Annotated in this window: 54 protein-coding genes (2 of these 54 running past the window's edge); 34 read left to right on the forward strand and 20 right to left on the reverse strand. The window is 44.4% G+C overall.

The features are described from left to right. Both IFO66_RS06760 and IFO66_RS06765 read left to right on the forward strand, forming a co-directional pair. Positions 1 to 409, forward strand: partial view of a beta-N-acetylhexosaminidase gene (locus IFO66_RS06760; RefSeq protein ID WP_192024407.1) — the 3' end only. Its footprint begins 1,502 nt before the window's first position; the window shows 409 of its 1,911 coding nt (coding positions 1,503-1,911); its start codon lies beyond the left edge, outside the window; its stop codon occupies positions 407 to 409. 143 nt (positions 410 to 552) lie between these two features. Continuing rightward, positions 553 to 3,345, forward strand: a complete 2,793-nt coding sequence (locus IFO66_RS06765; protein ID WP_192024408.1) for a phosphotransferase — start codon at positions 553 to 555, stop codon at positions 3,343 to 3,345. Between the two features lie 45 nt (positions 3,346 to 3,390). Here IFO66_RS06765 and IFO66_RS06770 read toward each other — a convergent pair whose 3' ends face one another. The 3 genes from IFO66_RS06770 to IFO66_RS06780 form a co-directional block, all read right to left on the reverse strand. Continuing rightward, positions 3,391 to 3,987, reverse strand: a complete 597-nt coding sequence (locus IFO66_RS06770) for a CDP-archaeol synthase (RefSeq protein WP_192024409.1) — start codon at positions 3,985 to 3,987, stop codon at positions 3,391 to 3,393. 67 nt (positions 3,988 to 4,054) lie between these two features. Continuing rightward, on the reverse strand, positions 4,055 to 4,942 hold the full coding sequence (locus IFO66_RS06775) for a hypothetical protein (protein ID WP_192024410.1): 888 nt from the start codon (positions 4,940 to 4,942) through the stop codon (positions 4,055 to 4,057). Next, complete coding sequence (locus IFO66_RS06780) at positions 4,939 to 7,548, reverse strand: PEP/pyruvate-binding domain-containing protein (RefSeq protein WP_192024411.1); 2,610 nt, start codon at positions 7,546 to 7,548, stop codon at positions 4,939 to 4,941. The genes IFO66_RS06775 and IFO66_RS06780 overlap by 4 nt, the downstream gene beginning before the upstream one ends. A 103-nt stretch (positions 7,549 to 7,651) precedes the next feature. Here IFO66_RS06780 and IFO66_RS06785 point away from each other — a divergent pair, with 103 nt between their 5' ends. From IFO66_RS06785 to IFO66_RS06795, 3 genes are all read left to right on the forward strand, one after another. After that, entirely contained in the window at positions 7,652 to 8,281 is a 630-nt protein-coding gene (locus IFO66_RS06785) for a CDP-alcohol phosphatidyltransferase family protein (protein ID WP_192024412.1), read from the forward strand. A gap of 81 nt (positions 8,282 to 8,362) precedes the next feature. Then, the gene (locus IFO66_RS06790) at positions 8,363 to 8,941 is read left to right on the forward strand and encodes a sigma-70 family RNA polymerase sigma factor (RefSeq protein WP_192024413.1); all 579 of its coding nucleotides are present in this window, start codon (positions 8,363 to 8,365) and stop codon (positions 8,939 to 8,941) included. 121 nt (positions 8,942 to 9,062) lie between these two features. Then, positions 9,063 to 9,911 carry a hypothetical protein gene (locus IFO66_RS06795; protein ID WP_192024414.1) on the forward strand — a complete coding sequence of 283 codons (849 nt, stop codon included), beginning with the start codon at positions 9,063 to 9,065 and terminating at the stop codon, positions 9,909 to 9,911. A 164-nt stretch (positions 9,912 to 10,075) separates the two neighbouring features. On the opposite strand, the gene IFO66_RS06800 is transcribed toward IFO66_RS06795, so the two are convergent. Further along, positions 10,076 to 10,609: a hypothetical protein gene (locus tag IFO66_RS06800; protein ID WP_192024415.1), complete on the reverse strand. Its 534-nt coding sequence runs from the start codon at positions 10,607 to 10,609 to the stop codon at positions 10,076 to 10,078. Between the two features lie 141 nt (positions 10,610 to 10,750). Between IFO66_RS06800 and IFO66_RS06805 the strand changes: the two genes are divergently transcribed. Continuing rightward, the gene (locus IFO66_RS06805; RefSeq protein ID WP_192024416.1) at positions 10,751 to 11,164 is read left to right on the forward strand and encodes an Lrp/AsnC family transcriptional regulator; all 414 of its coding nucleotides are present in this window, start codon (positions 10,751 to 10,753) and stop codon (positions 11,162 to 11,164) included. A 488-nt stretch (positions 11,165 to 11,652) separates the two neighbouring features. Continuing rightward, a complete protein-coding gene (locus IFO66_RS06810) occupies positions 11,653 to 12,585 on the forward strand; it encodes a macrolide 2'-phosphotransferase (RefSeq protein WP_192024417.1) in 933 nt (310 codons plus the stop codon). A 124-nt stretch (positions 12,586 to 12,709) separates the two neighbouring features. On the opposite strand, the gene IFO66_RS06815 is transcribed toward IFO66_RS06810, so the two are convergent. Then, on the reverse strand, positions 12,710 to 13,537 hold the full coding sequence (locus IFO66_RS06815; protein WP_192024418.1) for a GNAT family N-acetyltransferase: 828 nt from the start codon (positions 13,535 to 13,537) through the stop codon (positions 12,710 to 12,712). Positions 13,538 to 13,762: 225 nt separating this feature from the next. Here IFO66_RS06815 and IFO66_RS06820 point away from each other — a divergent pair, with 225 nt between their 5' ends. Continuing rightward, positions 13,763 to 14,353 carry a DUF1802 family protein gene (locus IFO66_RS06820; protein ID WP_192024419.1) on the forward strand — a complete coding sequence of 197 codons (591 nt, stop codon included), beginning with the start codon at positions 13,763 to 13,765 and terminating at the stop codon, positions 14,351 to 14,353. A gap of 125 nt (positions 14,354 to 14,478) precedes the next feature. Here IFO66_RS06820 and IFO66_RS06825 read toward each other — a convergent pair whose 3' ends face one another. Beyond that, a complete protein-coding gene (locus tag IFO66_RS06825; protein WP_225445557.1) occupies positions 14,479 to 15,507 on the reverse strand; it encodes a peptidoglycan-binding domain-containing protein in 1,029 nt (342 codons plus the stop codon). A gap of 322 nt (positions 15,508 to 15,829) precedes the next feature. Here IFO66_RS06825 and IFO66_RS06830 point away from each other — a divergent pair, with 322 nt between their 5' ends. Genes IFO66_RS06830 through IFO66_RS06840 form a run of 3 tightly spaced genes read left to right on the forward strand, consistent with a single transcriptional unit; the run spans position 15,830 to position 17,374 of the window. Further along, positions 15,830 to 16,255: an SRPBCC family protein gene (locus IFO66_RS06830; protein ID WP_192024420.1), complete on the forward strand. Its 426-nt coding sequence runs from the start codon at positions 15,830 to 15,832 to the stop codon at positions 16,253 to 16,255. A 1-nt stretch (position 16,256) separates the two neighbouring features. Continuing rightward, positions 16,257 to 16,637: an ArsR/SmtB family transcription factor gene (locus IFO66_RS06835; RefSeq protein WP_192024421.1), complete on the forward strand. Its 381-nt coding sequence runs from the start codon at positions 16,257 to 16,259 to the stop codon at positions 16,635 to 16,637. 29 nt (positions 16,638 to 16,666) lie between these two features. Continuing rightward, a complete protein-coding gene (locus IFO66_RS06840) occupies positions 16,667 to 17,374 on the forward strand; it encodes a DNA alkylation repair protein (RefSeq protein WP_192024422.1) in 708 nt (235 codons plus the stop codon). Positions 17,375 to 17,465: 91 nt separating this feature from the next. On the opposite strand, the gene IFO66_RS06845 is transcribed toward IFO66_RS06840, so the two are convergent. Then, positions 17,466 to 18,578 carry a hypothetical protein gene (locus IFO66_RS06845; RefSeq protein ID WP_192024423.1) on the reverse strand — a complete coding sequence of 371 codons (1,113 nt, stop codon included), beginning with the start codon at positions 18,576 to 18,578 and terminating at the stop codon, positions 17,466 to 17,468. Positions 18,579 to 18,762: 184 nt separating this feature from the next. On the opposite strand from IFO66_RS06845, the gene IFO66_RS06850 reads away from it, so the two are divergent. The 7 genes from IFO66_RS06850 to IFO66_RS06880 all read left to right on the forward strand — a co-directional run bounded on the left by IFO66_RS06850 (position 18,763) and on the right by IFO66_RS06880 (position 25,896). Further along, positions 18,763 to 19,374, forward strand: a complete 612-nt coding sequence (locus IFO66_RS06850) for a nitroreductase family protein (protein WP_192024424.1) — start codon at positions 18,763 to 18,765, stop codon at positions 19,372 to 19,374. 188 nt (positions 19,375 to 19,562) lie between these two features. Further along, positions 19,563 to 20,024 carry a MarR family winged helix-turn-helix transcriptional regulator gene (locus IFO66_RS06855; protein ID WP_192024425.1) on the forward strand — a complete coding sequence of 154 codons (462 nt, stop codon included), beginning with the start codon at positions 19,563 to 19,565 and terminating at the stop codon, positions 20,022 to 20,024. A gap of 67 nt (positions 20,025 to 20,091) precedes the next feature. Next, positions 20,092 to 21,465 (forward strand): serine hydrolase domain-containing protein, encoded by a 1,374-nt coding sequence (locus tag IFO66_RS06860; protein ID WP_192024426.1) that lies wholly within the window; start codon positions 20,092 to 20,094, stop codon positions 21,463 to 21,465. A 293-nt stretch (positions 21,466 to 21,758) separates the two neighbouring features. Next, positions 21,759 to 23,024 (forward strand): CapA family protein, encoded by a 1,266-nt coding sequence (locus IFO66_RS06865; protein WP_225445558.1) that lies wholly within the window; start codon positions 21,759 to 21,761, stop codon positions 23,022 to 23,024. 159 nt (positions 23,025 to 23,183) lie between these two features. Further along, positions 23,184 to 23,942, forward strand: coding sequence for a threonine/serine exporter family protein (locus IFO66_RS06870; protein ID WP_192024427.1), 759 nt, complete (start codon positions 23,184 to 23,186; stop codon positions 23,940 to 23,942). Between the two features lie 24 nt (positions 23,943 to 23,966). Then, positions 23,967 to 24,410, forward strand: coding sequence for a threonine/serine exporter family protein (locus IFO66_RS06875; RefSeq protein WP_192024428.1), 444 nt, complete (start codon positions 23,967 to 23,969; stop codon positions 24,408 to 24,410). Between the two features lie 124 nt (positions 24,411 to 24,534). Next, positions 24,535 to 25,896, forward strand: a complete 1,362-nt coding sequence (locus IFO66_RS06880; protein ID WP_420488652.1) for an amino acid permease — start codon at positions 24,535 to 24,537, stop codon at positions 25,894 to 25,896. An 83-nt stretch (positions 25,897 to 25,979) separates the two neighbouring features. Here IFO66_RS06880 and IFO66_RS06885 read toward each other — a convergent pair whose 3' ends face one another. The 3 genes from IFO66_RS06885 to IFO66_RS06895 all read right to left on the reverse strand — a co-directional run bounded on the left by IFO66_RS06885 (position 25,980) and on the right by IFO66_RS06895 (position 29,036). Further along, on the reverse strand, positions 25,980 to 26,747 hold the full coding sequence (locus IFO66_RS06885; RefSeq protein ID WP_192024429.1) for a YqcI/YcgG family protein: 768 nt from the start codon (positions 26,745 to 26,747) through the stop codon (positions 25,980 to 25,982). Between the two features lie 97 nt (positions 26,748 to 26,844). Next, positions 26,845 to 27,474, reverse strand: a complete 630-nt coding sequence (locus IFO66_RS06890; protein ID WP_192024666.1) for a LysE family transporter — start codon at positions 27,472 to 27,474, stop codon at positions 26,845 to 26,847. A gap of 185 nt (positions 27,475 to 27,659) precedes the next feature. Next, entirely contained in the window at positions 27,660 to 29,036 is a 1,377-nt protein-coding gene (locus IFO66_RS06895) for a carboxypeptidase-like regulatory domain-containing protein (RefSeq protein ID WP_192024430.1), read from the reverse strand. A gap of 173 nt (positions 29,037 to 29,209) precedes the next feature. Between IFO66_RS06895 and IFO66_RS06900 the strand changes: the two genes are divergently transcribed. Continuing rightward, entirely contained in the window at positions 29,210 to 30,385 is a 1,176-nt protein-coding gene (locus tag IFO66_RS06900) for a DUF418 domain-containing protein (protein ID WP_192024431.1), read from the forward strand. Between the two features lie 219 nt (positions 30,386 to 30,604). Here the strand turns inward: IFO66_RS06900 and IFO66_RS06905 are convergent, their stop codons facing one another. Beyond that, the gene (locus IFO66_RS06905) at positions 30,605 to 31,294 is read right to left on the reverse strand and encodes a tropomyosin (protein ID WP_192024432.1); all 690 of its coding nucleotides are present in this window, start codon (positions 31,292 to 31,294) and stop codon (positions 30,605 to 30,607) included. A 345-nt stretch (positions 31,295 to 31,639) separates the two neighbouring features. After that, the gene (locus IFO66_RS06910) at positions 31,640 to 32,452 is read right to left on the reverse strand and encodes a lipoate--protein ligase family protein (RefSeq protein ID WP_225445587.1); all 813 of its coding nucleotides are present in this window, start codon (positions 32,450 to 32,452) and stop codon (positions 31,640 to 31,642) included. 553 nt (positions 32,453 to 33,005) lie between these two features. Between IFO66_RS06910 and IFO66_RS06915 the strand changes: the two genes are divergently transcribed. The 3 genes from IFO66_RS06915 to IFO66_RS06925 all read left to right on the forward strand — a co-directional run bounded on the left by IFO66_RS06915 (position 33,006) and on the right by IFO66_RS06925 (position 35,154). Beyond that, entirely contained in the window at positions 33,006 to 33,788 is a 783-nt protein-coding gene (locus tag IFO66_RS06915; RefSeq protein WP_028593979.1) for a TerC family protein, read from the forward strand. 235 nt (positions 33,789 to 34,023) lie between these two features. Next, the gene (locus tag IFO66_RS06920; RefSeq protein ID WP_192024433.1) at positions 34,024 to 34,332 is read left to right on the forward strand and encodes an antibiotic biosynthesis monooxygenase; all 309 of its coding nucleotides are present in this window, start codon (positions 34,024 to 34,026) and stop codon (positions 34,330 to 34,332) included. Between the two features lie 102 nt (positions 34,333 to 34,434). After that, complete coding sequence (locus IFO66_RS06925; protein ID WP_192024668.1) at positions 34,435 to 35,154, forward strand: 3-ketoacyl-ACP reductase; 720 nt, start codon at positions 34,435 to 34,437, stop codon at positions 35,152 to 35,154. Between the two features lie 95 nt (positions 35,155 to 35,249). Here the strand turns inward: IFO66_RS06925 and IFO66_RS06930 are convergent, their stop codons facing one another. Beyond that, positions 35,250 to 35,609: a winged helix-turn-helix transcriptional regulator gene (locus tag IFO66_RS06930; RefSeq protein ID WP_192024434.1), complete on the reverse strand. Its 360-nt coding sequence runs from the start codon at positions 35,607 to 35,609 to the stop codon at positions 35,250 to 35,252. A gap of 175 nt (positions 35,610 to 35,784) precedes the next feature. Between IFO66_RS06930 and IFO66_RS06935 the strand changes: the two genes are divergently transcribed. The 4 genes from IFO66_RS06935 (at position 35,785) to IFO66_RS24070 (ending at position 39,143) form a co-directional block, all read left to right on the forward strand. Further along, positions 35,785 to 36,384 (forward strand): nitroreductase family protein, encoded by a 600-nt coding sequence (locus tag IFO66_RS06935; protein WP_192024435.1) that lies wholly within the window; start codon positions 35,785 to 35,787, stop codon positions 36,382 to 36,384. 184 nt (positions 36,385 to 36,568) lie between these two features. Beyond that, positions 36,569 to 37,516, forward strand: coding sequence for a 1,4-dihydroxy-2-naphthoate polyprenyltransferase (locus IFO66_RS06940; protein ID WP_192024436.1), 948 nt, complete (start codon positions 36,569 to 36,571; stop codon positions 37,514 to 37,516). Between the two features lie 211 nt (positions 37,517 to 37,727). Continuing rightward, entirely contained in the window at positions 37,728 to 38,993 is a 1,266-nt protein-coding gene (locus IFO66_RS06945) for a helix-turn-helix domain-containing protein (protein ID WP_192024437.1), read from the forward strand. Positions 38,994 to 39,011: 18 nt separating this feature from the next. Further along, complete coding sequence (locus IFO66_RS24070) at positions 39,012 to 39,143, forward strand: hypothetical protein (protein WP_273015120.1); 132 nt, start codon at positions 39,012 to 39,014, stop codon at positions 39,141 to 39,143. A 71-nt stretch (positions 39,144 to 39,214) separates the two neighbouring features. On the opposite strand, the gene IFO66_RS06950 is transcribed toward IFO66_RS24070, so the two are convergent. The 3 genes from IFO66_RS06950 to IFO66_RS06960 form a co-directional block, all read right to left on the reverse strand. Beyond that, positions 39,215 to 40,225, reverse strand: a complete 1,011-nt coding sequence (locus IFO66_RS06950; RefSeq protein ID WP_192024438.1) for a FecCD family ABC transporter permease — start codon at positions 40,223 to 40,225, stop codon at positions 39,215 to 39,217. Then, positions 40,218 to 41,246 carry a FecCD family ABC transporter permease gene (locus IFO66_RS06955; RefSeq protein ID WP_225445588.1) on the reverse strand — a complete coding sequence of 343 codons (1,029 nt, stop codon included), beginning with the start codon at positions 41,244 to 41,246 and terminating at the stop codon, positions 40,218 to 40,220. The genes IFO66_RS06950 and IFO66_RS06955 overlap by 8 nt, the downstream gene beginning before the upstream one ends. Before the next feature lie 127 nt (positions 41,247 to 41,373). Then, positions 41,374 to 42,354 carry an ABC transporter substrate-binding protein gene (locus IFO66_RS06960; RefSeq protein WP_225445559.1) on the reverse strand — a complete coding sequence of 327 codons (981 nt, stop codon included), beginning with the start codon at positions 42,352 to 42,354 and terminating at the stop codon, positions 41,374 to 41,376. A gap of 543 nt (positions 42,355 to 42,897) precedes the next feature. Here IFO66_RS06960 and IFO66_RS06965 point away from each other — a divergent pair. The 5 genes from IFO66_RS06965 to IFO66_RS06985 all read left to right on the forward strand — a co-directional run bounded on the left by IFO66_RS06965 (position 42,898) and on the right by IFO66_RS06985 (position 49,987). Next, positions 42,898 to 44,298: a cytochrome ubiquinol oxidase subunit I gene (locus IFO66_RS06965; RefSeq protein WP_192024440.1), complete on the forward strand. Its 1,401-nt coding sequence runs from the start codon at positions 42,898 to 42,900 to the stop codon at positions 44,296 to 44,298. Continuing rightward, positions 44,288 to 45,301 carry a cytochrome d ubiquinol oxidase subunit II gene (gene cydB / locus IFO66_RS06970; RefSeq protein ID WP_192024441.1) on the forward strand — a complete coding sequence of 338 codons (1,014 nt, stop codon included), beginning with the start codon at positions 44,288 to 44,290 and terminating at the stop codon, positions 45,299 to 45,301. Before IFO66_RS06965 ends, cydB begins: the two co-directional genes overlap by 11 nt. Then, positions 45,301 to 47,058, forward strand: a complete 1,758-nt coding sequence (cydD, locus tag IFO66_RS06975; protein ID WP_192024442.1) for a thiol reductant ABC exporter subunit CydD — start codon at positions 45,301 to 45,303, stop codon at positions 47,056 to 47,058. The genes cydB and cydD overlap by 1 nt, the downstream gene beginning before the upstream one ends. Further along, positions 47,055 to 49,052, forward strand: coding sequence for an amino acid ABC transporter ATP-binding/permease protein (locus tag IFO66_RS06980; protein ID WP_192024443.1), 1,998 nt, complete (start codon positions 47,055 to 47,057; stop codon positions 49,050 to 49,052). Before cydD ends, IFO66_RS06980 begins: the two co-directional genes overlap by 4 nt. Positions 49,053 to 49,375: 323 nt before the next feature. After that, entirely contained in the window at positions 49,376 to 49,987 is a 612-nt protein-coding gene (locus IFO66_RS06985) for an alpha/beta hydrolase (RefSeq protein WP_192024444.1), read from the forward strand. 135 nt (positions 49,988 to 50,122) lie between these two features. Here the strand turns inward: IFO66_RS06985 and IFO66_RS06990 are convergent, their stop codons facing one another. After that, entirely contained in the window at positions 50,123 to 52,315 is a 2,193-nt protein-coding gene (locus IFO66_RS06990) for a glycosyl hydrolase family 18 protein (RefSeq protein WP_225445560.1), read from the reverse strand. Between the two features lie 316 nt (positions 52,316 to 52,631). On the opposite strand from IFO66_RS06990, the gene IFO66_RS06995 reads away from it, so the two are divergent. From IFO66_RS06995 to IFO66_RS07005, 3 genes are all read left to right on the forward strand, one after another. Continuing rightward, the gene (locus tag IFO66_RS06995) at positions 52,632 to 53,162 is read left to right on the forward strand and encodes a hypothetical protein (protein WP_192024445.1); all 531 of its coding nucleotides are present in this window, start codon (positions 52,632 to 52,634) and stop codon (positions 53,160 to 53,162) included. A 73-nt stretch (positions 53,163 to 53,235) separates the two neighbouring features. Beyond that, on the forward strand, positions 53,236 to 53,613 hold the full coding sequence (locus IFO66_RS07000; RefSeq protein WP_192024446.1) for a PH domain-containing protein: 378 nt from the start codon (positions 53,236 to 53,238) through the stop codon (positions 53,611 to 53,613). A 193-nt stretch (positions 53,614 to 53,806) separates the two neighbouring features. Next, entirely contained in the window at positions 53,807 to 54,745 is a 939-nt protein-coding gene (locus tag IFO66_RS07005; protein WP_192024447.1) for a DMT family transporter, read from the forward strand. 111 nt (positions 54,746 to 54,856) lie between these two features. Here the strand turns inward: IFO66_RS07005 and IFO66_RS07010 are convergent, their stop codons facing one another. The 3 genes from IFO66_RS07010 to IFO66_RS07020 all read right to left on the reverse strand — a co-directional run. After that, positions 54,857 to 55,654, reverse strand: a complete 798-nt coding sequence (locus IFO66_RS07010) for a carbonic anhydrase (RefSeq protein ID WP_192024448.1) — start codon at positions 55,652 to 55,654, stop codon at positions 54,857 to 54,859. Between the two features lie 257 nt (positions 55,655 to 55,911). Then, on the reverse strand, positions 55,912 to 57,249 hold the full coding sequence (locus IFO66_RS07015; protein ID WP_420488655.1) for a TrkH family potassium uptake protein: 1,338 nt from the start codon (positions 57,247 to 57,249) through the stop codon (positions 55,912 to 55,914). Positions 57,250 to 57,414: 165 nt separating this feature from the next. Continuing rightward, positions 57,415 to 57,671, reverse strand: the 3' end of a protein-coding gene (locus IFO66_RS07020) for a carbohydrate ABC transporter permease (protein ID WP_192024450.1). 574 nt of this gene lie beyond the right edge of the window; only the last 257 of its 831 coding nucleotides appear in the window; its start codon lies beyond the right edge, outside the window — the gene reads right to left on this strand; its stop codon occupies positions 57,415 to 57,417.

The raw sequence follows: 57,671 nt of genomic DNA on the forward strand, positions 1-57,671 counted from the left end.
CGGCGTCTTGAAGCTGAAAAGTGAGATTGGTATTGAGCTGAAGCACGCTTATGATGCGGGTGATAAGGAAACGCTGCGACGTATCGCGGTGGAGGTACTGCCAGCTATCGCGGCAGGGGTGCAAGATCTGCGTGCTGCGCACCGCAAGCAGTGGCTGCGTATGTTTAAGCCTTTCGGCTGGGAAGTTATTGATATCCGCTACGGTGGTGTTATCAATCGTCTAGATACTGCTTCCATGCGCGTAATGGATTACGTAGAGGGGCGCATCGGACAGATTGAAGAGTTGGAACAAGAGCGTCTTGTATATAGCACGACTAATCGCTTCAACAATAAAGGTGCTGGCTGGTGCAGCTTCTATTATCGGATGGCATCGCCAAATGTATTCTTCCATGTTATGAATCCTTTTTGACAGCTTATTGAACAAAGCGGCTGAGACTTTACATAAAGCTCAGTCGCTTTTTAATCCTGTCAAAGGGAGTCCCAGATCGTTTCTATATGATCTGCATGAAATGTGAAATGGCAAAGAGCAGAAGCGTCAGGAGGGGGATTTTAATGGATCATTTTGATGATAGGCAGCAAGTGCGTAGCTTTCATGATCAGCGAATGCCAAAGTTATATTTTGAGTATAACAGTCAACATTATGAAGGATATTTATCTCACTACTGGTACGATGGCTTTCGAATAATGACCTATCAACACGACGTGCACCTGCAGCCGGGTGATGCATTGTCTCGCATTGGTTTGTATGAATACGAAATGGATAAGGAGGTCTATCCGTTCACAGTCACCGACGTATTGCTTGGTATAGATGAATGCTCCCTGATAATAGCTGTACAGTTACAGGATGCTGAGTCTATTGACTTCCTACATCAGCATATATACGCAGTCATCTTAGGTAATTCACCTCTACATCGTTTTTCATCGTCGGAATTTACTCCGTTTCCTTCCTTTATTGGACGCAAACATTACACTCAGGATGCAACAGCAGCCCGCCAACAGTGGCTTGAACAATTTACGGGTAATACGCTCATGCATGTAACTCAGTCCCTCTTTCACGAACAGCCATCTATGCTCGCAGGAAACATTGAAAATTATATAGGTTCCATTCAGGTTCCTTTAGGGATAGCAGGTCCATTATGGGTTCGGGGCACCTACGCAAATGGGCATATACCTATCCCGATTGCAACGACGGAAGGAGCGCTTATTAGTTCCATATCTAGAGGGGCTAAGGCTTGTAATGCTGCGGGAGGAATTGAGGTGCATGTCCTTAAGCAGACGATGGTTCGTGCTCCTGTATTTTTCTGCGAGGATATGTCTAGCGCGATCCGACTTGCTCAATGGATAGATGAACATAAAGTGTCGATTAAAGCTGAGGCAGAACGAGTATCTTCTGTTGCTAAATTGATTACCTTACATACTTATCCATTTGCAGATTTCGTGCATGTGCAGTTCGGTTACGAAACAGGAGATGCCGCTGGACAAAATATGACGACTTCCTGTACCTATGTCGCTTGCGAATGGATTGCGTCTAAGGTTAAACATCTTGCAGAATTAAAATATGTCCGCTACATGATTGAAGGCAATCAGGCAGGAGACAAGAAGGTAGCATACCGCAATTTTATCGGAGGAAGAGGGATTCAGGTAAATGCCTCGATCCATATTCCAGAAGCTATACTTAAGCAGACGCTGAGAGTTTCCGTGGATCAATACATGAAATGTTGGTATGCAGCAGAAGTTGGTGCCCTGCAAACAGGAATGATCGGACATAATGTTAATTTTGCCAATATCATTGCGGGTGTATTTAGCGCTACTGGACAAGATATGGGCTCCATTCATGAAGCAAGCTGTGGTATTTTCAAGGCGCGTCGGGAGGGTGATGGTATTACCTTTCATGTACAGCTTCCTTCATTAGTTATCGGCACAGTGGGAGGAGGAACAAGCTTACCCACTCAGCGTGAATGCCTTGAAATGATGGGGTGTTACGGGCGTGGAAAACTGTACAAGCTGGCAGAAATTATTGCATCTGCCTGCCTCGCGTTAGATCTATCTACTTCGTCAGCTATCATCTCAAACGAGTTTGTCAAAGCGCATGAGCGTTTAGGAAGAAAGGCCGAAGGGATGGGTATTCGGCGGAATGATATTAAGCCTCGATTTTTTCAGGCACTTCTTGGAGAGGCGTATGGTAAAGTAACGTCTTTTGAACTGACACCTTTAAACACGGAATCAAGTGTTGTTACTAATATGCTTAAAGTCAATAACAGTTCGTTTGAAGGTCTTCATCGTTATCTGTTGCATTTACAACCTCATCTCCGGCAAGAATGTAACGTAAGAGATACAACTACTACTTACCTTCCTGTTATTCTGAAAGTGAAATCCAATGATCGGGAAGTTATGGATCTAGGTATCGGAATTGCAAAACTGTCAGGAGATGACCGATTATCTGGTTTATTTGAGTCGCAAATGCATATTTTTGGATTTGAAGGATCCCACGTTAGAGAAATAGCTTTTTATCAACAGGCATCGGAGGCGTTGTTACAGTATTGTCCACATGTGTACGGTGTAACTTGTGATGAAGACAAGGAGGCTTATGCTATCCTTATGGAAGACTTATCTGCCTGCAGTCATCTCGGGACGATTCAATCGCTTGCTGTCTGGGATGAAGAGCATATTGATTATGTGCTTGCGGATGTAGCAAAGATGCATGCATTGTTTTTAAATAAAGCAGATGAGCTGCCTGCTGTTCTTCAGATAGAGCGGATAGATGAATCTGGCTGTGAGGATGCAACTGAGCTACTGCTTGCTTTGACGGAATATAACTATACACGCTTTCCCACACTGATTTCTCCACATCTCTATCATTTGCTGCGTCAATTTATTCTCCAACTCCCTTCTCATAAGCAGCGAATGAAGCAATATCATCAGACGATTACCCACAATGACTTTAATCCGCGTAATTTAGGATTAAGATCTACTAATGGTACTAAGCAGTTGGTTGTATATGATTGGGAACTTGTATGTTATCAGAATCCTCAGCATGATTGTGTGGAGTTCTTGTCGTACACAGTCGGAGAGAATGCCTCGATCCAACAATGGGATACCTATATGGAACAATATCGCTTCTATTTAGAGCGTGCGAGCGGAATATCACTGGACAGGGAAGAATTTGAACAGATTACCTTACTGAATGCGTTGGAATTAGCGGTGGTTCGCTATAATCTCTACTTATTGGCTCATAATTTGCTGCACTTCTCGTATATGGAGACGATTTATCACAATCTTTCTCGATATATTCTCGATAAGGTAAAGGAGAATCCACACCTTATTGAGCTGCAAGCGTCTAATTAAGATATAAACATAGAGACAAGCGGGATAGCTTGCCTGCATAGCAAGTTATCCCGCTTGTTGTTTCAATCCGATCAGATAGAGAAGGATATTGATAATGTAATGAACGGTTGTCCCGATTAGGAGGAACAACGCTGCTTCAAGAATGGTAGGCTGATAGAAAAGATAAGTGGCAATCATACAGCCGATAACCGAGTCAGCTTGGTCAATGACCGTGAAGCAGATACCGAGCCATCCTTTTCGGTTTTGACCTGGTGGAATGTTTATGCGGCGTTTGATAAAGCTATTGGGAAGTTCGAACAGCACGTAACTGAATCCCCATAGCATCCCAATCATCCATTCTGTATAAGGAGTATTATAGGTATCCCATGGTAGGAGGGAGTTGGATTTTAACCAAGTCCAGTGATCAACGAGCCATCCCATCGCTGCGAACCAGCATGCTGTAAATAGGATCATGCCCATAAATCCATACCATGTCTTATTGTCGCCGAAAATCCGCTTTCCATCTCTCCAATATCGCCCAGCATCCATGGGACGGCGATGCTTACGAACAAAAGGCAATTTAACAAATATCATATTCGTGACGCCACCCAAAATAACAGGCATCATAAACAATAGTATTTGCAATGCTAATAGCATGGGCATTCGAACCTTTCTGATTATAGTTACTGTTTCTCTTTACGAAAAGAATCTTAATGTCATCGCTTATTTACTAAGGGATGTTTATTGTATTTATTGCCCTTACTATTATACGGACAGATAAAGGAATGATAAAAAAGGTGAAGCCAAGTACGTAGAACTTTCGAGAAAGCTTCGAACTAGGCTGGTAGATGAGCATGCCGATTAAATAGGTATTCACAAGCATATGAATGATTAGCGCAATTAAGAAAGCACCCTCCTTCATGATACTCGCCATTATAGCGCCGCAAATGAATGAACTCGCAAATAGTAAACCGGCTAGGAGAGCTGTACCTCTTGCACCGATGATCTGTGTATATGTAAGTGGCGTGGATGTAGGTTCTAGCTCATGCTCATCCCCCCTATCAGGCTGTATATTGTGGGCATATTCATGGGCAATAACGGCAAAGTAAAGGAATCCTGCAAAGTATAAAGACTCTACCTGCCAAGGTATTTTATGGACAGCACCTATATAGAACGGTATGATCGCAAATATGAAATTGGAACCGAAAGGGCGAAGTAAGATTGGGAGGCGTGGACTTAACTTGAACCACAACCAATAGTAAACCGTGAGAACACATAGTATCACAACCCCAATCCAATTCTGGACGTGCAGAAAGATAAGGAGTACTAGAATGAGTATACAGTTACGGCGCAGCGCAGAGGCTTGAATATAGCCTGTCACTAAACCACGATGAGGACTCTTATCTCGGTCAGCCTGTATGGAATGTAAATCATCCGCTGCGCGCAGCAATAATAGTCCGAGCCATGTCGTAAGTACAGCAAGCGAAGTTAACAACAAGTGATTGTGGTACTTGCCCGTATCGATAGACGGTATTAGGCTTAACGTGACGATGATGCAGAGGGGAATCGTTATGAATAGCGGGTACCGCTCTTGAATAAAGCGCCATACGTGCATCATATGATTTCACGTACATCAGCAGCCAGTTCAACCCGTTCAATTTCACCAGTATCACCATGGAGGATGAGAATATCTCCATCGGCAATGCGTGAGGTTGCTCGCTCTACAGCGGCAATAGCAGGAATGCCGAATTCTCGTGCCACAATTGCACAGTGGGATAACATGCCGCCCTTCTCGACAACTAAGCCAGCCGCAATTTTGAATAAGGGTGTCCAACCCGGGTCTGTGCTCCTAGTAACAAGAATATCACCTGGCTCCAAACTTGGTTCATTTACGGGATCGAAGATAATTCGTGCTCGTCCGGTAACGGTTCCTCCTGATACAGCAATGCCTACAAGTCGTGTTTGTTCTTGATCATGATCGATAGGCGGCATAGGTTGGCTTTGATAGTAAATTCCTTGTTCGCGCACAAACAGGCTTGGAGGTTCTGTACCCTCGTTATTTCGATGTGCATCTTGACGTAGTGCAATAAGTGCTGGAATTGTCTCGGGAAATTGATATTTTCCATATGCGAGTTCTTGAATCTCGTTCCATTGCAAATAGAATATTTGCTCAACTTGTGCCAAATGTCCTTTTTCAACGAGCCGTTGCCCCATCTGTAGCGCGATCTGGCGAATTTCTCCAAATAATAAACTGCGGATAATACGGCTTCTCTCTCGTAAGCGAATCGATTGATGGGTATGATGCAGGAGGAAGCGGAAAGCGACTCGCTGCCAACGTGTTAGGGATTGCAGGATATGTGCTTTCCAATCGATAACAGAAGACTGGGTTTCCTGTGTTGACGATGGATTCGATGATGAGGAAGTACGCTGTTGTGAAGCGGCTTGATATTTTCTTACTAATTGCCAATACAAATCATGTCGTTCCTCAAAAGTAGGAGAGACAATCGTGCAGTCGTGATAGCATCTTCCACCGTACTGCTCCATAAATCGTTCAAACTTCTTCCTTGCCTCGCCATGAAGTTGTCGTTCAAGTTCTTCTAGTTTGTTCTCCTCCAATAGACGCTGCCATGGAGCGTGTGAATGGATGAGCATAGCTTGTTCTTCGATAAGGTGTGAAGGCTCTAAGCTGCGTATATCTTCTGTTTGCATAAGATGAACAACAGCTAAATCCGTATTGATGTCGACATTTTTCAGCCAGCGCTTAACGAGAAGTTTCAATCCTCCTGGGAACACTGCCGCCAGTAAGTCGACGACCGCAGGTCGATCATAGTAGTGTTTTACCAGTCCGTTCATTACGTCATCTAGTACTTGGAGCAATTGATGAAGCGACAGCTGGTTATAGCCGCCAGCGCGCCACTTGGACCTTCTTTTGTAGAAAGCAGTTTCATATTGTTCCACTCGCGTTGAGGCTGACATCCACAACTTCGTGAAATGGTAGGAGAAGGAAAGGTAGCGTCTGATTTTATTTTGCTTGTTGAACTTAGAGGGGATATCGGTATTTGGTATGAACGGAAAAGGGACTTGTTGACCAATAAAATTATCAAGCAGTGTTTTAAGCAGCGGGCCGATAGGTAGCAAATAAGCACTTTCATACCAATTGCTTAGGTTATAGTAGATTCGTCCTGCATGAATGCCTGTAGTGTACTCAGTGACGGTACGAAGTGACTCCAATTCTGAGTCCTTCCATCCGAACAACTTCATCATTTGTCGAGTATAATGCTGATAGAATGAACTAACGATCGACCAAGTGAAGGGAGTTACTACAGTAGGGAAGTTCTCCACCATATTGACGTTTGTCCAAATGATGTTCTGTTTCCCTTGTAAGGCTGTAATTGGGCGAACTTGCAGTATAATGACATCGTCTTCTTCGATACACCATTCCACATCGATTGGGAATTGATAGTCTTGCTCGATATTGAGTGAGAGTTGAACGAGCCTAAGGATGAGATGAGGTGGTAGAGCAGTGCCAACGTGAAAAGTTACTTGCCGAGTCAGGCGGGATACAACGATTCGATTAGGCGTTACTTCACCAGATACAAGCTTATCTCCTAAGCCTTCTACCCATTCAATAATGAGATGATCGGTATCCTTGCTGACGGGGTTCATGGTGAAAAGTACTCCTGCGTATTGGGGGTTTTTCTGTTCTTGCACAATGACACCCATCTGAAAGGCATTAACCGTTACATTCCGTTCGTTATAAGCTGCTGCTGCGGTACTGTACATGCTCGCCCAACAAGCTTTAATAAGTGTGAATACCTCATCGACTGTTGCATTTAGATAAGTATGATATTGTCCTGCCATGGAATTAATCGTTCCGTCTTCTAAAATAGAGGAGGAGCGAATGGCATAGGTGGTGAAGGAATAACATAAAAGGGCTTGTTCTATCTCATGCTGGAGTTCAGGAGGATAGTTACCGTTTAAGACCTGATCAGCTTGCAGTTTTCTTTCACTTTCATCCGAATTAGTGTCTATTTGATTATATTCGCAGTATCGTTGAAAGGCTGCTACTGTGACGACGAATCCATGAGGCACAGGGTAATGACGTTGATGCAGCTCGATTAAGCGTGCTGCCTTGCCTCCAACGGCAGTAAACTCTCCTTCTTCTGCTGATAAATGCAGGACCATCCAAGGTTGCTGATCTCGTTGAGGGGTGTGCTTAGTCATCGTATCAACTCCATCGGAATTTATTATTTGTTGTATATCATGGATCAATTATAGTTGCTTTCCATGTACATACCAATCATTAGTTTCAAGGAAGGAGTACTTTATGAACATACGCAAGTATTTCCCCGCTATGCAGTTTTCGAATGTTCCTAATCTACTAACAACATTGTCTGTGATGACTGGATTCATTAGCATTGCACTCTTGCTCAACAACAAATTGAATTGGGCATTTACAAGCTACGCCATTACGATCTTACTCGATCGTCTAGACGGAGTCGTGGCGCGTCGCTTCGGACAATCCTCACCATTCGGCCAGCAATTGGATAGCTTGGCGGATGTCATTAACTTCTGCTTGTACCCGCCCTTATATGTAGGATTATTCTATGGTTTCACAATGTTATGGATGCTACCATTTTTACTCCTTTATTTGGTGGCAGGTGTATGGCGTCTTGCGTATTTCAATATATCAGGAATGGAGCAAGTCGATCAGAGCGTTTATTTTAAAGGTATACCTACAACGGTGTGTGCCAGCTGGTTTTTAATTATATTTGCGTTGCTACAAATAAGTAAGTTAGATTTGGACATTCAACGCATGCTCCTCTGCTTATTTTTCCTGTTCACTGCTATATTCATGGTATCGGCAATCTCTTATCCCAAAAATGGCTTTGTAACTAAACTATTGTATGTGCTTGTCCCAGGTTCGGTTCTCTTAGTGTGGCTAGTACAACGATAAGAAAATGATGATAAAGCAATGGGAACCTTTTACGTCCATAGAGCCAATATGACATGTACGACCTGAATGGAGGCTGGCCCTATGAAGGAGATGGATATACACCCTTGGCTTATCCGGATGAGTCAGGGTGATGAAGAAGCATTTCAGATCGTGTATCAGATGACACGAGACCATGCATATCGCTTTATTTACTATCTTGTACCTAATAAACAGGATGTTGAAGATGTGATGAGTGAGGTGTACTTGGAGCTGTTGCGAAGTGCGAATAATTACTTTCCTGGTCAAAATTTTCGTGCGTGGTTCAACGGTCTTATCATTCGCCAAGTACGGAATTGGAAACGGAAAGGTTGGCGTCGTTTTCGCATATGGGATCGCTTGAAGAGGGTGTCTTCTGCTGAGTCGGATCGGGCAGCGATTGAGCAATTTGCTGCCTTAGAAGATCAGTTAGAACTACTTCCGATTGTGAGTGCACTGCCCTTACATCTGAAGGAAGTTATTGTTCTCCGCTACTATCAAGATCACTCGTTAGAGGAGATTGCGCTATTGCTTCAAATTCCGATAGGTACCGTAAAATCGAGACACCATCGTGCCTTGAAACGATTGCGTCATCAATATCAAGACAAGGAGTCGGCTAAGGGGGCGAATGAATATGTCTATTGAGGCGAAGTTAAAAAAAGAGTTTGAGCAATATAAACAAACTGTTTCATGTCCTCCTTCTGTAGATTCCCGTATGATGGCGCTGTATCGAGGTCATAGGGTGCATGAGAGGGAGGAACAGCCTATGTTAAGAAGATGGAACTTGCCCAAACTAGCTGTCATTTCCATATTAGCTGCTGCTTTACTAGGGTTTACTTATGCAGGGGTGAGCTTTTTGTTTCAAGAAAGCAAAGGGAACATTTCAGTTATGATGAATGCTGTATCCGATGATTTAACTCTAAACAAAGAGCAGCAACTTTTTATTAGCCGTGCGCTTGCGGATGTAAAGCAGCAATTACAGTCAGGTGAGGACGCTATTGTGTACTTTGCTGATTTGGAAGGGGAAGAGGTATTACAAGGGAAACCATTATTTCCTGTGTCCAAGCCAGCGGTTAACAAAAATTTAGAGAGTTGGAAACAATCTATCCCTTATATGCCGATAGCTGACACCGTTCCAAGGAAGGTTCTTGATCATTTTGCATTTGAGGGAGGGATGAAGAGATCGCCTCTTGGAGTCGTTTTCTTCGGTGCATTTGAAGAAACGCTGGATAAACTTAAACAAGAAAGTAAAGATACGGGCAAGAAGGTGGTCTGGCGCAAAACTGTCCCGTCATCTGAGGAGCCATTAAAAAGTTATACGTCCATATATCGTGACTCCAAGCAGCAAGCAATTTATATCTCAGTACTCACTGCTTCAGAGAAGATTAGAATGGAAAGTATGATGCCGTCTTCTTCTGCTTATGAACAGCTGGATATCGAAGGGAACCAAGCCCATTACACGAGGAACGATAATAATCTTTTTAGTGGGAGTCTTACTTATCAAGAATTGATGTGGATGGAGGTACACGGAGGTAAAACTTATGTGTTTAGTGCAGCAAGCGATTCTCCTAAAATAACGAAAGAACAACTCGTGCAAGTGGCTAAAGAGTTGTAGCTGATAGGATTGAGCTGTATGTAGAGGATGCTGCATCGAATGCTGCAGGAATCGAAATCAGAATAAAGGATTCAGAACAAGTTATGTGTGTAAGGAAGGGGCTACCTCCTAAGTCTTGAATGATGAGGAGGATAGCCCCTTCGTTCTTTATCCTAACAACTATTTTAATCAGATTCCTTTTCTACAGTTAGTTCCTCTACGACGCCATAGGTTTCCCAATGGTTATTTTGAGCCAACACGAGCTTAATTTTATTTTTCCCTTCTACAAGATTGGACAGCAGAAATGGCTTCTTATCAACGATAGGTCCAATTAATGTACCGTTCAAGTAGAAGTGGATATGCCCTTCACCTTCCACAGGTGGACCATTATAGTTTTTAATCGATAGCTTTAAGTTGGTTCTAATCGTTAAGTAATATTGGTCATCTTCATCTTCCACGGAAGCATCCAGCCAATAAGGCTTATTCGTACGCTTATCATCATCTTCCTTTTCATCGCTGTCGTCATCCTCTTCATCATCTACAGGAACAGATTTCACGAACGAAGCATTAGCAGAAGAGGCAGTTTGCTGTCCGTGGAGAGCCGCCGCAAGGGTTCCTTTATTGGCTTGACCGCACAATCCAACGGTTTCATGGCTAAAGCCTGCAAGCACCGTTATAGCTAGCGATAGTATCAGCATGCTGAACACCTTTTTTAACAATGGAAAAACCTCCTTATATCGTTCATTATTAAAGGGTGAGGATCCTCTATTGCTCATTCTAGCGCACACATTTGTGGTCTTTACATGCATTGGTGAAAGCATTTTGCTCTTATTACTTTGTTCGTGAAAGGATGCGTACGCATGTTGGATCACATTGATATGGAAATCATCCGGTGCTTGCAGACAAATTCAAGAATGCAGTGGAAGCAAATTGGGGAAGTCGTCCACATGTCAGGTGTGGCCGTGGCCAATCGTATTCAACGTTTAGAGGAAATGGGCGTAATAGAAGGATTCACAATTCGGGTAAATGAAAAATTGATGGGCAGTGCCTACTGTGTATTTATCATTGTAATGATGAAAGATTATAGGCATACGAGCTTTCAAGAGTTTATTCAGCAGCGGGACGTTATTAAGGAAGCTCACCGTGTGAGCGGAGATCCTTGCTTTATTTTGAAAGTTCAAGTTCCTGATCACCATACGTTGTCGCAGTTGCTAGATGAAATTTTGGTCTATGGTCACTACAGGATTAACATTTCGATTGGACAGTATAAATAAAATGAGATTATTTGTGCAGGTTTAAAGTAAACTTGTTCGAGGTTGAAATGGAACTATTTTTTATGATAAGCTGAGTGTACATTTATGGAACGGAGGGGTTACGTGTGGCACATTATTTCCGATTAAGATCTTTGCGCTAATAGGTAATATTGCTCAAAGGCTCTGTCATGTGTACAGAGTAATCGGGATAGGTCTGCCATTTTTCAAAGGTAACCCCAGATAGCTATAAGCTAACGTGAGGGACGTTTGTACCCTCTTTTTGTATACCTTTTAGAAAATATGGATGTTGTAAGAAAGAGAAGAGCGATCGGCTACTGAGGTTGTATACGTTGCCGATAGTTTATTTTTTCTGCATCTTTCTTGTAACACATCGCATACCATGTTGAGGAGATTCTTTCTTCTTACCGATTACAGATGACACAGGCAGTAGCTGGCCTGTGTTTTTTTGTTGTTTTACACGAACCATATAACAAGGGAGGAAATAAAGGATGTCCGATAATGGGAAGAAAGAAAATCACGATAACAGAGTTGAACAAATGGTGGCATTGGCTGAGAAACACGGCATTCATTTGCAAACAGAAAAAGTGGAGATCAATGAGTCAGGTATGGATTTTCTCGTTGCGTTTGCTAATGATAAAGATGGAGTCAAATGGGTGCTTCGTATGCCGAGAAGATCAGATGTGCTTGAGCGAGCAGACAATGAGCATCGCGTATTGAAGCTGCTCCAACAACAGTTGCCTGTTGCTGTACCTGATTGGAGAGTGTATACGCCAGAGCTTATTGCTTATCCTTTATTAGATGGGGTTCCCGCGGCTGGGATAAATGTGGAGGTGCGGAACTACGAGTGGAATATGGATCATGAGAATCCTTCGCCTCAGTTTGTTGACTCCTTAGCTCACGCTTTGGTTGCCTTGCACGGTATCGATCATGATGCTGCCAGAGAGGCTGGGCTGCGTGTGAAAAGTCCTACAGAAGCGCGTGAAACGTTAGGGCAGCATATGGAGAAGGTCAAGCAGGAGATAGGCGTGTCCGAGGAGCTATGGGCACGTTGGCAAGCATGGATGACAGATGACTCGTATTGGCCGCCACATTCTGTACTCGTGCATGGCGATTTGCATCCACCTCACATCATTATTGATGAGCAGCAGCGGGTAACAGGTTTGCTGGACTGGACAGAAGCAGAGGTGGCTAACCCGGGAACAGACTTTGTTCTCTACTCTGCTATATTTGGGGAGGAGCGCTTGGAGGAGCTGCTGACTCGATATGAGGCAGCGGGTGGACGTGTATGGCCGCGAATGAAGGAGCATATTGCGGAACAGGTAACAACCTATCCGGTACTACTTGGTATTTTCGCTTTAGCATCTGGCGATGAAGAAGTTATGAATATGGCGAGAGCTGCGCTAGGTGTAGCGGAAGCGTAGGTGTGGTTGTTTCTAAGTAGGTATTCTCTCTTTCGGTGATATTATTAGGTGTTCAAATAAAATCCTTCCTAGCCGTGTGTTAGGAAGGATTTCTACGTTTTGGTGGGGGTGAGAGCGACGTCTATCAGAATTCAAACTCGTATGTTTTTAGCTTGTAGACAAACTCGAAGCCACATTTCTCCGCCACTTTGCAGGATGATTCATTCGTTTCATGGGTACTCCAGCGTGGAGATATCCCTTTATTCAGGCAATGTTGAATATACGCTCGGCTGACCATGGTACCGAGTCCTTGATTTTCTTCTTCTTCCAAGGTCATTGCATACATCTCATATTGAGAGCCATTTATAAAACAGGTGTAGCAAGTGCTTATAGCTTGTCCGTCCTTTATGATGGCCATGCCAAACCCTTGAGCGATGAAGTCATCTACAGAGCTCCAGAAGTCGTGGAAGTCCTCAAAGAGCTCTTCATTTTGCTCCTGTTCAATCATTTCTTTGGTGAGTGAAGTTAACGTGTATTCACTTGATAGGGAGGGTGCATGCTTATTCGAAGTATGAAACTTCTCTGCATGGAGTTGGTAATATAAATCGTAGTCTGTATCATAATCTCGGTGTGAAAATGCTGTTTCTAATACTTTTTCCCACTCTTCATCAAATACAGCTGAAATCATCCACGTTCCGCCGCATGTGTCTAAGTTAACCTGCTTGTATACGTTATCGATGAATGTGTTCAAATGGCTTATAAATGCATCGTTATGGGGATCTCCAATGAAAAAATCCATGACACCCACGATATAGACGAGCGCTGTTCGCGGCTGTGCAGGATCATCTACATATATATGCCCGCGGTTCGTGCCGTTGATAACGGCTTGTATAAGCAAGTTATCTCGCTCCGTGTCTTTTATTAATAATGGCTGTATAAGATGAAAGTCATTTTTGTCTAGTTCCACAATCATGTTCCAAACCTCGCTTCCTAATATTTAAATACCACATTTTTACACAAAATCAGTATACGATCAGAAAGTGGACATTTCTAATACATCTATACAACTATGAATAATAGGTATTTTATCGAATTAGGATTGCGATTCTATATACTTGGCTGATACACTGATAGCGCATCGGATTCATTCGCGTTCCATCTGATAAGAGACTGATAGTATGGAGAGGAGCGGGCATTTATGTCCCAACGAGTCGAGCAGCCAACATCCACATTATCATTAAAAGAATGGGCTGTAGCCGTAAAGGCGCTAGGTACAGGAGAGCAGATTATTACGGTTCGCAAGGGTGGATTATATGAAGAAACAAAAGAATTTAAGTTGGAAAATAACAGGTTCTATTTGTATCCAACCTATGAACACCAGAAGTCTGAGCTAGTGAAGTCAGACTATCAGCATTTGCTTCAATCGACTTTGGAGGGTTGGTCAGCGGAGCAATCCACTGTAACGATTGAATACTTCGCCGAGGTGACGGACGATATCGAGCTTATGGATGAAGAAAAGTTACGAGCGCTATCATCCTATCATATATGGACGGACTCTTTTGCAGATGTACGTTTGAAGTGGAAGCGAAAACTTCCTTTGCATATTTTATTTATCCGTATGTATCGACTAGATCAGCCGATATCGATTCCAGTTGCTGAGTCCTATAAGGGATGCAAATCGTGGCATCATCTGCTGTCCGAACTCCCACAGAGTGGCTTTGAGCCTGTTCTGTCGGATGAGGAATATGTGCAGCAGAAGGAAGCTATTATGAAGTTATTGAACAAGTGAGATCGTATTTACATAAAAAATAAAACAGCACCCCGTATATCTTGCGGCATAAACGCTGCGTTCATGCTGCTGAAAGAGATTGAAGGGGTGCTGTATTTGCATGCTTATTTTACATCAACGATGTATTATTCGACTGTAGGTGAGCTGCCTTTTCCTTTTTTGCCTTCAGGGGCAGTACCGTTGTCTTTGCTAGGAGGCGGAGCTGGGCTCTCACCTTCAGATGGCTCTTGCCCTTGGCCACTACCTTGCCCTTGGCCACCGCCTTGCCCTTGGCCACCGCCTTGCCCTTGGCCACCGCCTTGCCCTTGGCCGCTACCTTGCCCTTGGCCGCTACCTTGCCCTTGGCCACTACCTTGCCCTTGGCCACCGCCTTGCCCTTGGCCACTACCTTGCCCTTGGCCACCGCCTTGCCCTTGGCCACCGCCTTGCCCTTGGCCACTACCTTGCCCTTGGCCACTACCTTGCCCTTGGCCACCGCCTTGCCCTTGACCGCTACCTTGCCCTTGACCGCTACCTTGCCCTTGGCCACTACCTTGCCCTTGCCCTTGACCGCTACCTTGCCCTTGGCCACTACCTTGCCCTTGGCCACCGCCTTGCCCTTGGCCGCCGCCTTGCCCTTGGCCGCCTTGCCCTTGGCCACTACCTTGCCCTTGGCCACCGCCTTGCCCTTGGCCACTACCTTGCCCTTGGCCGCTACCTTGCCCTTGACCGCTACCTTGCCCTTGACCACCGCCTTGCCCTTGGCCACCGCCTTGTCCTTGACCACTACCTCGCCATCCGCCGTGGCCTCGACCACGATGATGCCTTGGAATTTTCACGCTGTCATAAGCATATAAGATTGCTTCTAGCGTCCGGTTATCTACATAACCAGTGACCGGCAATCCGTGCTTCTTCTGAAAATGCTTAACCGCTCGAACGGTAGCTTCATCGAAATAGCCATTTATGTTGCCGTAGTAGCTGCCCAACACTTTTAGCATACCTTGCACGACGTAAACGTCAGGTCCCTTCGACCCTTTACCAAGCGCTGAAGTCGTATTTGGCATACTAACGATCAGCGCAATAGCCAACATTAGAGTGGCGGCGCATTTCGCAATTGTCCACCCAGATTTCTTTGTATATTCGTGGGAGCCTACATTCCACTGCCACTGTTGCATACCATCTCCACCATCTTTCCTTAATCTAAATTTCCAACAAGCATTACTATTTCCTCAAAGTTTCCTTTTCATTACGAAAAAGTGTCGAATTTTATAAGAACCTATGTATTTGCTCTACATCACGGAGATTAGGAAGATGAAGGAAGGGACTTCAATGTTGACTCAAGACCAATTGGTGTCCTATACTAACTCAAAAGCGAAACCAAAAGGTTTCGCATTATGACGTAGCGAATGTAAGAGCATGTTGGATATTTGGATATTGAGTATGTAAACGAGCAATATATTGCACATATGGCTTTGCTAGCTGGAGGAGGAAATAACATTGAATCAAAATAACGCATCAACATTTGCAGAAGTTCGTAAAACCGTACAATTAAAGGCGCCAATTGAAAAGGTATGGGCTGCCGTTTCCACAGCAGAAGGGATCGCAGTATGGTTTATGCCTAGTGATTTTGAACCTGTTGTTGGCCACAAGTTTCACTTGGAAGCAGGGCCATTCGGTAAGTCACCTTGTGAAGTGACAGCGATTGAGCCGCCGCATAAGCTATCATTTACATGGGGGAAAGATTGGACACTTACGTTCTTGCTGGAAGAGCAAGGAGATGTGACTGAGTTTACACTTATCCATGGGGGCTGGGATGCGGATAAAGTTACGGAGTTCGGTCAAAGCCATACGGAAGTGCGTGAGCGTATGAGTCAAGGTTGGATAGGTATTTTGGAAAAACTGCGCAAGACGATCGAGGGTTAAGATGGCTGCTCCTCAACCGAAGTACGATGTGTTTCAGGCTATCGCAGATCCTACGCGCCGTCAGTTGTTAAGTCTGTTGAGCGAACAGGAAATGCCGGTTACCTCCATTAGCAGACATTTTCCAATGAGTCGAACCGCAGTTTCTAAGCATTTGCGCATCTTGGCAGAAGCAGGGCTCGTCAAAGATCGCAAGGTAGGTCGAGAAACACGTTATCGTCTAGAGTCTGAACCACTACAAGAGTTAAAGCGTTGGCTATCCTATTACGAACGGTTCTGGGATAACAAGCTTGCGATGCTCAAACATTTCGTGGAATCTGATTCTACAGATGAGGCAGAGCGTTATGGTAAGCTGGAAGTGTTGAAGTCAGATCATAACGACTAGAGCAGTTACGAAAAGGTGGTATCGTTCCTTTGAACATAGAAGAGATTATGAGCAAGCTGGAAGCGCTCGGTACAGAGCAAACGAAGAAAACACATATGCGCCATGGAGCTCCCGAGCCGTTGTTCGGGGTTAAAGTCGGTGACATGAAGAAGCTGGTCAAGTACGTCAAGAAAGATCAAGAACTGGCTTTAGCGCTATATGAGACGGGGAACTACGATGCTATGTATTTAGCAGGATTGTCCGTTAGCCCCAAGTTGATGACAAAAGAACAGCTGCAGCGTTGGGTGAGTCAGGCCAAATGGCATGCACCTGCGGAATATACGGTGGCAAGTGTGGCAGCAGAGAGCGATTATGCGTTAGAGTTAGCCCGTGAATGGATTCAATCTGAGGTGGAGACGACAGCAATTTGTGGGTGGAGCACGTACGCTAACTTTTTATCTATTGCCCCAGATGAACAGTTGGATATCGAGGAAATACGTAGCTTGTTAGGGCAAGTAGAGCGCACAATTCATCAAGAACGCAATCGAGTACGATATACGATGAACGGCTTTGTAATTAGTGTAGGCACCTATGTGAAAGCTCTTCACGATGAGGCGAAGGCTGCTGCATCTCATATTGGAAAAGTAAGTGTGGATGTAGGTGACACAGCGTGTAAAGTCCCGCTAGCAACGGCTTATATTGAGAAAGTAGAGTCGATGAATCGAGTAGGACAGAAGCGAAAGACTTGTATTTGTTAGATGTGAACTGTCAACATGATGTAGTTGGACAAAGAACCCTATCACAGGGTTCTTTGTGTTTTTCTCTGAAGCTAATGAAAGATAAACCTTGCTAAAAGGGATGGCTGGTGATTTCTGTTGCTTTTCGAGCTAGTACTGACTTTAGCGTGCTAATCTGCTTTTTCGTTAATGGCCGGGTATAGGAGTAGCTCTTCATCCGAACCCCTTTAATATCTCCTGCTCCTATATTCGGCTGAGCAACCCGCACATTAAATAACTGAGAAAACCAGTTGAAAGGGTAGGAAATAGAGCGCAGTCCATCTTCGAAGCCTGCGTAGTTCACAGCGGCAGCATAATTATCGCTGCTGCGCAGCCAGATCGATCCAGAGTCTCCTGGCAATGAAGTAGGTGTTGCACCTAAAATGACAGACTGATCACGGAACTGAATGACACCAAGTCCACCATAATCGCCATAGTTCACGGTGAAATCCGTGTGTACCGATTCCACTGTACCTGTAACAGCACCTGTCGTACGCCCTACTTTTTTGAACACTTCGCCAACCCGATACGTTAATAAATGGCCTGGTACGACACCAACTGTCGCGTAAGTGGGACTTAATAAACTGTTGTCTAGCGGGATACAAGTGGCTGCATCGAGATAGTTGTCACCTGTTTTTTGCAAAGGGATGAATCTATCTAATCTGCCGATTTCGTCCGTGGTTGCTTGCCCACTGTCCGCGGCTCCAGGCTGAATCGTTTCGGTATAATCGGCTGAATTGTTGCGGTTGAGGACATGGTTGTTGCTGCATACGTAATATTGGGTTCGAGCAGGATAGTTAATGGCAATTAATCCACCCGTTCCAGATACACCAGGGGAACCGGGTAGTGAGGGATATCCCACGCTGTAGCCGCCGGGAACTGGACGGATGCGATCGGTATAAGGGGCGACTTTAGCCTTGGCATCATGAAAAACCTTAACTTTTCCAGACACAATGGTGCGTATCGGAACTTGCACGACTTTGCCTTGTACGGTTGTAGATACGGATTTTGGTACAGAGCTTGTACTTACGGCAGAAGCAGTTTCTGTATAGATAATTACGCATGCGCCTTGCTTGGGCTGCTTCGGATTTTTATAGCCAACACCAACACCGACAATCCCTTTCTTTTGGAGCAATTGAGCGGCATGCTTGATTTTGGCTTTGTAAGCTGCGTAGAAATTAGCCATGTACGTCCCTCACTTCGTTTAGATTCTGAGTCATATTATGCATGCAGGCGGGCGAGTGTAATGGGCGATCTCCTTATAGGCACGGATAAAAGCTAGTGATTGACAGCAAAATCAATTTTCCTATACACTATATTTACTTACAAAACATAAGTAGATTACTTTCTGATGAGGAGCTATAACGATCATGACGAAATCATTTTCAGAAGTGGCTAATGAGCGCCGCTCCGTAAAAGTATACGATACGAACGCAGAGATTTCCCGCGAAGAACTGACAGAGATTCTTGATCTAACAGCGAAGACTCCTTCTGCTTGGAACTTGCAGCATTGGAGATTTGTAGTGATCCAGAGTGCAGAAGCAAAGCAAAAGCTTCTTCCTATTGCTTACAATCAACAGCAAGTCGTAGATGCGTCTGCAACGGTAGCGATCTTGGGTGACACTGAAGCTTATCGCCACTTCGATGATGTATTCTTGCCTGCAGTAACAGCTGGCTTCTTGGCAGAAGAGGTGGCATCATCATTGCAGGGCCAAATCAATCGTGCTTATGGAGATAAGCAGGTTGCTCATAATGCAGCATTGATTAACGGTTCCTTGGCAGCGATGACATTTATGTATGCAGCGCAGGAGTGCGGTTGGAGAACGAATGCAATCGGCGGCTTCCACGCTCCTTCTTTCATGAAAGAGTTCGAAGTGGATGAGCGCTATGTGCCGATTATGCTGATTACGATCGGTAAAGAAAAACAAGAAGGGCGTCCTTCGTCCCGTATCCCTGCTGCTCAATTAATAGATTGGAAATAACAACGTTAGTAAGTGGTAGTTAACATCTTAATAGCTTATGGCTAAATAGCGGCTGTTCTTTAGTACTGACTGTACTGGGGGCAGTCGTTTTTTTATTTTTACAGGCAATTGTGTAGTTGAAGATTGTGGAAAATAATGCTACATTATTGTTTAGATAACTTAACAATAAGGAGAACTTAATATTTAAGATGAATAAACAAATTAACAAACTTATTCCTATTGTAAAAGAAATAAATGAGGCAGAGTATGAGCTTAATACGATGCTGCTGCCCTATTATCAACAGGTTATGGAGCACGAGTTATCTGTGAAGCAGGCCTTAATTCTGGAGGTCTTGTACAAACAGAAGCAAGTAACCGTTCGAGAAATTGCGGAACAAATGAAGGTATCTTCGAGCGCTGTCAGTCAAATTATTAGTAAGCTAGATAAAGCCGAGTATGTGAAGCGTGAGATTAACCCAAATAACAGACGAGAAATATTAGTGAGCTTGGGTGAAAAGGGCGAGAATTACTTCGCGCAAATGCAGCAGGTCGAACAAGACATCATTGAGCGCTATTATACAAAGTTAACGATGGAAGAGGTGATGCAGCTCAAGCATATTACGCTCAAGTTGAAAAATATTGTTGAGCAGGAGTTGGCTGGCCGAGACTGATACAGAACAGACTCTAGCATCACGAGAAGACCATACACGACGGAATATGGGATAGGAGGAGCTAGTTATGAGTAGATTAGTTGCAGATAAACAACAACAGCTAGAAACATTATTCAATACGCTCGCGGAGAGAGGGCAGTTTAATGGAGCGATTCTCGTAGCTGAACAGGGGCAAGTTATTTACGATGGTGCGTTCGGATATGCAAATGTGGAGAAGGGGCAGCTGCTAAACAAGGATTCTATTTTTGAGTTGGCATCCGTATCCAAGCCGATTACTGCCTTGGGCATTATATTGCTGGCTCAAGAAGGCAAGCTGCATGTTAACGATCCAGTAGAGAAGTGGATTCCGGAGCTGCCTTATCGATCCATTACGGTCAAGAACCTGCTGCAGCATACTTCGGGATTGCCTGACTATATGACTTTATTTGCAGAAAACTGGGACAAAGATGATATCGCGAATAATCAAAATATGTTGGAGCTGTTAATCGAGCATCAACCTGAAATCCGTTTTTCCCCAGGAGATAAGTGGGAATATAGCAATACGGGATATGTGCTGCTTGCTATTATTGTGGAGCGAGTAAGCGGCAAAAGCTTCCCAGACTTTATGAAAGAGCATTTATTTGAGCCTTTAGGTATGAAAGATACGTTTATATATAACCGTAGGTATTCTGGTCAAACGATAGACAACTATGCATTCGGATATGTGTGGGATGTGAAAGAGGAACGCTTCGTGCTTCCAGACACACTTCCTGAGACAGAAATGGTTATCTATTTGGATGGTATCCAAGGTGACGGTACTGTGAATTCAACGTTGGCAGATTTATTGAAACTGGATCAAGCTTTAAGTACAGGCGAGTTGATTACAAAACAATCACTGGCCGAAGCATTTACACCTACCCTGCTAAATAATGGAGAACTATTCCCGTATGGGTATGGTTGGCTTACCGCTAAAGAGGATACCCGAGGGATGTTAGTTAGCCACAATGGCGGATGGCCTGGGTATGCAACGAACTACAAACGATTTATAGAGCAAAAAAAGACATTAATCTTTCTCAATAATGTGATGCATGATTATACGTATCTTCAGGCGATAGAATCGGCTTGTGAGCATATATTGTTTGATGAGCCTTATGAGGTACCAGCCTTTATACCTCCGAGAAAAGCTATCCAAGTATCCCCTGATATTTATGATGCCTACACAGGTTGTTATCGTATTGAGGATGAAGGAAATATGGTGCAAGTGGAAGTTTATACGAAAGATGAACGCTTGCTTCTGACGATTGATGGTCAGATTATGGCTCTCCACCCTGTAACTGAGACACGTTATTTTATTCACCAAGCGCCTATTGAATTGGAGTTTGTAGAAATAAGTGATGAGAAGGCGCGTGCTTTCATCTTGTATGAAGGGGAAGAGCCAGAGCGTGCTGTAAGAATAGATTAGAGTAAACGATTTATTTCCTCTCCTCTTAAATGGAACAAGTTATAAATAGCCGCTGCTGAGAGCCTTATGCTCGTTCTCTTATGCAGCGGCTTATTACATAATGATGTTATCGGTGGAAAAAGCTTTGTTTGGAATAATGAAGTTAAATTTTGCATAAATAATGAATGTATATTTTTGAAAATTGGAGAATCTTAAAGAAATTGAGACCTTTTTCCTTGCAGGCTAGTATATGATGGATCATAAATTTAGGCTTACATAGCTAAAGGACCAACGAAGTGAAGGAGCTTTACGGCATGCGTATGTCTAGAAAGAAACGCCATAAATATCGTTTTCACCCTCTGTTTTGGGCTACGTGGACATTATTACTTATTGCGATTGGTGGTGTGCTCGTATGGATACAGCAGGAAGGGCTACAACTCAATCTAAACCAGTCGCCTTCAATCGCTCAGCATAAAGGGACGGAACATGTTCAGGTTCAGAAGCAATCAGAAACGAGTTCTATAGTAAAGCAGCCAAGCCAAGCCCCGCAGGGACCAAGCGACAACGAAGTAGTAGGGAATGCGGTAGGTAAGCGTGATCGAAATAAACAGCAATCCGTCTCTCCTCATAAACCAATTAACCTTGTATTTGCTGGAGATGCGATGATGGATTGGTCGGTAAAAGAAACCATTCGCAAGAAAGGCACAGATTATCCATATGTTCATGTGAAATCAGAAATTGAAAAGGCGGATTATGCCTTTGTTAACTTAGAAACAGCTATTACAACGCATCATGTGAAAGACACGAACCAGCTATATAACTTCAAGTCTGATCCAATTGCATTAAAAGGATTGAAAAATGCTGGCTTCGACCTTGTATCTATCGCGAACAACCACACGCTTGATTTTATGGATAAAGGATTTCTTGATACGCTCAGACATCTAGAGAAAGCGGATCTTCCCTATGTAGGTGGAGGAAGAACCGAAGAAGAGGCATACAAAGCCCATACCGTAGAGTTGAATGGTAAGAAAGTGAAGTTTTTAGCCTTTTCACGCTTCATCCCTCAAACGTATTGGTTTGCTAATGGTAATGAGCCAGGTATTGCTGAGGCCTATAATAAATCAAGTGTACTGCCAGTCATTAAGCGTGAGCGTAAAGACTGCGACTACTTGCTCGTATACATGCATTGGGGTGTAGAGAAGGAGAATCGTCCTGCTCCTTGGCAGCGCACGTATGCTAAAGAGATTATTGATGCGGGTGCGGATGCCATTGTAGGTAGCCATGTGCATGTCTTGCAAGGCTTTGAATTTTACAAAGGCAAGCCAATTGCCTATTCTATTGGGAACTTCCTTTTCCCCAATTATGTAAAGGGGCGCAATGCAGATACGGGGCTACTGCATCTTACATTAGATAACGGACAGGTGAGTATGGCGTTTGATCCGTACTATATTAAGAACGATCAGATTGTGAAACGTGATAGCAAATATGTGGAGAGTCAATATAACTATTTGGAGTCCATCTCCTATAAAGCTGTGATGAATGCCAATCAAGTTGAGCCTGCTATAAAAGCAAGCCGGTAACCGAGTTGGTGCCTTTATAGTGGATAAATGGAGTGCTTATCTGTCATTTTAGACAGGGAGGCACTCTTTTTTCGTGAAATTGAAGTATACATTTCTTTCAAAAACGATCGGAAAAGGATATAATCCTGATAATTGCTACTTCGTAGGAGAGATTCATTCATGCACGTTCATCCGAATGGAAATGTTGAGATTACACAAATATGCTTATTGGCAGGGAAAATTATGCTAGCTAGCGGTGCGGAGACGTATCGTGTAGAAGATACGATGATGCGAATTGCCGATGCCTATGGATATGAGAACTCCCACAGCTATGTAACTCCAACAGGTATTATTTTCGCGATTAATGGAGCTGTATCTACAACAAGGTTATTTCGGATCGCGACTCGTTCAACAGACCTACAAAAAGTAACTTTGGTTAACGATATCTCAAGGGCGATTACGAGGGGCGAGTTAGCGCCAGAAGAGGCATATAAGAAGCTGAAACGAATAGATAGCGCGAATCTAGCTTATCCTGTGTGGTTGCAAATTGCTGCTGCAGCGATTTCGAGCGGCTGCTTCGCTATTATGTTCCGCGGAACATGGCCAGACTTCTTACCAGCGCTGATCGCAGGAGGGGTTGGCTTCGTATCCTATATTTATGTGCACAGGTTGATTCCAATCAAGTTCTTCGCTGAGTTTATGGCCGCGACGATCACTGGTTTACTATCTTATTTCTGTTATCAGGCAGGGTTAGGGAATGAGCTGGATAAAATTATTATTAGTGCCGTGATGCCGCTCGTGCCGGGTTTAGTCATAACGAACGCGGTGCGCGATTTGATGGCAGGACACCTTGTATCTGGCTTGTCTAAGGGAGCAGAGGCATTTCTGACCGCCTTCGCCATTGGAGCGGGTATTGCTTTTGTTATGTCGATTTATTAACGGAGGAAACGGGGTAGGATTTCCATGCTCACGGAGCATTTGATTACAAGCTTTATTTCTACGGCTGGGTTTGGCATTATCTTTAACGTACCGCGCAGAACGCTGCTGCAATGTGGTTTCGTTGGTATGGCCGGCTGGTGCGTATATATTGTTCTTAGTATCAATATGGGCATTGATGTCATTCCAGCTACATTAGCGGCCTCGTTCCTCGTTGCTGTCGTCAGTCAGTTGTTCGCAAGGTTGTACAAGGTGCCTATCATCGTTTACAGCGTAGCCGGTATCATTCCGCTCGTACCTGGAGGGGTAGCCTACGATGCGATGAGAAAAATGGTGGAAAATAACTACACATTGGCTATTGAATTGACGATTAAAGCATTTATGCTGTCAGGTTCCATCGCGATTGGCCTTGTCTTCTCTGAAGTCGTCAATCAGATTATAAGAAAATATCAAGCAAGAGCGCGTTATTAAGCTGGATGGGTCAATCGCATGGATGTGCGAAAGGCTGTGTCTGGCTTTTTCTATTTGTGAGTTACATAAAGCTCCTTCCTCAAGACCATAGTAAGATCTATCGGATATGGAAGGGATAAGCAGAATGGCCAATACGAAGCATCATCACAATCGGAGACAACGTTCATCTGAATCATCAAGTGCTAAAATGCCTTGGTGGCGACTATCCTTGTTCGGCATCGGTTGTACATTAGGAACGGGATTCTTTTTAGGTACGAGCATAGCGATCCAAAAAAGCGGTTATGCGATCTTGGTATTGCTGCTACTTGCTGCAATTGGCACTTACTTTGTCTTGCAGGCACTAGCGAAGCTAACTGCTAAGGAGCCTGCTAAAGGTTCTTTTCGAACGTATGCCAAACTTGCATTCGGGCGATGGGCTGGCTTTGGCAGCGGATGGTTATATTGGTCCTCAGAAATGCTTATTTTGGGCAGCTCTTTGATGGCGCTTGGACTGTTTTCACAGTTGTGGTTCCCTAGCATACCACTATGGATGTTTGCAGCTGGCTATGCGTTGTTGGGGATGGTGGTGATTTTCTTTGGCATAAAAGTGCTGGAAGCAACGCAAAGTGTACTAGCTATCGTCAAGCTAGCGGCGCTCGTCATGTTTATTATTATTGGAGTGGGTGTAGTATTTGGCTTGTTCAAAGGAACGAGTCCTGCAATTTCCTATGAGCAGCTTACGCAGCGCTTCTTTTCATCAGGCGTAATGGGGATGTGGAAGGCATTTATTTATGCTTTCTATGCTTTTGCAGGCATTGAAGTAATGGGCCTGATGGCAGCTGAATTAGAACACCCCGAGGAGGCATCGAAGGCAGGCGGAGTCATGTTGGCCACTACTATTGTGCTTTATCTGGCTGCTATTGCTCTTGTCTTATTGTGGGTGCCATTGGAGCAGCTTCCTGTATCGGAAAGTCCGTTTATTAGTGCCCTAAGACATGGGGGAATGCCCATTATCGTAAATATGTTTAATGGCGTGCTTATTGTTGCAGGTTTTTCATCCGTTGCCGCTTCGTTGTATGCCGTTACCATTGTGTTAGTCACTTTGGCAGAAGACGGTGATGCCCCGCGAGGGCTGTCCGCTCAAAAAGGGAAGCGTGATTTCCCACTTTCCGCGTTAGGTGTCACTTGTGCGGGTACCATCGTTTCCATCGTACTTGCCTACTTTATACCAAAGCGTATTTTCGAACATATTACGACCGCAGGCGGTCTTGTACTAATGTATACGTGGGCAAGTGTGGTTCTCTCTTACTTGAAGCTTATACCCCTGAATTGGTGGGGGAAAATGCAGGCCATTATTGCCCTGCTGCTAATTGGACTTGCAGTCGTAGGCACCGTGTGGGACGAGTCGAGCAGGCCGGGGCTGTTTGTCAGCTTGCTGTTCTTTGCGGCTATCGGAGGGGTTACGTTTATGATGCATCAGCGGTGGAAACGAGATGGAGCGCATTAGTGGCATAATGCTCTAGAGATCGAGATGTGAACGGATCTCAGAGCATTATGCCATTTCAACGTTTCATCCACTCTTGCGCGACTTTAAGAGCGTATTTTTTTAAATAAATTTTTCATGTAAGAAAAGGGACATTTTGAAGGTAGTTCATCTTGGTCTCGTAAAAAATATTGTTTCCATTCCAAATTTCCCTCTTGCCCGTACCATTGCAAGGATGAGTGAATAGGGATCTCGTCATAATCAGCTAGTCGCTTGCGTATAGCTTTCTTCAGGCTGATGCCAAGAGGAGTAGAGGCGTTAATGCTCTCAAATACCCAACGGGGTTGGAACGCAAGGATGAAGTGGGAGAACCAACGGCTGCGGCGTAGGACATGAGCTGGTGTCGCGCAGAACGCGAAATAGGGCTCCCCATCAAAGCAAAATTCCCAACTTGGCTGAGCAGGGTCCTTGGCGATATGGTCTGGCCAATCCTTAGCATCATAACTGCTAACACGGCTTAATAAAGACCAAAATAGTTCTTCATACTGTTCAATCGTAGAACGCCCGACCGAATCTTCAGGGGTATCGAACAGAACGACTAAGGAGGCGTACGGACCTGTTTCTCGGCAGCACTCTCCATACTGCTGCAATAGAGAGGCCAAATGGGCAGGTGCATGCTCGGTTCTTGCATCATCAACGAAGCCGAATCGCAAGCTATCTGCTAGAAATCCTAGTCTCGCAGGCACACACGGATATGTGTTCTCCTTGTCAGCAACCATCTCTACGAAGTTGTGGTATGCATGCTGCTGCCATCGGGGCAGTTCCAATAGATTAGCTTCGATCCAGCTCTTCGTGAGCAGTGTTGGAACAGACATCGTTCCACCTCCACTTTTTTGCTACATCTTATGGAGTGGAGAGGAACTGGGTGACTGTCCCGATGAACAGTTGCAGAAAAGGGGGTCTCTCTGCTGTTTATCCGAATATAGACATGATTGCTTCTATACCGAAATAAATCCCAAAGCCAATAAGGGATAGTCCGGATAGCAGGGAAATGATTTGCAATACCAGTGAGCTTCCATATCGATACAACGTACTGGCGAATCCTGCCATAATAAAGTCCCATAATAAAATGCCGACGAAGATTCCCGCGCTATAAAATAAAATGTGCCCTACACCTTGTGATTCCACGGTTTTAGCTAATACAGCACCATAAATACCTAGCCAGAACAGTATGCTGAGAGGGCTGGCGATTGCCATTAGAAACCCCGATAGAAATGACTTAGAAGCTGGCTCAGCGCTGCGGTATTGCAGTGCATGCTGCTGTTGCTTTACGTTCATAAGGGTCTCAATACCGGTATACATAAGGACAAAGAAGCCGAAGGACCACAGAAAGGTTTGCATAAACGGTGTAGTGAGAAAGTGAGCAACCCCAAAATAAATAAGCAGCATAAAGATGAGATCTGCTACCATCGCGCCTAGGCCGACAAGCCAAGCGTGTAGGAAGCCGTATTTTGCGCCGCGCTCAAGCTGTGCAGCATTTACGGGACCAATCGGGGCTGATAGTGAAATGCCAAGAAATACATAGGTTAGAAATGCGTTCATAACGATCACTTCCCATCTCCTACAATAAGTGGTACAAAGTGTACAAGTCATCGTATGCATGGAATGATGGGGATAGACGTCATTTTAAGAAAAGAAAGGTCTTGAATATCCCTTGTACACAAGGAATAGCCAAGACCTTATCTCGTATGATTTAGTATGCAGTGTAAGTGTAGGATGAAATTAGCTTAGCCCGTCCAAATAGAGTACGCCCAATGGTAAAGGGAGGTATCATTTGAGTTTAACGAGTTTCCGTTGTAGTAGACGCCAAGCGGGATAATATCAAAGTAGTGTGTGGATACCGTCACAGGTGAGCTGTATTGCCCAGCAGCTGGTTGTACGCCGTTAATTGTAACTGTAAAGGCACCACTCGGGCCTGTAGTTGTACTTGCTTGATAAACTTTATTATTGATGACGGTCTGGAAAGCGACGGTGATAGGCGCGTTGAAGGCAGGTGCGCCAGAAGCATCATAAGCAGTACCTGAAATCGTTATGGAATTTTTAAATCTCCATTTCGAGCCATACCCATAATTAATGCGTTGTCCAGCATTGATATCGGATATTGTGCTAATGTGAGAAATAGTTACGCTCGTAGGTGCCTTAAACTCGGTAATGGCTAAGTTGTATGTTTTTGTAGCATCAAAGCCAGATAAGGATTGCACACGAACATAATAAGTACCTGCTGCCAAATTGGCGATGAGATCCTGATTCGTATTTTGATTAATCGTTCCTATAGATTGCAAGTTCTGATTGAATATTTGAGCTTGGTAATTCGTATTAGGGGCCGTATTGTTAAACTTGAGGCGGAATGACTTCTGCGCTGTGACGGTAAGTTTGATCCAATCCTCGTCAAATAAGTTATCGATTGTTTGGTTTACATTGATGCCATTGGTAAGCGGTTTAGCTTTCCAGACGTTGTCATCAGGCTCGGCGCTATCATAGACAGGAGACTCTTGAATCGTAAACAAATAAGGATTGACTGCATCGAAGCCTGTTTGTGCGTTAACAGCTACATAATAGATGCCAGCTGGAGCAATGCGGCTTAATAGCTCGTTTGTATTTGGACCATAGGAGGAGATTTCTTGTTCAACTAAGTTATAAGTAGTCGTATCCAAGCGGAATAAGTGCAAGTTGTAATCGACAGCTGTATTTTGTACGGTTTGCAAATAGACGGTTAGCTTTCCAGGATTGGTCGTTTGGAACGTATACCAGCGTTGACCGTTCGCTTCAGCGATTGTATCGGAATAGACAACGGAAGTGACAACAGGAATTGCAGTGTTTGGATTGTTGTGTATGGCAGATGGTGTTGGATTCGTAGTAGCTAGTGGGGGTTCTGTCGTTAATGTAGATGCTATCGTAGGTGTGGATGATGCTTGTTGAGCTTGATGAAGTTGAAGCTTGTCCTGCTGAAGATGATCCGGTACGGCATGTAGCTCAGGTGAAGTGGTATTCAAGGTAGCCTGTGGAATACTAGGAGCAGCTGTGCTTGGGCCATGTGGCCATAATACACTACCTAGTAAAGCGATGGACATCATGAGTGGACCGAATAACGAACCTTTTCTCATATAATCACCCTTCCTATTAAGTTGGTCACCTTACATCTTTTATATTCCATCTTTTTCTACTTGTTCGCAATAGGTTAATTGAAATTTAATAATAGATGGCTTTATTTTTGTCTTTTTGATGAAATATAGTGGCAGGATAGGTTGTTATGCATCTTAAGTGAGGAGGAGATACATTGTCCACGCAAATACAGAAAAGTAAGCGGATCGATACGATGGATATTATCCGGGGATTTGCGATTATCGGTATTTTTATCGTTAACTTTCCAGAGATGGTTGGTAGCGGTGTTTTATTTTATGATACGGCATTTGGCTCAGATGCGGTAGTAAGATGGTTGTATGACTTATTTATTCAAACGAAGTTTTATACGATCTTTGCCTTTTTATTCGGAGCGGGTTTCCATCTCTTTATGAAAAGTGCAGAGAATCGGGGGCTATCTGCAAATAAGCTGATGAGCAGACGTCTATTCCTTCTATTCGTAGTAGGCGTTGCTCATGTCGTGCTGCTATGGATTGGGGACATTCTAAATACGTACGCATTGGCGGGTTTGTTGCTACTCCTTTTTTATAAGCGTTCATCAAAGACGCTCATCGTCTGGAGCTTGGTTATGTTGAGTATATTCAACGGCTTACTAGCATTGACGGCGTTCATACCTGCTGATCAATATGCCGATGTGAGTGTACTTCTGCCGCATGTACCCAATATGAGTGAGAGGTTGACTTTCTTCCTTACAATTGGCTTGCCGAATAGCTTGTTAATGCTGCTTGATATCGTAAGCTGTGCCTTGATAGGGATGTTTGCAGCACGTCAAGGCTGGTTCCAGCCTCGTGAAGAGCAGAGAAAGAACATACGAATGGTGCAGTGGAGCGCACTTATTTTAACAGGGTTGTTGTTTATTCCTATGGTGCAAGTGTTTATGTCTAGCCCAAGTGCGTATCAACCTTCGGACGTAACGTTCTATACGCATGTAACAGGGAAAGCATTAGCGGTGTTCTATGTGTGTACATTGCTGCGGCTCGTGGTACGTTATGGGGTGAAACCTTTCCAAGGGTTGTCTGCATTAGGTCGGATGGCATTTACCAACTATTTGATGCAAACCATCATCACGATGGGGGTACTGCACTTCATTTGGCAAGATGCTGGGGATGCTCCTCTGTGGACGGGGGCAATATTTGCTCTTGTTGTGGTGTCGTTACAAATATTATTTAGCCGCTGGTGGCTACGTCGTTACAACATGGGTCCGCTGGAATGGCTGTGGCGTGCGGGGACGTATGGAGGCTTTAGCCCGTTGCGACGTGCAGTACTTGGTAAGGAAACCGTACAGTCCAGTACAGAGAGTAGCTCGTCTTAGTTTTTAGCTGTATATTTTAGATATGCAAATGAAATAGCCATCCTCTTTGTAAGTATCGCGTAGTATGTGCGGGATATTGTAAGAGGATGGCTATTTTTACTTTTATAGTTTCATAAGTATATGGTTATTGGATGAAGTAGTAATTAGTAAGTTTGTTAGAGTTGATTGGTTAATCATGGTGAAGTGTTGTAAACAATGTCCTCGGGCTTTGTGCTTGCATTAATTATCAAGGTTGGACAAATGCTCAGTCTTCGCTTGGAGTCTGGTCGTTCTGGCACTTAACACATCAATCACATGGTCGGTTTCCTCTTGCCGCTCGTTGATTTCGGTCACATTGGAATCAACTACTTTCAAGAGTGCAAGCACATCCTCTTGCTGCTGCTGTTCAATACGATTTGTAGTTTCTTTGATTACAGTAATGTCTAGCTCCATATTAGTCACTTTGGATTCGATGCTGTCTATTCTTGACTCTATATTAGTCACTTTGGATTCGATGTTATCCATTCTTGACTCTATATTAGTCACTTTGGATTCGATGTTGTCTATTCTTGACTCTATATTAGTCACTTTGGATTCGATGTTATCCATTCTTGACTCTATATTAGTCACTTTGGATTCGATGTTGTCTATTCTTGACTCCATATTGGTCATTGTGGATTCGATGTTGTCCATTCTTGACTCTATATTGGTCATTTTGAACTCCATGCGGTCCATTCGCGACTCCATGCCGTTCATTCTGGATTCCAGGCCATCAACTTTAGTTTCGATGGTATCTATTTTAGTTTCAATGGTGCCTACCTTAGTTTGGATATTACCTACTTGAGTTTCAATGGTACCTACAGTAGAATGCAGACCTTCCACTTGAGTCTTAATTTGCAGCAAAATATCCATGACTTGATTGTTTTCCACGTTCGTTCCTCCTCAAAATTTGATGAATCAATAATGTTGTAAAAGTACGTACCGGAAATAACAAATAATAGGGTCGGTCTTCCTCAACATCATGCTCAAATCATGAATTGGAACCGTGACATTAGTTTACTTGGATCTTCGGTGATCTTCAACATGAAAGCCGATCTTTTTACATTTTGTTTTTTTATGTTTTTTTGCTGAGCTGAGTATCCTTTTTATTAAATGCTAGATCACTTCGTTTAATGGAAAATGAGCTTCGAAGTTACCCTTTTTTCTTTTTAAAAGTTCTCTTGTTCGAACTCCATGCTGTTGTTCGAATAAGAGACTGGGTTGCTGCTACAACCGCTACGATTGAATCGCGTAGCGGCTGCGCAGCTTTAGAGCCATCTCCCGAACTTGCGCAGGTTCGGGGAGATGGAAAGTGGATGCCGCATCGGCAATCGCCTGTGGAGATTGCTGTTCACGGATGACGCGTTTCACCGCGTCCGTGAACGCTTGCGCGGCATCCGGGCCGAGCCCAGTGAGCTCGGCCAAGCTCGCGGTGCTGTCCGCTACCACCAGTGGGTGGTCGGACGGCGTAGCACCGCTAACAGCGGCTCGGTCGTAGAAGTCGCGCACCAATTGGGCGCGCGACTGCCCCGAGCCGGCGGCGATCACGAAGGCTTGGACGATAAAGGCCTTCGTCTGTCGCCGCTGCGCGATGCCGCAAAACTTCAGCCCGTCGATACTCAGGTCGTAATCGCCCGGGCAAAAAGCCCCTGCGATCTCGCCTTTAGCGACTCGCTCGCCCTGCGCTTGCAGCGCAAGCTGAATCAGCTTGTACATCCGCTCAAAATCGTCGTGGAAATGACGATCGCTCAAATCCGCCTTCGGCAGAATGAGCGAAACGTTCACGACACCAAGATCGAGCGGAACCGCTGCTCCGCCAGAATGGCGCACGGCAGTAGACATGCCTTGTCCCTGTAACCAGCGCTCCGCCTCAGCTGCCTGCGGCAGACGGCTATCGCGCAAGCCCATAATAAATGCCGCTGGATGCCGCCATAGATGGCAAATTGGCGGTCCACCCTCCCCCGTATGGCGGCATAGCAGCTCGTCCAGCGCAAAGGAGTAGAGTGAATCAGGCTCCTCAATTTCATGGGTGCGATCAAGCAGCAGCATATTGGAAAATGCCTTGCCGAGTTCATTACATTTATTTGTAGGCGTAGTATGGCTACTATTCATAGAAGTCATCATAGACAGTCCTCACATTGTTTACATTAGGAAAAGATTATACCCATCGTAGCATGGGTTGATACAGGTCACAATCCCTATAATTGAGATAAAAAATTGGAGAAATATAAATTATATAGAAGAAAACAAAAGAGAAATAGAGTATATATACTGTTATAGCTATTAATTGTTGTATTTCTCCTAATTATCGATATAAACAGTTGATTTTCATGTTTTCCATTTTTTAATCCCGTGATATAATACTCGTAATAGTAAAGGGGAGTAGCTCCGTAATAAAGTCGTCATTACGTGACCTTAGGGTCTCCGGCTTTATTCACAACGTTGGACGTTGTTGCGAGACCTTTGCCAATCGGTGAAGGCGTATCCTCTTGGAATACGTACGTGTGCTGCCTTCACCGCCGTATGAACGGGGTGGAGGTTTTTATATGCCTTCACATTGGTTACATCTAATACATGTATGATTGACAAAGGAGGAGTTACAATGGATGTTGGTTTGTTGTTACAGTACGGCTGGGTATTGCTCGTACTCATCGCGCTCGAAGGTATTTTAGCAGCGGATAATGCACTCGTTATTTCAATTATGGTTAAACACTTGCCTGAGAAAGAGAGAAAGAAGGCGCTCTTCTACGGCTTGGCTGGAGCGTTTGTATTCCGCTTCGGTTCCTTGTTCGTCATTTCCTACTTGGCAAATGTGTGGCAAGTACAAGCGATAGGCGCAGCGTATCTTCTCTTTATATCGATAAGCTTCATGGTGAAGAGGTACGTGCTTAAGAAAGACAGTCATCAGAAGGACGTAAAGGAAAAGCAAGAGAACTTCTGGGTTACGGTATTAAAAGTAGAGTTGGCAGACCTTGCGTTCGCGGTTGATGCAATCTTGGCGGCAGTAGCGCTTGCGATTACATTGCCGACGACGAGCTTGCCTCCAATTGGCGGCATGGATGGTGGACACTTCCTCGTTATTTTGGCAGGCGGTATCATCGGACTTGTCATCATGCGTTTCGCAGCATCTTATTTCACGACATTGCTTCTAAAGCGCCCTGGCTTGGAAACAGCTGCATTCCTTATCGTAGGATGGGTAGGCGTGAAGTTGACAGTATCTACGCTTTCACACCCTGATATCGGTGTATTGGCGAAGACATTCCCGAAAGACCCAGTATGGAAGCTTATCTTCTGGGGTGTCATGATTACTATCGCTGTAGCTGGCTGGTTCATGTCGAAGGAGAAAGTTGTCCCTAACAATGAAGCAACAGCGCATCATTCATAAATAAAGGTAAGGAACAAATAACTACGAGGTCTGCACGTATGAAGTGAGAAGCCTGCAAAGGAAGCTCATTTGTATACGTGCAGACCTTTTTACTTTTGAAGATACGGAACTATCTAACAATGGCATCCATCTTCAGGCGAGGATTGGTACTAAGGGCTTGTTTCTACTATAATAAATGAGGTAAGCTAACGTGCACTTGTTCATGCAAGTATTAGATTGTATAGGAGGAGAAGCGATGTTTGTCGTAACGAACACTATTCGAATCATGGCGGGACATGGAAAACAGGTGGCAGAACGCTTTGCTGCAGGGCGAGGTGTACAGCAGATGCCTGGCTTTATACGATTGGAAGTATGGCTTGGCGAAGGTAAGGAAGGGGAAGAAGAGCTTAAAGTATGTACCTTGTGGGAAAATGAAGAGTCTTTCCGCAATTGGACGTCGAGCGAATCTTTCCGTGAATCCCATCGCGGTGGTGGAGAATCGAAGCAGTACATGCTCGGAGCTTCATTAAATAAGTATGAAATGGTCGTTTCCAGTCAAGCATAGCACTGTGGCTACACTTCAACATAGAAGCATTCGGAATCGTATTTCATAGAGCAGGACAACAACATCGAGTATAGGCATCAGAGTCAGAAGGAGAGAATAATGATGGAATTTAAAAATAAAGTAGCTCTTATTACAGGTGCAGGTAAAGGGATCGGCAAAGCGATTGCTCACGCACTTGCTAAGGAAGGCACGAATCTTGGACTTATCGCTCGTACAAGTGCGGATTTGGAGAAACTTCAAGCTGAGCTTCAAGAACAGTACGGTATCCGTGTAAGCATCGTGTCGGCAGACATTGCGAACCAAGAATCGGTTGATCAAGCGGTTGCTGCGCTCGTAGGAGAGCTGGGCCAAGTAGATATCCTCATCAATAACGCAGGTACTGCTACGTTCGGTACGCTTGTGGATATGGATCCAAAAGAATGGGAGCGTATTATTCAAGTTAACTTGATGGGTACGTACTATGTAACTCGTGCAGTGCTCCCTCATATGATCGGCCAAAACAGCGGTAATATCATTAACGTTGCTTCTACAGCTGGTGAGCGCGGCTTCGCGACAGGTTCTGCTTATAATGCGTCCAAGTTCGCGGTTATGGGGATGACAGAAGCGCTTATGCAAGAAGTGCGTAAGTTCAACATCCGCGTTACAGCTCTTACACCAAGTACGGTAAATACAGAGCTAGCAACAAATGCTGGCCTTAAAATTGGTGACGAGGATCGCATGATGCAGCCTGAAGATGTTGCTGAACTTGCACTTGCTACATTGAAGCTTCCTGCGCGTGTATTCGTGAAAACAGCAGGAATTTGGACGACAAACCCTCAGTAATACGTATCCGTCCACGCTATAGGCGTATGCATAGCTATAGCGTTAGAAAAAACAGCCTTAGTTCGGGATTCAACCGAGCCAAGGCTGTTTTGCGTTTATTGGTTGTTGTTAAAGGTAGACTGATCTTTGTTCAGCTGTCGTTCGAGATGGGCATTTCCCCATTCATGCATGAGATGAAGAACAGGCTGAAGTGTCATCCCATATTCCGTAATCGAGTATTCCACGCGTGGGGGAACTACCGGGTATACGACGCGCAGGATGATTTCTTGTTCTTCCAATTCTCGCAGCTGTGTAGTCAATGTTTTCGTAGTAATACCTGTAAGAGCACGTTGGAGATCACTGAAGCGCTTCGTACCACCAAACATCAAGTGCATGATGATGAGGGGCTTCCATTTTCCAATCAAAATATGAAGCGTATTATCGACTTTGCATAGATCAGGATTTTTCTTCTCCATGCCTATCCCCCTATAAGTATCTTTTAAGATACTTTATATCTTCAAAGTGCGTAATTTACATTATTTATTATAGAGATATAATAAAGAAAGTGAAACAAGGCTATATAAAAGTAAGTATATATAAAAAACATATTTTTATTTGAAGAGAAATTTACAAGCAGAGGAGAATATTAAAATGAGCAAAGATCTATTGAAAGCATTGAAGGAAAGACGCAGCATTTATGGAATTAGCAAGGACCATGTCGTATCGGATACACGCATTGAAGAGTTGGTTGCTGAAGCGGTACAACATACACCATCCGCATTTAATTCTCAAAGCGCGCGTGTTGTTGTATTGCTTGGAGAGCAGCATGATAAGCTGTGGAATTTGACAGAGGATGCGCTGCGCAAAGTCGTTCCCGCTGAGAACTTTACACCGACAAAAGAGAAAATGGACGCTTTCCGTAGTGGTTATGGTACAGTTCTCTTCTTTGAGGATGAGACGGTTGTTAAAGGGCTGCAAGAACAGTTTGCTCTATACAGTGACAACTTCCCAATCTGGTCGCAACAATCTAGCGGTATGCTTCAATTTGTTGTATGGACGTTATTAGATGCAGAAGGTTTCGGAGCAACGCTGCAGCATTACAACCCACTTATAGACGCTGGAATTGCTGAGGAATGGAACATTCCATCTACATGGAAGCTAACAGGACAAATGCCATTTGGTAAGCCAACCGTTACAGCAGGTGAGAAAGCATTCCAGCCGCTAGATAGCCGTCTTAAAGTGTTTAAATAAGTTGTATATCTTATAGTACGCATTTAATCAAGACATTCGTTCCTACGTCGGGGGCGAGTGTCTTTGTTTTTTTACATCATAGAAATAGATAAAATTTGTGATAAATATCCTAGTCGGTACCTCCTGTTTTCTTATACAATCGCTGTATTTATTGGTATGACGATTACAAAAGAGGGGTAGTACTATGACGTTTCAAAGCTTTTTACAAGTAGTAGAACTAAGAACGAAGGCCGCGAGTATGATTCCATTTGCAATAGGAAGCTTATATGCCTTGTATCGATTTGAACAATTCCAAATCGATCATTTTTTGCTGATGCTCGCTTCACTACTGGCATTTGACATGGCTACGACGGCTATTAACAATTATGGTGACTATAAAAAGGCCGTGAAGCGGAACGGCTACGGCTATGAAGTGCATAATGCAATCGTCCGGCATCAGCTGAGCGAGCGGAGTGTTCTTTTACTTATCTACATATTGTTATCGATAGCTATAATGGCAGGCTTTACGTTGTTTCTGAAGACAAATCTGTTAGTTCTACTGTTAGGAGGCCTTTCCTTCCTCGTTGGTTTTTGGTATTCACTAGGTCCGATTCCCATTTCTCGAATGCCCCTTGGTGAGCTGTTCTCAGGACTGTTTATGGGCTCCGTTATCATCTTTATCTCTGCTTATGTACATGTAGAACCTGCTCAACTGGCGGGTATCATTTGGGAGAATGGGCATGTTTATTTGGACATTAATGTGAAAGAGATTCTGCTCGTGTTTCTAATCTCTATTCCAACAGTTTTGACGATCGGCAACATTATGCTGGCCAACAACATTTGCGATAAAGATGAGGATATCGAGAATAAACGTTATACATTGCCTGTTTATATTGGCAAGGAGTCTGCGCTTACTCTGTTCCGTAATGCTTATTATTTCTCCTATCTTGATCTGATTGTGCTGTTCGTACTTGGCATCCATCCGCTGATCGTCTTGCCTGTCCTGTTGACAATTGTTCCACTTCGCAAGCGGATAACTGTATTTATGCAGGACTGCTCGAAAGAACGGACATTTGGCTTAGTGGTCAAAAATTTCATTCAATTAAATGCAGCACGCATTCTTGTGTTCATAGTGGCAATTGTAGTGCAGTAGTGCCATGAACAACAATTCGACAATGCCTGCTATATATGTGAGTTGGTTGCGAGATTTGCAAAAACATGGTACTCTAAAAATTAGCAAAAAAAGGATGTATTAGGTATGGTATAACGTTTATCGTTTGCCTACTTTCTTATAGAATCGTGGCATAGGCATAATTGATTACTCAATGTGCGCAATTTGCTAAAGGGAGGTAGAGTGATCCAGTATGACCGTACTGTCATTAGCTGACTTGATTCAACAATATAGGCTAAAGTCTAACCTAACCCTTTCGGAGCTTGCCAGAAGAGCAAATATCAATAAAGGGACCATTTCAAAGATTGAGAATAGAGAAGTGAAAAGGCCAGATTTCAAGACAATAGCCTTGATTGCATCTCTGCTGGATATCCCATTTGATGAATATGTGGAATGCTATATGGAAGTAGAGCGACGGGCTTCCGTGTTGTGGAGCCTGCTGGAAGAGGCTATAGCAAGCTCCCAGTCGAACTCCATCATTCGCAAAATCGCAACCAAGTTTCTCGAAACGGAACAAGAAGACAGTTATGATTTGGTTGAGCAACTATTTACAACTACCGCTTCTTTACACGACACCTCGTTAAAGCTTCTCTTGTACACGCTTATCGTAAAATACTCACGAAGTCATGGCATCATGGTTTACATCGCTAAAGGACTGTATCAACAATATTGTATTGAAAGAAATGATTTCAGTAATCTACAGGAAACCTATCAATTTGGTAAGTATATTTTGAACTATGTTGATCTTTTATCGAAGCAAGAGCGAATAGAAGTGTACTATAAGTTGGCCGTTCATGCTTTTACGCTGCGCTTATATCAGGATTGTGTGGATTTTTGTACGGTAATCATTCAAGAGGATGATAAAGAGAGCAAATTGTATATACACGCGATTGGTATTCTACGGTTCTCTTATTTCTATTTGAACGATTATGAACGATCTGAGCAGTATATGGAAAAATATCAGGCATATGAACATACAAGGGCCGCTGATAACGATAAATTGCTAGAGGCGATGCTTCATGCTAAGAGGGGTGATGTGGAGCGGGCTATTACGCAATTTGATCAATGTTTACAAACGTGCAGTAAGGATTTTATTGTACATGTTGTAACGGAATATATAGCGCTATATTTGAGTATGGATGATGTAGAGGAAGCCGGTCGGCTTCTATCTATGGAAGAAACCATTCTGGGTATTTCATATACGACACCGATGGAGTTTAATGAGGTAGCTAGCTTCTATAGACTCAAAGGAGATTATTTTGTAAAGACCAATCAACTAGAAGATGCAGCTAACAGCTATATGCAAAGTGCATTGACCTATGCACGAATTAATGATGTTCAAAATGAGCGACAATGCATGCGCTTATTATTTAAGCTATTGCGGCAAGATACTCAATTCAAAGATGTTTCAACCATAATAGAAATAGAACAATTTTATGAGCGAGTGTGCTCTGTATAACGAGTGGAGGATCATACTGTGAAAAAACGAAGTGCCGTTTTAGTAGTTCTAGCGTGTGTTATATTCTTTTCCTTTTCGGTTCATGTAGAGGCTGCCAATACATCAGGAGGCGGTTTCCCATGGGAAGAAGTAACGAATGCTAGTAACTAGTAGGTTATCGACAGCAGTGGCACGTTCGTTGCAGGAATAGGAAACGGCAATCCTGCTGTCGATATTACTAATTATCGTACTCGTCGCTGACGACGTAATAGATATAAGAAGTATGGAGCGCCGATAGCGGCTGTAATTAAGCCTGCTGGCAGTTCTACCGGTGGAAGTATTGCTCTGCCTAGGGTGTCGGCACTCATAACTAAGATTGCACCAATAAGGGCAGACACTGGTAGTAGAACGTCGTGTTTGGCTCCTACCAGCTGTCTAGCAATATGTGGTGCAATGAGCCCAACGAAGCCAATAGACCCGACTACCGCAACAGATGCGCCTGCCAGTGCAACAGCTATCGCTACCAACATTAACCGTAAGCGTTGTACATGCTCTCCTAGTCCTGCTGCCATTTCATCACCTAAACTTAGCACATCCAGCTTGCGGGCTGTCGTAAAAGCTAGTGGAATGAGCAGTAGCAGCCACGGCAATACCGTCATGACATCATCCCAGCCACGTCCCCATACACTTCCGGTTAACCAGATGAGTGCTGCATTAACGTCTACAGGATGTTTTACCATTAAATATTGAATACCAGCATCGCACATAGCTCCAAGTGCAATACCTGTCAACGCCAGTGTAGTTGGTTTTGCTCCGCGCTTATATACAAATATAAATAACAATACAGCGACAATCGCAGCTCCTGTGAATGCGGCAATCGGCAGAGCGATAATGGGGGCCGCAGGCAATAAAATAATCGTGATCGACGCGGCTAGTCCAGCCCCTTTCGTAATGCCTATCACATCGGGTGAAGCTAATGGGTTGCGGAGTACGCCTTGCAATATAGATCCTGATATCGCTAATCCAGCCCCGACAAGTAAAGATAGCACCACGCGAGGTGCACGATATTTTTCAACAATAAAGCTACCCTCTGTGTGTTGACCAAATAGGGTTAATACTACCTGATCTAAAGGGATAAACACAGCTCCGACAGCTAAACTGATCACAGCAATGATGAGTAGGGCAGCACAAAGGGAAAAGACGACAATTGTTTTTTGATGAGCAGGTTTGTCTGATATAGTGCGTTTACTCATGGCTCTTTCCACCTTTATAAGCTAAATACAAGAAAAATGGAGTTCCCAGCATAGCTGTTACAATACCTATCGGTGATTCGTAAGGGTATGCGATGTATCGGGAAATGATATCGGCATAAATAAGCAGCACAGCACCGAATAGAGCAGAGCAGGGCAGTACGTAGCGATAATCGGAACCGACCATCAAGCGAACAATATGTGGGACAAGCAGTCCAACGAAGCCAATAGGTCCTGCAACCGCTACTGAGCAGCCTGCCAATATGATGACGAGCAATCCTCCGAAGCCCCGAATGAAACCGACTCGAGCTCCCAGGCTGCGCGCCATATCATCGCCCATGCTTAACATCGTAAGGGAGCGGGATAGAAGAAAAGCGCCCACCAGTCCAATTATAGACCATGGCAGCAGTATTTTAAGATGATTCCAGTTCCGATTCTCGATGGCGCCGACAAGCCAATAAAGGACGCTGTCAGTCGTATTTTCATTGAACATAATAAGTCCCTGTGTAAGGGAGGATAAGAAAAAATGCACCGTCATTCCTGCAATAGCTAAATAGGCAGGTCTGGCATTGCCGCCATCACTAATGTAGTAGACAATCAGCCCGCCAAGCGCTGCCCCTAAAAATGCAGAATATACAAGCTGCTGCTGAGTAAGTTGAGGGAGCAATACAGTTGATGAAACGACGATAAGTGACGCGCCTGCATTTACACCAAATACTTGCGGGTTGGCAAGAGGGTTACGCGTGATGGCTTGCATAATTGCACCTGCTACAGCAAGATTGGCGCCGATAAATACGGCTACAAGTACTCTTGGCAGGCGGATTTGCTGAACAATAAGGCTATCTTTAGAATGGTCTATAAAAAAAAGAGCCTGAATAACGGTGGATACGGAAATATCGGAAGTGCCGAGTGATACGTTTAGGAGTAAGCCCACACCAAACAAAATAACACCGAGCAGCAGTGTCATTAGAAATGCTAGCTTTCTTGAACGTTGATGCAGTGCTCCAAGCTGCTGATCTACCATATAGTCATCCTGTCTCCTTCTGTAAAATGTCATTTGTCTCGTCCCGTATTGTGCTTTCTTGTTACCTCTATATACTTAGGACAAAAAGACAGGTGCTCAGATAGAACACCTGCCTTTAATTGAACTGTTATTGTGCTGCCGGCTTGCTGCTATATAGGTGGTGAATGGCTTCTTCAACCATAATTTCACCTGCTACAAGGCCGCGCCAACGTGTCCACAAATTGCGGTCCACTTCGATTACTTGCTTTTTCTGCACTGCATTCAGTTGCTGCCAAAGTGGGTTGGTAGACCATTCATCAATAATCGTCTGCTCCCCATCGGTTTTCATGATGAACAGTACATCTGGATTTATATTCAGCAATTGTTCTAATGTCAATTCTGCATATGCTTCATTTGGATCTTGAATCGCATTCGTCAAGCCGACTTTCTCCAGAAGGGCTCCGCCGTAGGAAGAAGAAGTGTGTGCATTAAAACCTTCCTTGCGGACCGCTGCGGACATCACACTCTGTTTCGCATCTGACGCAGGGATCTTCGTTTTTAAATCAGCGATAATCTGTTCGTGCTTCGCCAATCGTTGTTTGCCTTCTTCTTGTTTGTTCATTGCATCAGCAATCGTTTGGAACGAAGCAACGTTTTCTTCGTAACTTGCTTCTAAACTTTTAAGTACAAGTGTAGGAGCTATTTCTTGTAGATCCTTATAAATGGCTTTATGTCGTTTCCAGTCCGCAATGATTAAGTCTGGTTGTAACGAACTAATTGTTTCTAAGCTAGGTTGCTTGCGTGTACCAACCGATGTATAACCAGTAACTTGGTCAGCTAGCGGTTTAATAATACGGTCTATCTTGCCGTCATCAGCAATACCTACGGGCTTAACGCCAAGTGAGGCTAGCGCATCGACGAAGGAAAATTCAAGTACAACTACACGTTGTGGAGTTTCTTTTATTTCGGCTGTACCAAGCTCATGCTTAATGGTACGAACCTTAGGAGCGGCTTCATTTCCGCTAGTGTTATTAGTTTCTTGCTGCCCATTGCTTGCAGATGGTGATGTGCATCCAACGAAAAGCAGCACGATAGCCAGAAGGGCGATTAGAGATTGGACCTTTTTCAAAATGATTACCTCCTGATGATATGCACGTGATGTAGGATGAAGGTTGAAATGATCCATGTAAGGAACCCTTTGCCTAGTGTGCTATGTGTGTTAATTGAGAACAATTATCACTGTCATATCATAATTAGGATTATTTCCATTGTCAACATTTTTCTGCAAATCTAACATTAGTTGTATAAAAAAATATAAGAAGTTCAGCGAGTGCTAGGGAGTGACGGCTTATTTGAATGAAATGTGTCCGTATTCGCACAAGACAATTTACAAAAGTGAATATTTTCACAAAAATTAAGACCTTTTATTGTAGCGAAAATGTGACAGGTGAGCAATGTTTACATTTTGATCAAACTATTGGGTTGTTTTCGTGATAAATATCACATTGACGGTATTATTTTTCTGACAAAATGTGAAATAAGTCACGTTCCTCTCTTGTAAGAGGTAGATAGCAAGATAAACATTCAACTATGCACGTTAGTGGGGTAAGCAGCAAGTAAGAAAGTTTAAGTTGAAATGGATATTTCCAATAGAAAGGTGGAGTCAATAGCCATGGATGTGGTTATGTTATCGCGAATCCAGTTTGCATCGACAACGATTTTTCACTTCTTCTTCGTTCCGGTGTCAATTGGTCTAGCACTGCTAGTTGCGATTATGGAGACGATGTATGTCGTCAAGGGAGACGAGAAGTACAAGCGGATGACGAAGTTCTGGGGCAAGCTGTTCCTCATCAACTTTGCGGTCGGCGTTGTTACCGGTATTATTCAAGAATTCCAATTTGGGATGAACTGGTCGGATTATTCACGATTTGTCGGTGATGTGTTCGGTCCTGCGTTAGCGGTAGAAGCGCTGCTGGCATTTTTCTTAGAATCTACATTTATCGGTCTTTGGATATTTGGTTGGGATCGTCTATCGAAGAAGGTTCACTTGGCATGTATATGGATTGTATCGATAGGTACGATGCTATCGGCCTTCTGGATTCTCGTAGCGAACTCGTTTATGCAGCAGCCAGTAGGGTTTGAGGTTGTTAATGGACGAGCGGAAATGAATGATTTTGGAGCATTACTCTCGAACGGTCAGTTGTGGGTGGAGTATCCGCATACGATCTTTGCTGCAATTGCAACAGGTGCATTTTTAATTGCGGGTATTAGTGCTTATAAAATATTGAAGAAACAAGACGCGGAGTTTTTCAAAACTTCGTTTAACATTGCGATTGTTGCGGCTCTTATCTCCTCGATTCTAATCGCGGTATATGGGCATCAGCAAGCACAGTATTTGATGCATACACAGCCAATGAAGATGGCTGCGAGTGAAGCATTGTGGGATCGAAGTGAAGATCCTGCACCGTGGACGTTGTTTGCTACCATTGATCCAGAGAAGAAAGAGAATGGGACAGAAATTAAAATTCCTTATTTGCTCAGCTACTTAACGTACAGCAAGTTCTCTGGTGATGTAAAAGGAATGAATGAGCTGCAAGCGGAGTACGAGCAAAAGTATGGTCCAGGTGATTATATTCCGCCTGTACGCACGACCTTCTGGAGCTTCCGCATCATGGTATTGGCAGGCTGTATTATGATCGCACTTGCGATGTACGGTGTATACTTGTCTGCTCGCAATAAGTTATCTCATAAGAACAAGTGGTTTAATCGCTTTATGGTCGCTGCTATCTCGATGCCGTTCATTGGAAATACAGCGGGCTGGATTATGACAGAGATCGGTCGACAGCCGTGGACCGTATTTGGCTATATGACAACGGAGGACAGTGTATCCCCTAATGTTACAGCGAATGAAGTGTTGTTCTCACTCATCGCGTTTACCGCTATCTATGGTGTTCTTGCTTATATCCTTGTTCGTCTGTTCTTGAAAGTGATTAAAAAAGGACCGACGATTATTGATAAGGTCGAAGTAAAAACAAATGACCCGTTCGATAGGGAGGTGCACCATGGCGTATAGTGAACTGTGGTTTGTTCTAGTCGGGGTGTTATTTGTCGGGTTCTTCTTCTTGGAAGGGTTTGATTTCGGGGTAGGAATGGCGACAAAGTTTCTAGCTCGATCCGATATGGAGCGTCGCGTACTTATTAATTCAATCGGCCCCTTCTGGGACGCAAATGAAGTATGGTTGTTGACAGCGGGTGGAGCCATGTTCGCGGCATTCCCACACTGGTATGCAACGATGTTCAGTGGCTTCTATATCCCGTTTGTATTCTTGTTATTGGCCTTGATTGGTCGCGGTGTAGCCTTTGAGTTTAGAGGTAAGGGCGATACAGAGCGTTGGAAGAAGAACTGGGATATCGTTATCCTCCTAGGGAGCCTGTTGCCACCATTCTTGTTCGGTGTTGTATTTGCAAGCTTCCTACAAGGCTTGCCAATCGATCAGAACATGGAAATGAACGCAACCATCTTCCAAGTGGTGAATGTATATACGGTAGTAGGTGGCCTTGTTGTTACGCTGCTATGCTATGTACACGGCTTGATGTTTACAACGCTTCGCACGGTAGGTAGTTTGCAAGAACGAGCGCGTGCCCAGGGTAAAATGTTACTAGTTCCACTTGCTGTGTTGTTAGTTGTATTCGGTGGTATGACATATACGATGACGACAGCATTTGAATCACGCGGTGCGGTTATGGTTGTTATCGCTGTTCTAGGCGTTGTTGCTTATATTATGGCTGGTTATTTTATGAGTAAGAAGCGCGATGGTTGGGCATTTGGTATGACAGGTGCGGTTATTGCGTTAGCGGTTGCTTCTGTGTTTGTTTCGATGTTCCCGAACGTTCTAATTAGTTCTATTGATAGTGCCTATAACATGACGGTTTATGCTGCTGCCTCGGGTGACTATTCACTTCGCATTATGACGATTGTAGCGGTTACGCTGCTGCCATTCATTTTGGCGTATCAAGCATGGAGTTATTTCGTCTTCCACAAACGTGTTACTGAGAAGGAGCATCTAGAATACTAATGGATAAACACACACTTGGATTTAAAGGAAGCAAACTTGTCGTAGCGGTTATTGTGCTGCTGACCTTCATTCACAGTGTGTCCATCCTATATATTGCAATAGGGCTGGCAGAGACGATCTCCTCCCTATTTGCAGGCCAAGCGCTGCAGGAACAAGTCGACTCTATCGCGAAGTTCCTGCTCGCTTTCTTTATCCGGCAATTGACGGCGCTTCTCATGCAGAAGATCGCCTATCGATATGCGGAGACGGCAGGGCGTGAGCTGCGCAAGCAGCTGGTTAGCAAGCTGTTTCAGTTCGGGCCGCGTCTTGTCCAATCCGAAGGGACGGGCAACGTCGTAACGCTCGTACTGGACGGAATTGCTCAGTTCCGAACGTATGTGGAGCTTATTATCCCACGTATGATAGGCACTGCGATTACACCAATTATCGTTCTGGGTTATGTATGTTGGCTGGACCCTGTAGCCGCCATTATTTTAGCGGTAACAATGCCAATTCTGATTGTATTTATGATTCTGCTCGGATTGGCAACGAAGACGCATATGGGACGACAGTGGAAGTCCTATCGTTTATTATCCAATCATTTCGTGGATTCGCTGCGTGGGCTAGAGACACTGAAAGTACTTGGTCAGAGTAAAGCGCACAGCGACACGATTGAGCGCGTGAGTGACTCTTACCGTTCAGCAACGATTAAAACATTGCGGATGGCATTTCTGTCCTCGTTTGCACTTGATTTCTTTACGACGCTGTCCGTCGCGATGGTAGCGGTAAATCTCGGATTGCGCCTTATTGAAGGCGATACGGTGCTGTATCCAGCGCTATTAATATTGATTCTAGCACCAGAGTATTTTTTGCCGATTCGCATGGTAGGTGCGGATTATCATGCGACGTTAAAGGGCAAGGAGGCAGGCAAGGCTATTCGTGCTGTTATTGAAAAGGGTGAAGCCGAAGCGGTGAAACTTGCGTCTTCTCCTTCTGCACATGCGGCTGAGCAAGCGAAGTGGACTTGGACGAAGGATAGTACGTTAACGTTGAAAGAGGTTGGTTTGAAGCATGAAGCGGAAGGTCCAGCTTCGCTCGACGATATTCATCTGACGTTGCGAGGGATGAAGAAGGTTGGTGTAATTGGTGCAAGTGGAGCGGGTAAATCAACCCTTATCGATATACTCGGCGGCTTCCTTGCTCCATCGTCTGGTGATGTACTGCTTAATGGAGAATCTATTAAGAGATTAACGGAAGAAGGCTGGCGACAGCAGCTAACTTATATTCCTCAGCAGCCGTACTTATACAACAGCTCTTTGGCTGACAATGTCCGTTTCTATACGCCAGATGCTTCAGAGGAAGATGTGAAGCAAGCAATCGCTGCTGCTGGGCTAGATCAAGTTGTGGCACGCCTGCCTCAAGGGATGGACGAAGTCATTGGTAATGGCGGACGTTCCCTGAGCGGTGGACAAGAGCAACGTGTCGCATTGGCTCGTGCATTTTTAAGCAAGCGTCCTATTATGCTGTTGGATGAGCCGACGGCACATTTGGATATTGAGACAGAGTATGAATTGAAAGAGACGATGCTTCCGTTATTGGAGAACAAGCTGGTTCTGATGGCCACTCACCGCCTGCACTGGATGATGGAGATGGATTGGGTGATCGTGCTCGAGCATGGACGTATCGCGGAAACGGGTACACATGAAGAGCTGTTGGAACGCAAGGGATTATACTACGAGATGATGCGCATGCAAATGGAAGGGGTGGACGAAGGATGAAGCGTGAGGATTGGATTCGACCGTATTTCTCAACCCATACGTGGCGCTTTGCTCTCATCGTCTTCCTCGGTCTATTGACGGCGTTATGTGCTTCAGCGCTCATGTTCACATCAGGGTATTTAATTTCGAAGTCATCGCTTCGTCCGGAAAATATTTTGATGGTGTATGTTCCGGTCGTTCTTGTGCGTACGTTCGGCATCAGCCGTTCGGTTGTGCATTATGTAGAGCGTTTGGTCGGTCATGATACGATCCTTCGCATCTTGTCTCATATGCGGGTACGTTTGTACCGACTGTTGGAGCCGCAAGCGTTGTTCATTCGCTCTCGCTTTCGTACAGGCGACATTCTTGGTATGTTGGCAGATGATATTGAGTATTTGCAAAATATTTTTATGCGGACGATTTTTCCGAGCATTGTAGCGCTGGCTGCCTATGTGGTCGTTATTGCAGCACTTGGCTGGTTCGACCCAGCGTTTGCGTTGTTGATGGCTTTCTATATTGCACTGCTTATATTCGTATTACCAGCTTTATCGCTGTATGTGAATAAGGCACGTAACCGCCAGTTGAAGCAGAAACGCAATCAGCTGTATCAGAAGCTCACGGATGCAGTGCTTGGCATGGGGGATTGGGTCATTAGCGGACGTCAGGCGACATTTGTTAACGACTATGAACGGGAAGAAGCCGAAGTAGCGCGTATTGAGCGCTCCTTGAGCAATTGGTCGAAGTGGCGGACATTTGCCGCACAGGGAGTCGTTGGCGCTGTTGTGATCTCGATGATTTATTGGGCAGCGCAGATGTTTGCTGCACAAGCGATTGATGCAACGCTAATTGCCGCATTCGTACTCGTCGTATTCCCGATGATGGAGGCTTTCCTGCCTGTATCAGATGCGATTGATAAACTACCGCAGTATACCGATTCTTTGGATCGGATGGCGAAGGTAGATCAAGGTGAGGGCGAAGGTGAAAGCAGAAATAAAAGCAAACATGAAGGCGAAAGTGAGGGTGCTAGGAAGAATAGCATTACTTCGGGGGAACAACAGGCTAGCGAAAGTGCGGAGCGAGCTGCTGACGGTAGAGCTGGTAAAAGCCGTGGCAACTACGACAGTTGTGGTAACAGTGACAACCATGAAAACCATGAAAACCATGAAAACCGAGATAACCACGACAAATGTGATAAACGTAGTCATTCCGATAGTTCTTCCCTCATTACAGAGAAGCTTGTGCAAGCTGCTCGCCAATCGGCGCACATCCGTATTGAACATGCAAGCTACCGTTATGAGCAGGGCAGCGAGATGGCCGTAGAAGAGTTGTCGCTTGATATTCCGCAGGGCAAGAAGATAGCGGTTATCGGTCGCAGCGGCGCAGGCAAGTCCACGCTGCTGAAGCTGATTCAAGGTGCACTTGCGCCTACGTCTGGCGCGGTCACCATCAATGGAACGCCGGCGGATGCTTACGCCGGCGCAGATCGCATCGCCACCGTCGTATCGGTGCTCAATCAGAGCCCGCACTTATTCGATACGACGGTGGCGAACAACATTCGCCTCGGACGTTATGATGCGTCCGAGGAAGAGCTTCGCCAAGCCGCCCGCCAAGCGCGGCTGGATGGCTTAATTGAATCGCTGCCCGAAGGGTACCTCACGCCTATGCATGAGGCAGGGCAGCGATTCTCCGGCGGAGAGCGCCAGCGAGTTGCGCTAGCGCGCATCCTGCTGCAGCAGACGCCGGTAGTGCTTCTCGACGAGCCAACGGTAGGTCTCGACCCGCGCACGGAGCGGGAACTGCTGGCGACGATGTTCGACGCAATGGCGGATAAGTCGCTCATATGGATTACCCATCACCTCGTAGGGGTGGAGCAGATGGACGAAGTCATCTTCATGGAAGAAGGCCGCATCATTATGCGCGGCACACATGAACAATTAATGAAGCAGGAGGCGCGTTACCGCCGCCTGTACCAATTGGACCGACCACTTGTAATGAAGGCGGTCGGATTATCGTGAGCAGGATCGAATAAAGGGAATGATTCGTCAATGTAAGGTCGGTATAACGTAGGTATCACAGCGGCTGTCCATTAGGGGCAGTAGCTGTGATGTTTTTTTGTGCAGATAGGAGCAAATAGGGAGAGAGATTCTATGCTGATGTCGCGCGCTCATTTCCACAAGTCAAGTTTGACAGATAGAGCTTGAAACAGTATGATATATTTATATCAAATATCTCGAATTCAAGATATAAAAGTTTACAATGGATAAAAAGTTAAAAACGAAGTGGCTAGTCTCCCCACATACTAGGAGACAATGTAACTATTCGTTAAGGAGGATTTCTCATGAAGCATATATTTAAAGAAGGAACAGATCCTAACGCACCTGTATTGCTTCTGCTGCACGGTACAGGCGGTACAGAGCACGATTTGCTGCCGCTAGCTGAAGCATTATCGCCAAAGTCTGCGGTACTTAGCGTTCGCGGTAATGTATTGGAAAATGGCATGCCTCGTTTCTTCCGCCGTCTAGCTGAAGGCGTATTTGACGAGGAGGATCTTCTATTCCGTACACAAGAGCTGTATGATTTTGTCGATTCAGCAGCGGTTCAGTATGGCTTTAACCGTGAACGTGTCGTGGCAGTAGGTTATTCCAATGGAGCTAACATTGCTGGGAGCTTGCTCTTCCATCATCCCAATGCGTTGAATGGAGCTGTTCTCTATCATCCAATGGTGCCTAGAAGAGGGGTATCTTTGCCTGACTTAGAGGGTATGCCCGTGTTTATCGGAGCTGGCTCGAACGACCGGATGTGCACGCCTGCCGAAACAGAGGACTTGTCTGCATTGCTGCAAAGTGCGGGTGCTGAGGTTCAGCTATTCTGGGATCATATGGGACATCAGCTTACGGCAAACGAAGTGAAGGCTTCCACAGCTTGGTTTGCGAAGCACTATACTGCTTAATGGTAAGGTGTGACCGTACGACTCCTAACTATCCAATTCCAGCACGCGCTTTATATTCATGATGAAAAGCCGGGCAGTTGTAGGATCTGCCCGGCTTTTACATTATCAATGCAATGATTGATTAGCAATTAATCATTAATAATGAATGCCGTATCTTACTCCATTGACTGTTAAGCTGTAATTGGTTGGACCAGAAAGAGGTAGGAAGAATGCCATTTGAATCAACTTTGTCTGGCCAGCTTGAATGGTTTCGTAATCTGGTATTGTCATCGTAACCCGATGGAAGTCTCCTTGTAAGCCGCCGACATTAGGTCCGGTATGACCTGGAGTGACCGTTATCGGGTAGCCGTTCCAATTCTCTACTCGACTCGGTGCTGATGTTGGAATATCAAATTGCAGCACCGACCCACCTGGAATCACCGCATTGGTGTTGTTTGTAATAGCAAGCTTGGGCGCTACTGGGAAATTATTTCCGCCCATCGGAAATTGAACTAATTCTACTTTCACATTGAGCTGACTTGCTGGTGGAGGCAAAGTTCCCGGGTTAACGTTGCTGTAAGGAGCAGCCGTTTTGAACTTATTGTGAATAATTTTTGTTAATGTAGAGCCCATAAAATACTCGCCTTGACCGTTATTGCGTTGAGGATAAAAGTCATAATCCCCTGAGAGTTCCCAAATCATAATTCCGCCAATACCTTTTTGTACGACGTAATCTGCCTTAGCCGTAATCGTTTGTGCATCTTCTGTAGAGAGGAACACATTTTTTTGTGGGTTCCACAACCAAGAGGCGACTAGTGTACTATCAAAGTGCCTATTATAGGTGCCGACGATTTGCGCTTGAGGGAGCCCGAACATATTTAAATAAGAGCCGCGAATTTCATTTTCAAGGTTCATCGCATGCCACATTGGGCTGTAGCCTCCAGGTGTTTCAAGGCCGTTTACTTTATCATGCCAAATATTATCGATGCCGATCGCGCCATCTCCACATTTCTGTTCGCCCGGCATACAGTTCGTAGTAGCTGCTTTGCCCCATAGTCCGTTCGTACCGCCTTGGACATTTTTGAAGCCGCGAGTATAGTAAGGGACTCCGATATTAATTCGTCCGGCTTGCATCATGCCGCGCATGTAGTGATAGGACCAATCTGTGTTTAAGTGCCCTATACCTAAGTAATCGGGTGAGGTGTACATACCTGCTGCTGCAAGCTCTGCATCTTTACCATCATCAAATAGGGCGGCATTGGGGCCAACGAATTCATTCCATGAACCATGCAGATCGTAGGACATAATATTTACGTAGTCGAGGTATTTCAATCCTTGAGAAGTTTCCATGCCGCGAAGTAGATAACTAGAAGCCGGAGAAGCAATTGTGAGCATATAGTATTTCCCGTCTTGAGCAGACGCTTGATCTAGCTTTATGCGCAGTACTTTTAGCAATTCTACATAGCTTGCATTTAGACCAGCGCGGCGAGGTTGAGAGACTGACCAATCAAGGGGATTGCCTGCTTGCTCCATAGTGGTTGGATATTCATAGTCGATATCTGCCCCATCGAATCCGTATTGACGGAGAAATGTGACGACAGAATTAGCAAACGTGTTAATGCCTGCATGGTTTATCGTGCCGTCTGCATTTGTAGTCATGGTGTAGAAGCCCCCGGAGCTGATACGGTTGCCTGATGCATCAGGATATCCACCCGTTTCTGCCCAGCCGCCAATCGATACTAAAGTTTTGACACCAGGGTGCTGTTTTTTGAACTTGTTGAGAAGATTGAAGTGGCCTTTATAGCTATATGCTGGATCCATTGCTGCTGATGGTTCGCCTGGCCATTGCATACCTATGGCTTTATTGGTAGGACTCATTGCTCCAACGGAGACTTGATTGCTGCCATCGATATACGCGAAGGCATAATTGATATGGGTAATATTGCTCCATGGGATATGGTTTACTAGATATTTAGGTTTGCCATCTGTTCCTGTTCTCCAGTCTGTGAAGTAACCAATAATGCGGCGTTTCGAATCATTAGGGAGCTTCTCGCGGCCATTACTATCATAGACCGTACAATACGGGATGCCTTGTACACCAGAGTCATACAAACCTGCTGGCCGACAAGCTTGGTTAGGGTCCGTGATAGGACTGTTTGCTGGCACTGCGGTTTGAGAGATATCCATAGCTGCAGGGATAGAAGAGGGCTGATTCGTAGTTGTGCTTGGCTCTGTTGCTTCTGCTGAAGCTGGAGGCAGAGCTGTCGAGAATAAACTGATAGCAAGTAGTAAGCTTGCGCTTAGAAGAAAAAACTTCTTACCTCTATTCTGTTTTCTAACCAACGACAAAGTAATCAACTCCTTAAAAATAGTAGTTTGTCCCCTGTTAACACCATATATAAAGCGCTTACAATTATAATGTTGAACTTATCTTAATAGAAATAGAACGTAATGATCAAGAGTGAGACAGCAACTATTTATGATAGTGTTATCGATATATCTATTCTTATAGGAGAAGGCAAATAGTTTGCCATTCACTAGAGTATTTTGCTGCAGACGATGAAATCTATTGCCCGTTCTGTACATAGACGGCTATAATCGAGTTGGATCCATTGCATGGCAATATATGGTTTGTTCTGTTGTTAATCGTCAGGAGGGCGTTGAGGTGCTGGTTACTATACAAAAGCATGTATTTGAAACACTGGATGATGAACGGTTATTAATTGTATGCAACGAGCCAATTGCTCATCAGGTAGATAAAAAAATGGTGCGTATATCAACCGATATTTTTTATACATTAACGGAAGGCCAGCGGTCTTTGTTCTTGTTCCAGACCTTTGATAGACATCTGGGTCAGCATGGCGTGTACGGATGGTTTTGCCATCTAGAATATTTATTTGCTCATGGGCCGTTCTGGAATGTAGTTGATGTATATATTCGGCGCGTAGCTGGTAAAGAAGCGAGCACATTTTTTATACAGTTGCGGGCTTTACGAGACAAGATGACGGAGTTAGCACAGCGAAATGGTCGAAAAATTTGCGATTATTTTGGCGAGCATATGTCTGACTACCCTGATTTTCAGCGGGAGATGGAAGAGCTTGACCAGGTCGTAATTACCCTGTTCCCGGAACTTCGCTCTGCTATTGCGAGAGATATTCGTAAGCATCCTGAGCAATTTGTAATGTGGCATCATTGATAGGGAGACCTTTGCGTATATTTCCATGATATACTAAGTGTGAGACTGCTTAGTTAATAGAGGAGGAAGAGATATGGGGTTTTTAGATGGAATTATGGGCAATGCTTCAGAAGTAAATCTAGAGGAAGCGAATCGAGAGTATGCAAGTATTCTGTCCCGTTCAGAGTCGATCGAAAAGGCGTATAAGCTGATTCGCGATATGTTCCTGTTTACGAACAAGCGCCTCATTTTAGTAGATAGGCAAGGAATTACGGGAAAAAAGGTTGAGTACCTGTCGATTCCTTATAAAAGCATTGTGCAGTTCAGTATCGAGACAGCAGGTAGCTTTGATATGGATGCTGAGCTAAAGATTTGGATATCTGGAAGCCCTACACCGCTGCAGAAGCAATTCAATAAGAACCTGAACATTTATGAAGTACAGTCTGTTCTCGCGGATTATGTGTTGAAATAGACTCACGTTAGTAAACGTTAGTAACATCATATTCGTTTTAATCACAGCCCGTATGTATGGATTTATCCATAATACGGGCTTTTTGTCCTTCGTTGGAATACAAATAGATCAAAATGATTGGAATTAGTGGACATTTCCGTTATGATAAAGGTCGGAGAGATACACAACTTGTAGACAGAAAGAAGTGTTATGAATGAAAAAATGGGGGATCTATGGCTTGCTCATCTTTGTCATGCTGGCGTGGGGTATGAACACGATCATGATGAAGGTATTAGTAGCGAACTTTATGCCGCTGACCATGACGGCTTTTCGCATATTATTAGCTGCCGTTACGGTGTTTATCATTTTATTCGCGCTTGGCAAAGTACGCAGACTTACCAAAAAAGAATGGAAGTATGTGGCTGCTGCTTCTTTGTTTAACGTTGTTGCGCATCATTATTTTTTATCGCTTGGATTCACGGGGACGTCTGCTTCCAGTGCAGGGCTAGTTCTGGGGACAGGTCCGCTGTTGACTGCAATTATGGCTATGATTTTCTTAGGAGCTCGAGCAACTTGGTTTAAGACGATAGGTATCATTCTTGGCTTTACTGGTGTTGCCTTTATTATGTTAAAGAGCTCGGGAGATATTAGTGGGCTGTCCCTCGGAGACGTTCAGGTGTTCTTAGCCATCGTTGCCCAAGCTTTCAGTTATATTTTGATTAAAAAAGCAGCGGATACGTTAGATCCGCGTCTAATGACAGGTTATATGCTGCTTCTTGGTTCGGCTGTTCTATTCGTTATCAGTTTAATCGCAGAGCCTGATGGATTGAGCAGTATGGTAGGAGCTACAGCTGATGTCTGGGTTGTGTTTGTCTTATCGGCTACCGTGTCGACGGCAATCGGCCATCTTATTTATAATTATGCGGTTGGCAAAGTAGGAGCGGCTGAGTCAGCCATCTTTATGAATTTCACACCGTTCTTTGCTTTAGTTGGCTCTGTGCTATTGCTAGGAGAAACGATTACTTTGGCACAGATTGGAGGCTTCCTGTTTATTATTATGGGCGTGCTTCTTGGTTCGGGAGGCTTGGAAGACTGGCTGCGTCAACGTCACCAACAGCACATAGAAGCTCAAATTGCAAAGCGACACGGATAAATAGAACAGGGGTACCCTAAAAGTTGCGGAAACTGACTTTTAGGGTACCTTTTTTTTATTGAGCTAGGGTTGCGAAGACTTTTAGTAATCTTATCTTTTGTTTATTGAACCTTAATCATACTGATGAATGATGCGGTCATGTACAGGTTGAACAGGACGGCTGTTGTTCGGGAAGATAGCTTGGAATGCTTTTAATTGGTTGGATGACATGGTAATCGGCTCAGCTAGCACCGTCCACTTAATGCCCTCGCTGCACGATGGTGTCGTCAAAGAACCAGCATACCGGAAAGAATCTTTGTCGCTAGGTAGCAGTTGATTAATAGTAATCGTTTTCGCTAACTTAATATCCGTTTTCGTTTCCTTCTTAGGCAGCGTTGACCACATTTCACTTAGTACAGTAGAAGCTTTTCCCTCTTTAATAAGGATGCCGAGCACAGCCAGCTGTCCGTCCGCGCTTTTATGGACGAAGTGAACTTCGAGTGGAGAGGCTTTGCCATTAATGGTGTGTTCGCTAGGTGTGTGAAAGTGAAATTGAAGCAGGTAATAGGCTTTGCCATCAATGAAAAGTGTGTTATCTGTGGAGGTAGCATTAGCTTGAATGGTATGTCCGTTGTTGGCAATTGTAAATAGGGCTGGCTTATACTTTACGGAAAATCCTTCGTCGTTAGCAGGATCGGTCGTTTCTTCGGTGTCAATGTTGATCGGTGATTGCTGCTTGCCTACTTCGCATATTTGGTAAGCTTCGCTCAAGTCTCCCCAATGCTCGGGTCCAGTAGATCCTTTATAGGACCAATGTGCGCCTAATTCAGCAGCAATGGCAGGTTGAGTGGCAGGAGTAGGTGTGAAGGCGGTTAACGCTAAGCCTAAACTAAGTAACATCATAGAGCTTGTCCATTTACGTTTTGACATAAATTCTCTCCTTTTTATTCATACAAGTTAAATGAATACGCTTTCTTATTGGTGTGCTCTAGTATGTACCACCACCCTGATGTGGATATGATCAGAAGATAAACCGAATAGCTGAAATTGACAAGTAGGAAAATAGTTGATGTAAAAATAGTTACTTACTACCCATGTCTTCTATTTCCTTGTGGATAAGCGAAAAACGCTCCCCATAGCATAAGCTGTGGTGGAGCGTTTTGTATTGTTGAAGCTGTCTCTTGTCGTTAACCAATCATAATCTTTCCTTCTGGATAGCGGTACAATGACTGTTCTCGACGGCTACCGAGTGCATAAGCAAGTGTCATTGGTCCAAGACGTCCGATAAACATAGCGAAGCAAAGTACAATTTTACCGAATTCAGACATCTGTTCTGTGACGCCCATGGACAAGCCTACCGTTGCTACGGCTGAGGTTGTATCGAACAATATAGCCAAAAATGGTTGATCTTCGGTAATAGCGAGCAGCATGGCAACAGATAGCACCATAAAGATTGCTAAGAAGATGATCGTAAGTGCCTTAAGAATAAGATCTTTGGAAAGGCGATTACGGAACAATACGACATCTTCACGGCCTCTCATCATTGCCCATACCGCTGCAATTAGAATAGCGAATGTGGTTGTTTTAATTCCGCCCCCGGCAGAGCCTGGTGATCCACCAATGAACATCAAAATAATCATAAAGAATTGTGTAACTTGATTCATATTTGTAATATCGATCGTTGTCGTCCCCGAAGAGCGCGTTGATATCGATTGGAACATGGTAGAGTAGAGCTTACCCTCCATAGACATGTTTTTAAGTGTATGAGGGTTCCACCACTCAAACAGTAGAATAAAGATAGCTCCGACCGCGATCAAAATGCCTGTAACCGACAACACTACTTTTGAGTGCAGTGAAAGTTTGCGCAGGCGAGGATAATCATATAGCTCGGCAAGTACGATAAAGCCCAAGCTACCGGAAATGACGAGAATAAAGGCAATTACGTTGAAGAGCAAGTCATCTGCGTAATTTTGAAAACTATTGCCGAATAGGTCAAAGCCACCGTTATTAAACAACGATACGCTATGAAATACGCCATAATATAGAGCTTGTCCAGCAGACATTTCTGGCATCCAATGCAGAGCTAGAATGAGTGCAGCAACGGTTTGAATGACGAAGACGAATATAATCGTACGTCTAATGATACGCACGATTCCTTCCATGCTACCTGCATTCATCGTTTCTTGCAGAATGAGGCGCTCACGAAGCGAAATACGTTTACCGAGCATCAAATAGACGAGCATCGCAACGGTCATAAATCCAATGCCGCCTAGTTGGACGAGTAACATAATAATTGTTTCACCAAAGACGGTGAACGTCGCACCTGTATCTACGACAGTAAGTCCTGTGACACAGATTGCTGAAGTAGCTGTAAAGAAAGCATCTATCCAAGTAATACGGAGCCCGTCATGCACCGCAATGGGCAGCTTTAAGAGTATAGTTCCGAGTGCGATGAGCGCGATGAATCCGAACAAGAGTACTCGAGACGGCGTCCAGGTAGTCATTTGTTTTTTTAAGTTCTTAATCATATGTGCCTCCACTTCCAACCCTCAAAACGATACTATATCTCTTCACCATGTCTTTGTAAACCATAACAATCATGCCTTTACTCATCTTGCCACAAAAAAAGCCATCCCAACCTGATCGTTGAGATGACTTTACGTACCATATACGATTTCATTCAGTTGCTACTAGCCTTTTACGCTTCCTGCCGTAACACCTTCAATGATCTTCTTCTGCAAGAAGCTGTAAATGAGTATGACAGGGATAATGCTTATTGTGATTGCAGCAGTTAGTGCGCCGTAGTTCATATTGTACTGATCGACAAAGGATTTGACCGCGACAGGCAGCGTACGTGATGCCTCATTGGAAATGAACAAATTAGCCATAACGAATTCGTTCCAGTTGCCGATAAAGTTCAAAATAAATACGGTTACGAGTGTCGGTA

Source organism: Paenibacillus arenosi (genome assembly GCF_014841135.1).
In the GTDB taxonomy this organism is placed as follows: domain Bacteria; phylum Bacillota; class Bacilli; order Paenibacillales; family Paenibacillaceae; genus Paenibacillus_B; species Paenibacillus_B arenosi.

Bases quoted from the DNA above. Each gene is read 5' to 3' on its own strand.
- IFO66_RS06825 (WP_225445557.1), bottom strand. From the start codon at position 15,507: ATGCAACAGTGGCAGTGGAATGTAGGCTCCCACGAATATACAAAGAAA.
- IFO66_RS06815 (WP_192024418.1), bottom strand. From the start codon at position 13,537: ATGATTGTGGAACTAGACAAAAATGACTTTCATCTTATACAGCCATTA.
- IFO66_RS06835 (WP_192024421.1), top strand. From the start codon at position 16,257: ATGGCTGCTCCTCAACCGAAGTACGATGTGTTTCAGGCTATCGCAGAT.
- IFO66_RS06805 (WP_192024416.1), top strand. From the start codon at position 10,751: ATGTTGGATCACATTGATATGGAAATCATCCGGTGCTTGCAGACAAAT.
- cydB (WP_192024441.1), top strand. From the start codon at position 44,288: ATGGCGTATAGTGAACTGTGGTTTGTTCTAGTCGGGGTGTTATTTGTC.
- IFO66_RS06985 (WP_192024444.1), top strand. From the start codon at position 49,376: ATGAAGCATATATTTAAAGAAGGAACAGATCCTAACGCACCTGTATTG.
- IFO66_RS06875 (WP_192024428.1), top strand. From the start codon at position 23,967: ATGCTCACGGAGCATTTGATTACAAGCTTTATTTCTACGGCTGGGTTT.
- IFO66_RS06980 (WP_192024443.1), top strand. From the start codon at position 47,055: ATGAAGCGTGAGGATTGGATTCGACCGTATTTCTCAACCCATACGTGG.
- IFO66_RS07010 (WP_192024448.1), bottom strand. From the start codon at position 55,654: ATGTCAAAACGTAAATGGACAAGCTCTATGATGTTACTTAGTTTAGGC.
- IFO66_RS06920 (WP_192024433.1), top strand. From the start codon at position 34,024: ATGTTTGTCGTAACGAACACTATTCGAATCATGGCGGGACATGGAAAA.
- IFO66_RS06880 (WP_420488652.1), top strand. From the start codon at position 24,535: ATGGCCAATACGAAGCATCATCACAATCGGAGACAACGTTCATCTGAA.
- IFO66_RS06790 (WP_192024413.1), top strand. From the start codon at position 8,363: ATGAAGGAGATGGATATACACCCTTGGCTTATCCGGATGAGTCAGGGT.
- IFO66_RS06810 (WP_192024417.1), top strand. From the start codon at position 11,653: ATGTCCGATAATGGGAAGAAAGAAAATCACGATAACAGAGTTGAACAA.
- IFO66_RS06945 (WP_192024437.1), top strand. From the start codon at position 37,728: ATGACCGTACTGTCATTAGCTGACTTGATTCAACAATATAGGCTAAAG.
- IFO66_RS07005 (WP_192024447.1), top strand. From the start codon at position 53,807: ATGAAAAAATGGGGGATCTATGGCTTGCTCATCTTTGTCATGCTGGCG.
- IFO66_RS06935 (WP_192024435.1), top strand. From the start codon at position 35,785: ATGAGCAAAGATCTATTGAAAGCATTGAAGGAAAGACGCAGCATTTAT.
- IFO66_RS06765 (WP_192024408.1), top strand. From the start codon at position 553: ATGGATCATTTTGATGATAGGCAGCAAGTGCGTAGCTTTCATGATCAG.
- IFO66_RS06865 (WP_225445558.1), top strand. From the start codon at position 21,759: ATGCGTATGTCTAGAAAGAAACGCCATAAATATCGTTTTCACCCTCTG.
- cydD (WP_192024442.1), top strand. From the start codon at position 45,301: ATGGATAAACACACACTTGGATTTAAAGGAAGCAAACTTGTCGTAGCG.
- IFO66_RS06795 (WP_192024414.1), top strand. From the start codon at position 9,063: ATGTTAAGAAGATGGAACTTGCCCAAACTAGCTGTCATTTCCATATTA.
- IFO66_RS06930 (WP_192024434.1), bottom strand. From the start codon at position 35,609: ATGGAGAAGAAAAATCCTGATCTATGCAAAGTCGATAATACGCTTCAT.
- IFO66_RS06775 (WP_192024410.1), bottom strand. From the start codon at position 4,942: ATGATGCACGTATGGCGCTTTATTCAAGAGCGGTACCCGCTATTCATA.
- IFO66_RS06965 (WP_192024440.1), top strand. From the start codon at position 42,898: ATGGATGTGGTTATGTTATCGCGAATCCAGTTTGCATCGACAACGATT.
- IFO66_RS06885 (WP_192024429.1), bottom strand. From the start codon at position 26,747: ATGTCTGTTCCAACACTGCTCACGAAGAGCTGGATCGAAGCTAATCTA.
- IFO66_RS06820 (WP_192024419.1), top strand. From the start codon at position 13,763: ATGTCCCAACGAGTCGAGCAGCCAACATCCACATTATCATTAAAAGAA.
- IFO66_RS06860 (WP_192024426.1), top strand. From the start codon at position 20,092: ATGAGTAGATTAGTTGCAGATAAACAACAACAGCTAGAAACATTATTC.
- IFO66_RS06850 (WP_192024424.1), top strand. From the start codon at position 18,763: ATGACGAAATCATTTTCAGAAGTGGCTAATGAGCGCCGCTCCGTAAAA.
- IFO66_RS06855 (WP_192024425.1), top strand. From the start codon at position 19,563: ATGAATAAACAAATTAACAAACTTATTCCTATTGTAAAAGAAATAAAT.
- IFO66_RS07000 (WP_192024446.1), top strand. From the start codon at position 53,236: ATGGGGTTTTTAGATGGAATTATGGGCAATGCTTCAGAAGTAAATCTA.
- IFO66_RS06785 (WP_192024412.1), top strand. From the start codon at position 7,652: ATGAACATACGCAAGTATTTCCCCGCTATGCAGTTTTCGAATGTTCCT.
- IFO66_RS06925 (WP_192024668.1), top strand. From the start codon at position 34,435: ATGGAATTTAAAAATAAAGTAGCTCTTATTACAGGTGCAGGTAAAGGG.
- IFO66_RS06950 (WP_192024438.1), bottom strand. From the start codon at position 40,225: ATGAGTAAACGCACTATATCAGACAAACCTGCTCATCAAAAAACAATT.
- IFO66_RS06870 (WP_192024427.1), top strand. From the start codon at position 23,184: ATGCACGTTCATCCGAATGGAAATGTTGAGATTACACAAATATGCTTA.
- IFO66_RS06845 (WP_192024423.1), bottom strand. From the start codon at position 18,578: ATGGCTAATTTCTACGCAGCTTACAAAGCCAAAATCAAGCATGCCGCT.
- IFO66_RS06780 (WP_192024411.1), bottom strand. From the start codon at position 7,548: ATGACTAAGCACACCCCTCAACGAGATCAGCAACCTTGGATGGTCCTG.
- IFO66_RS06770 (WP_192024409.1), bottom strand. From the start codon at position 3,987: ATGCCCATGCTATTAGCATTGCAAATACTATTGTTTATGATGCCTGTT.
- IFO66_RS06955 (WP_225445588.1), bottom strand. From the start codon at position 41,246: ATGGTAGATCAGCAGCTTGGAGCACTGCATCAACGTTCAAGAAAGCTA.
- IFO66_RS06915 (WP_028593979.1), top strand. From the start codon at position 33,006: ATGGATGTTGGTTTGTTGTTACAGTACGGCTGGGTATTGCTCGTACTC.
- IFO66_RS06940 (WP_192024436.1), top strand. From the start codon at position 36,569: ATGACGTTTCAAAGCTTTTTACAAGTAGTAGAACTAAGAACGAAGGCC.
- IFO66_RS06895 (WP_192024430.1), bottom strand. From the start codon at position 29,036: ATGAGAAAAGGTTCGTTATTCGGTCCACTCATGATGTCCATCGCTTTA.
- IFO66_RS06890 (WP_192024666.1), bottom strand. From the start codon at position 27,474: ATGAACGCATTTCTAACCTATGTATTTCTTGGCATTTCACTATCAGCC.
- IFO66_RS06910 (WP_225445587.1), bottom strand. From the start codon at position 32,452: ATGCTGCTGCTTGATCGCACCCATGAAATTGAGGAGCCTGATTCACTC.